General features: G+C 67.8%; 61 protein-coding genes and 1 pseudogene (2 of these 62 only partly in view). 29 read left to right on the top strand and 33 right to left on the bottom strand.

Annotated elements, in window-relative coordinates:
* Positions 1 to 213, bottom strand: partial view of a DUF3027 domain-containing protein gene (locus tag ACLJQ7_RS11850; RefSeq protein ID WP_410648231.1) — the beginning only. Its footprint begins 744 nt before the window's first position; the window shows 213 of its 957 coding nt (coding positions 1-213); its start codon is at positions 211 to 213; its stop codon lies beyond the left edge, outside the window.
* Positions 214 to 262: 49 nt separating this feature from the next.
* Here ACLJQ7_RS11850 and ACLJQ7_RS11845 point away from each other — a divergent pair, with 49 nt between their 5' ends.
* Genes ACLJQ7_RS11845 through ACLJQ7_RS11835 form a run of 3 tightly spaced genes read left to right on the top strand, consistent with a single transcriptional unit; the run spans position 263 to position 3,470 of the window.
* Positions 263 to 1,024: a glutaminyl-peptide cyclotransferase gene (locus tag ACLJQ7_RS11845; RefSeq protein ID WP_410648230.1), complete on the top strand. Its 762-nt coding sequence runs from the start codon at positions 263 to 265 to the stop codon at positions 1,022 to 1,024.
* Positions 1,025 to 1,078: 54 nt separating this feature from the next.
* Complete coding sequence (locus tag ACLJQ7_RS11840) at positions 1,079 to 2,977, top strand: MFS transporter (RefSeq protein ID WP_410648229.1); 1,899 nt, start codon at positions 1,079 to 1,081, stop codon at positions 2,975 to 2,977.
* 28 nt (positions 2,978 to 3,005) lie between these two features.
* Complete coding sequence (locus ACLJQ7_RS11835; RefSeq protein WP_410648570.1) at positions 3,006 to 3,470, top strand: DUF2771 family protein; 465 nt, start codon at positions 3,006 to 3,008, stop codon at positions 3,468 to 3,470.
* 287 nt (positions 3,471 to 3,757) lie between these two features.
* On the opposite strand, the gene ACLJQ7_RS11830 is transcribed toward ACLJQ7_RS11835, so the two are convergent.
* Positions 3,758 to 4,144 (bottom strand): cold-shock protein, encoded by a 387-nt coding sequence (locus tag ACLJQ7_RS11830; RefSeq protein ID WP_016337551.1) that lies wholly within the window; start codon positions 4,142 to 4,144, stop codon positions 3,758 to 3,760.
* Positions 4,145 to 4,276: 132 nt separating this feature from the next.
* Between ACLJQ7_RS11830 and ACLJQ7_RS11825 the strand changes: the two genes are divergently transcribed.
* Positions 4,277 to 4,522, top strand: coding sequence for a hypothetical protein (locus ACLJQ7_RS11825; protein ID WP_125683903.1), 246 nt, complete (start codon positions 4,277 to 4,279; stop codon positions 4,520 to 4,522).
* On the opposite strand, the gene ACLJQ7_RS11820 is transcribed toward ACLJQ7_RS11825, so the two are convergent.
* Positions 4,458 to 5,111, bottom strand: a complete 654-nt coding sequence (locus ACLJQ7_RS11820) for an HAD family hydrolase (protein ID WP_410648228.1) — start codon at positions 5,109 to 5,111, stop codon at positions 4,458 to 4,460. The two genes, ACLJQ7_RS11825 and ACLJQ7_RS11820, sit on opposite strands and share 65 nt — an antisense overlap.
* Positions 5,112 to 5,205: 94 nt before the next feature.
* Here ACLJQ7_RS11820 and ACLJQ7_RS11815 point away from each other — a divergent pair, with 94 nt between their 5' ends.
* Positions 5,206 to 5,817, top strand: coding sequence for a TetR/AcrR family transcriptional regulator (locus tag ACLJQ7_RS11815; RefSeq protein WP_410648226.1), 612 nt, complete (start codon positions 5,206 to 5,208; stop codon positions 5,815 to 5,817).
* Complete coding sequence (locus ACLJQ7_RS11810; RefSeq protein ID WP_410648225.1) at positions 5,814 to 6,785, top strand: R2-like ligand-binding oxidase; 972 nt, start codon at positions 5,814 to 5,816, stop codon at positions 6,783 to 6,785. The genes ACLJQ7_RS11815 and ACLJQ7_RS11810 overlap by 4 nt, the downstream gene beginning before the upstream one ends.
* Before the next feature lie 54 nt (positions 6,786 to 6,839).
* Here the strand turns inward: ACLJQ7_RS11810 and ACLJQ7_RS11805 are convergent, their stop codons facing one another.
* Entirely contained in the window at positions 6,840 to 7,985 is a 1,146-nt protein-coding gene (locus ACLJQ7_RS11805; RefSeq protein ID WP_410648223.1) for a hypothetical protein, read from the bottom strand.
* 77 nt (positions 7,986 to 8,062) lie between these two features.
* The gene (locus ACLJQ7_RS11800) at positions 8,063 to 9,721 is read right to left on the bottom strand and encodes an AMP-binding protein (protein WP_410648222.1); all 1,659 of its coding nucleotides are present in this window, start codon (positions 9,719 to 9,721) and stop codon (positions 8,063 to 8,065) included.
* A gap of 134 nt (positions 9,722 to 9,855) precedes the next feature.
* On the opposite strand from ACLJQ7_RS11800, the gene ACLJQ7_RS11795 reads away from it, so the two are divergent.
* Positions 9,856 to 10,644, top strand: coding sequence for a PhzF family phenazine biosynthesis protein (locus ACLJQ7_RS11795; protein WP_410648220.1), 789 nt, complete (start codon positions 9,856 to 9,858; stop codon positions 10,642 to 10,644).
* The gene (locus ACLJQ7_RS11790; protein WP_061984965.1) at positions 10,644 to 11,018 is read left to right on the top strand and encodes a YccF domain-containing protein; all 375 of its coding nucleotides are present in this window, start codon (positions 10,644 to 10,646) and stop codon (positions 11,016 to 11,018) included. Before ACLJQ7_RS11795 ends, ACLJQ7_RS11790 begins: the two co-directional genes overlap by 1 nt.
* A 270-nt stretch (positions 11,019 to 11,288) precedes the next feature.
* On the opposite strand, the gene ACLJQ7_RS11785 is transcribed toward ACLJQ7_RS11790, so the two are convergent.
* From ACLJQ7_RS11785 to ACLJQ7_RS11755, 7 genes are all read right to left on the bottom strand, one after another.
* Complete coding sequence (locus tag ACLJQ7_RS11785; RefSeq protein WP_410648219.1) at positions 11,289 to 12,104, bottom strand: metallophosphoesterase family protein; 816 nt, start codon at positions 12,102 to 12,104, stop codon at positions 11,289 to 11,291.
* Positions 12,105 to 12,141: 37 nt separating this feature from the next.
* Positions 12,142 to 12,936 carry an HAD-IIA family hydrolase gene (locus ACLJQ7_RS11780; RefSeq protein ID WP_034308369.1) on the bottom strand — a complete coding sequence of 265 codons (795 nt, stop codon included), beginning with the start codon at positions 12,934 to 12,936 and terminating at the stop codon, positions 12,142 to 12,144.
* Positions 12,937 to 12,946: 10 nt separating this feature from the next.
* Entirely contained in the window at positions 12,947 to 14,014 is a 1,068-nt protein-coding gene (locus ACLJQ7_RS11775) for a sulfate/molybdate ABC transporter ATP-binding protein (protein WP_410648218.1), read from the bottom strand.
* A complete protein-coding gene (locus tag ACLJQ7_RS11770) occupies positions 14,011 to 14,787 on the bottom strand; it encodes an ABC transporter permease (protein ID WP_410648217.1) in 777 nt (258 codons plus the stop codon). Before ACLJQ7_RS11770 ends, ACLJQ7_RS11775 begins: the two co-directional genes overlap by 4 nt.
* 76 nt (positions 14,788 to 14,863) lie before the next feature.
* Positions 14,864 to 15,619, bottom strand: a complete 756-nt coding sequence (gene modA / locus ACLJQ7_RS11765; protein ID WP_410648216.1) for a molybdate ABC transporter substrate-binding protein — start codon at positions 15,617 to 15,619, stop codon at positions 14,864 to 14,866.
* The gene (locus ACLJQ7_RS11760; RefSeq protein ID WP_192743799.1) at positions 15,616 to 16,020 is read right to left on the bottom strand and encodes a molybdopterin-binding protein; all 405 of its coding nucleotides are present in this window, start codon (positions 16,018 to 16,020) and stop codon (positions 15,616 to 15,618) included. The genes modA and ACLJQ7_RS11760 overlap by 4 nt, the downstream gene beginning before the upstream one ends.
* A 33-nt stretch (positions 16,021 to 16,053) precedes the next feature.
* Positions 16,054 to 16,527: a MarR family transcriptional regulator gene (locus tag ACLJQ7_RS11755; RefSeq protein WP_410648215.1), complete on the bottom strand. Its 474-nt coding sequence runs from the start codon at positions 16,525 to 16,527 to the stop codon at positions 16,054 to 16,056.
* Positions 16,528 to 16,606: 79 nt separating this feature from the next.
* Between ACLJQ7_RS11755 and moaA the strand changes: the two genes are divergently transcribed.
* The 4 genes from moaA to ACLJQ7_RS11735 all read left to right on the top strand — a co-directional run bounded on the left by moaA (position 16,607) and on the right by ACLJQ7_RS11735 (position 20,013).
* Positions 16,607 to 17,671: a GTP 3',8-cyclase MoaA gene (gene moaA, locus ACLJQ7_RS11750; protein WP_410648213.1), complete on the top strand. Its 1,065-nt coding sequence runs from the start codon at positions 16,607 to 16,609 to the stop codon at positions 17,669 to 17,671.
* Between the two features lies 1 nt (position 17,672).
* Positions 17,673 to 17,927 carry a MoaD/ThiS family protein gene (locus ACLJQ7_RS11745; protein ID WP_410648212.1) on the top strand — a complete coding sequence of 85 codons (255 nt, stop codon included), beginning with the start codon at positions 17,673 to 17,675 and terminating at the stop codon, positions 17,925 to 17,927.
* Positions 17,928 to 18,017: 90 nt separating this feature from the next.
* Positions 18,018 to 18,908, top strand: a complete 891-nt coding sequence (locus ACLJQ7_RS11740) for a phosphatidylinositol-specific phospholipase C/glycerophosphodiester phosphodiesterase family protein (RefSeq protein ID WP_410648211.1) — start codon at positions 18,018 to 18,020, stop codon at positions 18,906 to 18,908.
* A 457-nt stretch (positions 18,909 to 19,365) separates the two neighbouring features.
* Entirely contained in the window at positions 19,366 to 20,013 is a 648-nt protein-coding gene (locus ACLJQ7_RS11735) for a transglycosylase family protein (protein ID WP_410648210.1), read from the top strand.
* 150 nt (positions 20,014 to 20,163) lie between these two features.
* Here the strand turns inward: ACLJQ7_RS11735 and ACLJQ7_RS11730 are convergent.
* From ACLJQ7_RS11730 to ACLJQ7_RS11710, 5 genes and pseudogenes are all read right to left on the bottom strand, one after another.
* Positions 20,164 to 21,080, bottom strand: a pseudogene (locus tag ACLJQ7_RS11730) (molybdenum cofactor biosynthesis protein MoaE).
* Positions 21,077 to 21,547, bottom strand: a complete 471-nt coding sequence (moaC, locus tag ACLJQ7_RS11725) for a cyclic pyranopterin monophosphate synthase MoaC (RefSeq protein WP_410648209.1) — start codon at positions 21,545 to 21,547, stop codon at positions 21,077 to 21,079. Before moaC ends, ACLJQ7_RS11730 begins: the two are co-directional and overlap by 4 nt.
* Positions 21,548 to 21,563: 16 nt before the next feature.
* A complete protein-coding gene (locus ACLJQ7_RS11720; protein ID WP_410648208.1) occupies positions 21,564 to 23,111 on the bottom strand; it encodes an alpha/beta hydrolase in 1,548 nt (515 codons plus the stop codon).
* A gap of 147 nt (positions 23,112 to 23,258) precedes the next feature.
* Entirely contained in the window at positions 23,259 to 24,662 is a 1,404-nt protein-coding gene (locus tag ACLJQ7_RS11715) for an NAD-dependent malic enzyme (protein WP_410648207.1), read from the bottom strand.
* Positions 24,663 to 24,763: 101 nt separating this feature from the next.
* On the bottom strand, positions 24,764 to 24,946 hold the full coding sequence (locus ACLJQ7_RS11710; protein WP_007033389.1) for a hypothetical protein: 183 nt from the start codon (positions 24,944 to 24,946) through the stop codon (positions 24,764 to 24,766).
* A 92-nt stretch (positions 24,947 to 25,038) separates the two neighbouring features.
* On the opposite strand from ACLJQ7_RS11710, the gene ACLJQ7_RS11705 reads away from it, so the two are divergent.
* Positions 25,039 to 27,282: a helicase-associated domain-containing protein gene (locus ACLJQ7_RS11705; RefSeq protein ID WP_410648206.1), complete on the top strand. Its 2,244-nt coding sequence runs from the start codon at positions 25,039 to 25,041 to the stop codon at positions 27,280 to 27,282.
* A 14-nt stretch (positions 27,283 to 27,296) separates the two neighbouring features.
* Here the strand turns inward: ACLJQ7_RS11705 and ACLJQ7_RS11700 are convergent, their stop codons facing one another.
* The 8 genes from ACLJQ7_RS11700 to ACLJQ7_RS11665 all read right to left on the bottom strand — a co-directional run bounded on the left by ACLJQ7_RS11700 (position 27,297) and on the right by ACLJQ7_RS11665 (position 35,369).
* On the bottom strand, positions 27,297 to 27,629 hold the full coding sequence (locus tag ACLJQ7_RS11700) for a hypothetical protein (protein ID WP_410648205.1): 333 nt from the start codon (positions 27,627 to 27,629) through the stop codon (positions 27,297 to 27,299).
* A 476-nt stretch (positions 27,630 to 28,105) separates the two neighbouring features.
* Positions 28,106 to 28,681: a DUF742 domain-containing protein gene (locus ACLJQ7_RS11695; RefSeq protein ID WP_410648204.1), complete on the bottom strand. Its 576-nt coding sequence runs from the start codon at positions 28,679 to 28,681 to the stop codon at positions 28,106 to 28,108.
* A 3-nt stretch (positions 28,682 to 28,684) separates the two neighbouring features.
* Entirely contained in the window at positions 28,685 to 29,104 is a 420-nt protein-coding gene (locus tag ACLJQ7_RS11690) for a roadblock/LC7 domain-containing protein (RefSeq protein ID WP_038507851.1), read from the bottom strand.
* A gap of 430 nt (positions 29,105 to 29,534) precedes the next feature.
* Positions 29,535 to 30,143, bottom strand: coding sequence for a GTP-binding protein (locus tag ACLJQ7_RS11685; RefSeq protein WP_007033392.1), 609 nt, complete (start codon positions 30,141 to 30,143; stop codon positions 29,535 to 29,537).
* Positions 30,124 to 30,894 (bottom strand): DUF742 domain-containing protein, encoded by a 771-nt coding sequence (locus ACLJQ7_RS11680; protein ID WP_410648203.1) that lies wholly within the window; start codon positions 30,892 to 30,894, stop codon positions 30,124 to 30,126. Before ACLJQ7_RS11680 ends, ACLJQ7_RS11685 begins: the two co-directional genes overlap by 20 nt.
* Positions 30,895 to 30,919: 25 nt before the next feature.
* Positions 30,920 to 31,378 carry a roadblock/LC7 domain-containing protein gene (locus ACLJQ7_RS11675; protein WP_085939650.1) on the bottom strand — a complete coding sequence of 153 codons (459 nt, stop codon included), beginning with the start codon at positions 31,376 to 31,378 and terminating at the stop codon, positions 30,920 to 30,922.
* A 20-nt stretch (positions 31,379 to 31,398) separates the two neighbouring features.
* Entirely contained in the window at positions 31,399 to 34,518 is a 3,120-nt protein-coding gene (locus ACLJQ7_RS11670; RefSeq protein ID WP_410648569.1) for a nitrate- and nitrite sensing domain-containing protein, read from the bottom strand.
* Between the two features lie 620 nt (positions 34,519 to 35,138).
* Entirely contained in the window at positions 35,139 to 35,369 is a 231-nt protein-coding gene (locus ACLJQ7_RS11665) for a hypothetical protein (protein WP_410648202.1), read from the bottom strand.
* Between ACLJQ7_RS11665 and ACLJQ7_RS11660 the strand changes: the two genes are divergently transcribed.
* From ACLJQ7_RS11660 to ACLJQ7_RS11640, 5 genes are all read left to right on the top strand, one after another.
* Entirely contained in the window at positions 35,359 to 36,201 is an 843-nt protein-coding gene (locus tag ACLJQ7_RS11660) for an ABC transporter substrate-binding protein (RefSeq protein WP_410648201.1), read from the top strand. The genes ACLJQ7_RS11665 and ACLJQ7_RS11660 overlap by 11 nt on opposite strands.
* Positions 36,202 to 36,447: 246 nt before the next feature.
* The gene (locus tag ACLJQ7_RS11655; protein WP_410648200.1) at positions 36,448 to 37,452 is read left to right on the top strand and encodes an ABC transporter substrate-binding protein; all 1,005 of its coding nucleotides are present in this window, start codon (positions 36,448 to 36,450) and stop codon (positions 37,450 to 37,452) included.
* A gap of 8 nt (positions 37,453 to 37,460) precedes the next feature.
* Positions 37,461 to 38,231: an ABC transporter permease gene (locus tag ACLJQ7_RS11650; protein WP_410648199.1), complete on the top strand. Its 771-nt coding sequence runs from the start codon at positions 37,461 to 37,463 to the stop codon at positions 38,229 to 38,231.
* On the top strand, positions 38,228 to 39,061 hold the full coding sequence (locus ACLJQ7_RS11645) for an ABC transporter permease (RefSeq protein ID WP_410648198.1): 834 nt from the start codon (positions 38,228 to 38,230) through the stop codon (positions 39,059 to 39,061). Before ACLJQ7_RS11650 ends, ACLJQ7_RS11645 begins: the two co-directional genes overlap by 4 nt.
* A 107-nt stretch (positions 39,062 to 39,168) precedes the next feature.
* Entirely contained in the window at positions 39,169 to 40,047 is an 879-nt protein-coding gene (locus ACLJQ7_RS11640) for an ABC transporter ATP-binding protein (RefSeq protein ID WP_410648197.1), read from the top strand.
* A 246-nt stretch (positions 40,048 to 40,293) separates the two neighbouring features.
* On the opposite strand, the gene ACLJQ7_RS11635 is transcribed toward ACLJQ7_RS11640, so the two are convergent.
* The 4 genes from ACLJQ7_RS11635 to ACLJQ7_RS11620 are packed head-to-tail and all read right to left on the bottom strand — an operon-like array spanning position 40,294 to position 43,329.
* Positions 40,294 to 40,704: an Imm1 family immunity protein gene (locus ACLJQ7_RS11635; RefSeq protein ID WP_410648195.1), complete on the bottom strand. Its 411-nt coding sequence runs from the start codon at positions 40,702 to 40,704 to the stop codon at positions 40,294 to 40,296.
* A complete protein-coding gene (locus tag ACLJQ7_RS11630) occupies positions 40,692 to 41,396 on the bottom strand; it encodes a DddA-like double-stranded DNA deaminase toxin (RefSeq protein ID WP_410648194.1) in 705 nt (234 codons plus the stop codon). Before ACLJQ7_RS11630 ends, ACLJQ7_RS11635 begins: the two co-directional genes overlap by 13 nt.
* A gap of 47 nt (positions 41,397 to 41,443) precedes the next feature.
* A complete protein-coding gene (locus ACLJQ7_RS11625) occupies positions 41,444 to 41,983 on the bottom strand; it encodes a GNAT family N-acetyltransferase (protein WP_410648193.1) in 540 nt (179 codons plus the stop codon).
* 29 nt (positions 41,984 to 42,012) lie between these two features.
* Positions 42,013 to 43,329, bottom strand: a complete 1,317-nt coding sequence (locus ACLJQ7_RS11620; protein WP_410648192.1) for a hypothetical protein — start codon at positions 43,327 to 43,329, stop codon at positions 42,013 to 42,015.
* 707 nt (positions 43,330 to 44,036) lie between these two features.
* On the opposite strand from ACLJQ7_RS11620, the gene ACLJQ7_RS11615 reads away from it, so the two are divergent.
* The 3 genes from ACLJQ7_RS11615 to ACLJQ7_RS11605 all read left to right on the top strand — a co-directional run bounded on the left by ACLJQ7_RS11615 (position 44,037) and on the right by ACLJQ7_RS11605 (position 45,922).
* Complete coding sequence (locus ACLJQ7_RS11615; RefSeq protein WP_410648191.1) at positions 44,037 to 44,303, top strand: hypothetical protein; 267 nt, start codon at positions 44,037 to 44,039, stop codon at positions 44,301 to 44,303.
* Positions 44,290 to 45,177, top strand: a complete 888-nt coding sequence (locus tag ACLJQ7_RS11610) for an SAM-dependent methyltransferase (RefSeq protein WP_410648190.1) — start codon at positions 44,290 to 44,292, stop codon at positions 45,175 to 45,177. The genes ACLJQ7_RS11615 and ACLJQ7_RS11610 overlap by 14 nt, the downstream gene beginning before the upstream one ends.
* 502 nt (positions 45,178 to 45,679) lie before the next feature.
* Entirely contained in the window at positions 45,680 to 45,922 is a 243-nt protein-coding gene (locus tag ACLJQ7_RS11605) for a helix-turn-helix domain-containing protein (protein WP_410648568.1), read from the top strand.
* A gap of 493 nt (positions 45,923 to 46,415) precedes the next feature.
* On the opposite strand, the gene ACLJQ7_RS11600 is transcribed toward ACLJQ7_RS11605, so the two are convergent.
* The 4 genes from ACLJQ7_RS11600 to ACLJQ7_RS11585 are packed head-to-tail and all read right to left on the bottom strand — an operon-like array spanning position 46,416 to position 49,273.
* Positions 46,416 to 47,051 carry a hypothetical protein gene (locus tag ACLJQ7_RS11600; protein ID WP_410648189.1) on the bottom strand — a complete coding sequence of 212 codons (636 nt, stop codon included), beginning with the start codon at positions 47,049 to 47,051 and terminating at the stop codon, positions 46,416 to 46,418.
* The gene (locus tag ACLJQ7_RS11595) at positions 47,032 to 48,222 is read right to left on the bottom strand and encodes an MAB_1171c family putative transporter (protein ID WP_410648187.1); all 1,191 of its coding nucleotides are present in this window, start codon (positions 48,220 to 48,222) and stop codon (positions 47,032 to 47,034) included. Before ACLJQ7_RS11595 ends, ACLJQ7_RS11600 begins: the two co-directional genes overlap by 20 nt.
* On the bottom strand, positions 48,219 to 48,818 hold the full coding sequence (locus ACLJQ7_RS11590; RefSeq protein WP_410648186.1) for a hypothetical protein: 600 nt from the start codon (positions 48,816 to 48,818) through the stop codon (positions 48,219 to 48,221). Before ACLJQ7_RS11590 ends, ACLJQ7_RS11595 begins: the two co-directional genes overlap by 4 nt.
* Positions 48,815 to 49,273, bottom strand: a complete 459-nt coding sequence (locus ACLJQ7_RS11585; protein WP_410648185.1) for a hypothetical protein — start codon at positions 49,271 to 49,273, stop codon at positions 48,815 to 48,817. The genes ACLJQ7_RS11590 and ACLJQ7_RS11585 overlap by 4 nt, the downstream gene beginning before the upstream one ends.
* Positions 49,274 to 49,553: 280 nt before the next feature.
* Between ACLJQ7_RS11585 and ACLJQ7_RS11580 the strand changes: the two genes are divergently transcribed.
* The 8 genes from ACLJQ7_RS11580 to ACLJQ7_RS11545 all read left to right on the top strand — a co-directional run.
* The gene (locus tag ACLJQ7_RS11580; RefSeq protein WP_410648184.1) at positions 49,554 to 49,889 is read left to right on the top strand and encodes a hypothetical protein; all 336 of its coding nucleotides are present in this window, start codon (positions 49,554 to 49,556) and stop codon (positions 49,887 to 49,889) included.
* Positions 49,886 to 50,320, top strand: a complete 435-nt coding sequence (locus ACLJQ7_RS11575) for a hypothetical protein (protein ID WP_410648183.1) — start codon at positions 49,886 to 49,888, stop codon at positions 50,318 to 50,320. The genes ACLJQ7_RS11580 and ACLJQ7_RS11575 overlap by 4 nt, the downstream gene beginning before the upstream one ends.
* Before the next feature lie 80 nt (positions 50,321 to 50,400).
* Positions 50,401 to 51,573 (top strand): hypothetical protein, encoded by a 1,173-nt coding sequence (locus ACLJQ7_RS11570; protein WP_410648182.1) that lies wholly within the window; start codon positions 50,401 to 50,403, stop codon positions 51,571 to 51,573.
* Positions 51,570 to 52,130 carry a hypothetical protein gene (locus tag ACLJQ7_RS11565; protein WP_410648181.1) on the top strand — a complete coding sequence of 187 codons (561 nt, stop codon included), beginning with the start codon at positions 51,570 to 51,572 and terminating at the stop codon, positions 52,128 to 52,130. The genes ACLJQ7_RS11570 and ACLJQ7_RS11565 overlap by 4 nt, the downstream gene beginning before the upstream one ends.
* On the top strand, positions 52,127 to 53,113 hold the full coding sequence (locus tag ACLJQ7_RS11560; RefSeq protein ID WP_410648180.1) for a hypothetical protein: 987 nt from the start codon (positions 52,127 to 52,129) through the stop codon (positions 53,111 to 53,113). The genes ACLJQ7_RS11565 and ACLJQ7_RS11560 overlap by 4 nt, the downstream gene beginning before the upstream one ends.
* A 231-nt stretch (positions 53,114 to 53,344) precedes the next feature.
* Positions 53,345 to 53,710, top strand: a complete 366-nt coding sequence (locus tag ACLJQ7_RS11555) for a hypothetical protein (RefSeq protein WP_410648179.1) — start codon at positions 53,345 to 53,347, stop codon at positions 53,708 to 53,710.
* Between the two features lie 138 nt (positions 53,711 to 53,848).
* Positions 53,849 to 54,217, top strand: coding sequence for a hypothetical protein (locus ACLJQ7_RS11550; RefSeq protein WP_410648178.1), 369 nt, complete (start codon positions 53,849 to 53,851; stop codon positions 54,215 to 54,217).
* 179 nt (positions 54,218 to 54,396) lie between these two features.
* Positions 54,397 to 54,578 carry the 5' portion of a DUF2786 domain-containing protein gene (locus tag ACLJQ7_RS11545; protein ID WP_410648177.1) on the top strand. Its footprint extends 586 nt past the window's final position, so 182 of the gene's 768 nt are visible here — the first part of the coding sequence; its start codon is at positions 54,397 to 54,399; the stop codon falls past the right edge of the window.

Raw genomic sequence — 54,578 nt, 5'->3', positions numbered from 1 at the left:
CGCGACCGTGACCGACCAGCGCCAGCCCCGATAACCCGACACGGTCGCCTCGAACAGGTGGCTCGCGGAAACCGCGTCCTCGGAGTCCACGCCGACGTGCGCGCCGACCTGTTCGGCACCGGCGTCCTCCAGCACCGCCGCACGGGCGAGATCGACCGCCTCGGCGAGTTTGCGCTGGATGGAGCCGTCGTCCAGGGTCAACAGCAGGGTCATGCCCCCATTCTGCCGCACGCGATATCGCGGTCCGTGTCAGGCTGTCCGCGTGCGCACGCTGATGACCATGTCGCTCCTGCTGGCCGCCGTCCTCGGTGGCTGCGCCGCCGCGCCGGTGAGCGACGCCGCCCCGCCCGCGCCCGAGAAACTCAAGGTGCGGGTGCTCTCGACACTGCCCCACGACCCGGCCGCGTTCACCCAGGGCCTCGAGTTCTCCGGCGAGACGCTGTACGAGGGGACCGGTCTGGTCGGGAAGTCGTCGATGCGGGCCGGGCCCGCGGGTGCGGCGCCGTCGGTCCGGCAAGACCTGCCCGGCCTGTTCGGCGAGGGCATCACCGTGCTGGGGCCGACGGCCTGGCAGATCACCTGGAAGGACGGCGTCGCGATCGAACGCGACGCCAAGACGCTGGCCGAACTCAGGCGCGTGACGTACACCGGCGAGGGCTGGGGGCTCTGTCACCGCGACGGGCAGCTGGTGATGAGCGACGGCTCGTCGAAGCTGACCTTCCGCGACCCCGTGACCTTCGCGCCGACGGGCGGCGTCGAGGTGGGCCGTGACCAGCTGAACGAGCTGGAATGCGTCGGGGACTCCGTGTACGCGAACGTCTGGCAGAGCGACCGGATCCTGCGGATCGACGCCGCGACCGGGCGGGTGACCGGCGAGATCGACGCGTCCGGGCTCCTCACCCCCGGGGAACGGAGCGCCGCCGACGTCCTCAACGGCATCGCGGCGGTGCCGGGGACCGGCGAATTCGTGCTCACCGGCAAGCTCTGGCCCAAGATGTTCCGGGTGACGTTCGTCCAGGCCTAGACAAAAGCAGTGGTGAACGCGCGAAGCGAGACCCGCGTAAGGCAGGATTGAAGCGTGGGAATCTTCGGCTCGAACTCTGGCCCCGACGGCACGCCTTCCGGCAGGCCGGGCAAGGAGCGTGGCCGCAAGAGCAAGCGGAAGTGGACGCCGGAGCCGGGGGCCGCCCAGGCGCGCAGCTGGTCCGCGCCGCCGCCGACCCGCGTCGACCAGCAGCCGGTGCCGCCCGCGGGCCGTCCGCGGCACCAACCCCAATACCAGCCGCATCCGGCCGGGCCGACCGCCGACGAGGCGCGCACCAGCGCGATCCCGATGGGACAGCACCAGCCGCCGCCCCGCGGCGCGCGGCCGTATCCGGATCCTTCGCAGCGGCAGACCGAACCCGTCCGGCGTCGTCCGGGCGGGTTCTACGACGAGCACCCGCCGGGCAGCGGCGAGTACGAGCACTACGACACCGGTGGCTACGCGGGTGAGCCGCGGGTCGCCCAGGAGCAGCCGCACGAGCATCCGACGACCGCGGTCCCGCCACGCGCGGGGTCCCTGCCGAAGATGCCGAAGAAGATCACGGTCACCCGGGTCGCGGCGATGCGCAGCCGTCAGCTGACCGGGCAGGCCGTCGGAGCCTTCCAGCGCGCGACGAAGGCGGACGGCGCCGACAAATCGGGCCTGACTTCGCTGACGTACGCGGTGATGCTGAACTACGCCAGCGACGCCGCCATGGCGATCGCGCTGGCCAACACCTTGTTCTTCGCCGCCACCAGCGGGGAGAGCAAGGGCAAGGTCGCGCTCTACCTGCTCATCACGATCGCCCCGTTCGCGCTCGTCGCGCCGGTGATCGGCCCCGCGCTCGACAGGATCCAGCGTGGCCGCAGGCTCGCGATGTGCGTGTCCTCGGCGGGGCAGGCGCTGATGGCGATCGTGATGGCGCTGCACTTCGACGACTGGCTCCTGTACCCGGCGGCGCTGGGCATGATGGTGCTCTCGAAGTCGTTCACCGTGCTCAAGGCCGCCATGACACCACGGGTGCTGCCGCCGGAGATCACCCTTTCGAAGACGAACGCGCGGCTGACCGTGTTCGGGCTGGTCGCCGCCGGTGTGTTCGGTGCGCTGGCGAGCGGGGTCAACGCGATCTGGGGCTCTCAGGGCGCGCTGTGGTTCACCATGCTGATCTGTGTCGCGGCCGCGGTGCAGTCGATGCGCATCCCGTCCTGGGTCGAGAAGACCGAGGGCGAGGTGCCGGCGTCGCTGTCCGCGCACCCCGAGCGACGGGTCAAGAAACAGCGGCAGCCGATGGGGCGCCAGATCGTCCTCTCGCTGTGGGGCAACGGCACCGTCCGTGTGCTGACCGGGTTCCTGATGATGTTCTCCGCGTTCGCGGTGAAGGCGCAGGCCGAGGGCAGCGGGCAGAGCCCGTTCGACCAGTTGCTGCTGCTCGGCATCATCGGCGCCGCGGCGGGTGCCGGTGGTTTCCTCGGCAACGCGCTGGGCTCGCGGCTGCACTTCGGCAAACCGGATCAGGTGATCCTGGCGTGCGTCGGCGCCTGTCTCGGCATCGCGATCATCGCCACCGTCGCGGCGGGGCTGGCGACGGCGGCGATCGTGGCGCTCGTCGGCGCGACCGCGAGCGCGCTGGCGAAGATCAGCCTCGACGCCGTCATCCAGGAAGACCTGCCGGAAGAGTCGCGCGCGTCGGCGTTCGGGCGGTCGGAGACCGTGCTGCAGATGTCCTGGTGCTTCGGCGGTGCCGTCGGCCTGTTGCTGCCGCCGACGTACTGGATCGGCTTCCTGGTGCTTTCGATCCTGCTGGCCGTCGGGTTCACGCAGACGTTCATGGTGCGGCGCGGCAGTTCGCTGCTCCCGGGACTCGGCGGCGACCGGCCGCTGCGCCCGGAGCCGACCAGCGAATCGCCGATCCCCTCGCAGCCCGGTGACTCCCGGTGGCGGCCGGGCTCGTAATCTTCACCGTATGCGGCGACTTCGTAGTTTGGCCCTGCTCGCGGCGGGTGGTTTCGTGGTGGCCGGTTGCTCGGCCCCGGGCCCCGAAGAGGTGACTTTCTTCGCCGACGGGAAGACGGTGAACGTCACCCCGCTGGCGTCCTGCGACATCAAGAGCGCGCAGTGCACCACCAGGCCCGACGCCGCCGGCAAGCTGCGCATCCGGCCGGGGAAGCCGGTGCAGATCTCGGTGCCGACCGCGATCGCGGAGACGCCGTGGAAGGTCACGGTGCAGTACGTGAACGGCAAGGGCGAGCCACAGGAGCTCAAGCAGGACATCATCACGTCGCTGGACCGGTTCGCCTACACCGTGACGACGCCCCGGCCCGACGACCAGATCCTCGTCGTCGAGGTCGCGCAGGCTTCGGTGATCAGCCAGACCGGGCGTCCGGAGGACGCCGAGGCGGTCACCACGGCGATCTGGTCGCTGCAGGTCGAGCCGCCGGCCGTCTGAGGTAGCAAGGGACCTTTGCTACCGCTCGCGCGGGCAGCCCCTTAGCTCGAGCCCCAGTACATGAAGGTCCCCTTCCTGTACCTAGGCGCAAGGAAGGGGGCCTTCATGTACTGGGGAAGGTGTGAAGGTCGAGTTTCCTCGGCTGAGCCGCGTGAAGGGGGCCTTCACGCGCTGTCGTCGTAGTTGGTGGTGGTGCCCGCCGAGGCCCCCGTGCCATGAAAGGTCCTTTCCTTGCGAAATTTGCAAGGAAAGGACCTTTCATGGCACTTGACGGAGGGAGCGCCGGATCAGGGATCGAGGTCCCGGGCGACGGCGCGCATGATCTCGGCGATCTGCTTCGTGTTCTTCCGGTCCGGGTAGCGATTGCGCCGCAGGTCCGGCTGCACCTTGAGCTCGAGCAGCTTGATCATGTCCTCGATGAGCCCGTGCAGCTCCTCGGCGGGACGGCGGCGCGCCTCGGCGACCGACGGCGGCGGGTCCAGCAGCCGGACGGAGAGCGCTTGCGGGCCGCGGCGGCCGTCGGCGACACCGAACTCGAGGCGCTGGCCCGCCTTGAGCCCTTCGACGCCCTGCGGCAGCGCGGCTTTGCGGATGTAGACGTCGGCGCCCCCATCCTGGGTGACGAAACCGAAACCCTTCTCCGCGTCGTACCACTTGACCTTGCCGGTCGGCACTTCCCTCACCAGTCCTTTGCTGTCCTGCTCACAACGAACGCGCCCGGGGGCGTACCCAGGGCGCGCGTCCCATAAGCGTATCTCGCCACACGCCCTGTGGAGAAGCGGATACCGGCGGATACCCTCTGCTTCATGGAGACCGCAGTAAAGGAGGCCGCTGTGGCCGTCCCCGAAAAGCCCGGCAAACCGATCCTCATGCGCGTCGGCATCGGCCTGTTCGCGCTCGGCATGATCGCCGTCACAGCGGTGTTCGTGCTGTTCGCCGCCGGTCTGGAGAACCTGCCGGTGTGGCTGTCCGCCGCGGCGGGCGTGATCACCCCGCTGGGACTGGCCCTCGGCCTGATCGCCCTGATCCGCGAGGCTCGCCGAAAGAGCTGAACCAGCCGGGGAACTCGGTCAGCGAGTCGAACACCACGTCGGCCCCTTCCGCGAGCAGCTCGTCCTTGGTGCACGGACCGGTCGTGACCCCGACCGGGACCGCGCCGGCCGCCTGCGCGCCGCGAATGTCGCCGACGTGGTCCCCGACGTAGACACGGGCGCCGTGCTCGGTGAGCGCGGCGGCCTTCTCCGTCGACCACAGCTCGCCGACCAGGACGTCGACCTCGAAACCGAGCGCGTCCAGGTGGAGTTTCGCGTTGGGGGCGTACTTGCCGGTGACGACGACCGTGCGCCCGCCTGCCTCGCGGACCGCGTGCAGTGCTTCGGCCGCGCCGGGCATCGCGACCGTCACGGGCACGACCGTCTCCGGGTACATCGCGCGGAAGCGCGCCACCAGCTCCGGGATGCGCTCTTCCGGCGCCCCGAAGCCGCGCAGGCTGGCGTCGAGGGGCGGGCCGAGGTTGGCCGCGAAGAACTCGCCGTCCAGCGGCAGGCCGGACTCCACGCCGAGCGCGTTCATCACCGCGACCATGCCCGGCCGCGGATCGATCAGTGTCATGTCGAGGTCGAACCCCACGGTGATGCCCACCCGGTCACGGTAGCCGTCACCACCGACTGATTTACACCGGATGGGTGCCCGTCAACTTCTTTGACATGGATGTGATCTGTGTCAAGCTGGAACTGTGGGCGAGATCACGAGCTTCTCCGATCGGACCAAGGCCTCTCTGCGGGAGGCGCTGCTCGACGCGGCCACCGAGCTGCTCACCGAACACGGCTACGCGGCCCTGCGGATGGCGGACGTCGCCGCCCGCGCCGGGGTGAGCAGGCAGACCGTCTACAACGAGTTCGGTACCAAGGCCACGCTCGCCGAGGCCGTGGTCCTCCGGACGACGTCGGAGTTCCTGGAAGGCATCCGGTTGCGCGTGCAGGACGCGCGGGATCTGCGCGCCGGGATCCGCGAGGCGGTCGTCTACACGATCGAGCACGCCAGGGAGAACCGGCTCGTCGCCACCACGCTGGGCACCGAAGCCGGCGAGGACCTCCTCCCCCTGCTCACCACCAAGGGCGAGCCCATCCTGACCGCGGCCACCGAGGTCGCGGCCGGGCAGTACCGGGAGTTCGAGCCGTCGCTCTCCCCGGAATCCGCCAGGCTGCTGGCGGAGACCGTCGTGCGGCTTTCCCTGTCCCATCTCGTCATGCCGACGCATCCGGCCGACGAGGCGGCGGCGGCGGTCGTCGCCGTGCTGGCACCCGCGATCCGGGCACTGACCACCGATTCGAAGGGGACATCATGACCGAAACGCTCTCCGAACTGCGGACCGGTTTTTCCTCACTGCGCAAGGGCGGGCTGAACTGGGACTCGTTCCCGCTGCGGCTGTTCGTCAAGGGCAACAAGAAGTTCTGGAACCCCGCCGACATCGACTTCTCCCGTGAACGCGAGGGCTGGGAGAGCCTGAACTCCGAACAGCAACGGTCGACGACCTATCTGGTGGCGCAGTTCATCGCGGGCGAAGAGGCGGTCACCGAGGACATCCAGCCGTTCATGCGGGCGATGTCCGCGACGGGCCGTTTCGGCGACGAGATGTACCTGACGCAGTTCTGTTTCGAAGAGGCCAAGCACACCGAGGTGTTCCGCCGCTGGATGGACGCCGTCGGGCTCACCGAGGACCTGCATCCGTACGTCGCGGAGAATCCCCACTACCGCAAGCTTTTCTACGAAGAGCTGCCGCGGTCCTTGCGCGCGCTGGAGGACGATCCCAGTCCGCTCAACCAGATCCGCGCGAGCGTCACCTACAACCACGTCATCGAAGGCAGCCTCGCGCTGACCGGGTACTACTCGTGGCAGCTGATCTGCACGCAGCACGACATCCTGCCGGGAATGCAGGAACTGGTACGCCGTATCGGCGACGACGAACGCCGCCACATGGCCTGGGGCACCTTCACCTGCCGCCGTCACGTCGCCGCGGACGATTCGCTGTGGGACGCGGTGCAACAGCGGATGGGCGAACTGCTTCCCCACGCGCTGGGCATGATCCAGTGGGTGCAGGACCAGTTCGAGGAGATCCCGTTCGACAACGATCCCGAGGAGATCATCCAGTACGCGGCCGACCGGGCGCAGCGGCGCCTCGGCGCGATCGAGTCCGCGCGGGGGATGCCGGTGGAGCAGATCGACCTCGACTACTCGCCGGAGAACCTCGAAGAGACCTTCGGCGAGGAAGACGCGAAGGCGATCGCCGCGGCCGCCGCCAACACCGCGGCCTAGCGCGTGAAGGCCCCCTTCCCTCGGCTGAGCCGAGGGAAGGGGCCTTCACGCGCGTTATGCGGCGGGCCAGTAGACGGCGCGCGTGCGGCCGTTCTCGTTGTCGGACAAGCCGATGATCGTCCCGTTCGGCGCGATGTGGGTGGCGACGCTGTAGGGACCGCCCGGCAACGCGCCCAGCACCGTCCGGGTGCCGTCGGCGGCCCACTTCGTCGCGATGTTGTTCTCCAGGCCCACGACCGTCCCCAGCCGGTCGATGTCGTAGCCCAGGCCGCGTTCGGCCGAAAGCGTCGTACGGGTTCCCGCCCGGCTCCACTTGGCCGGGCTCGCCGTGCCGAACACCAGGTAACCGCCACCGGCGGCGGCTCCAGCGTTGTTCACCGCACGCGCCCAGCCCGGATCCCGTTCCGGCCAGTCGAGCCAGGTCATCCGCCCGTCACGTTCCCACCGCACGGGTTTCGCGTTGCCGTTCACGTCGGCGCTGCCGACGATCACGCCGAAGTCGTTCATGTCCTCAGGGGTGCTGTACGGATTCCCGGGGGAAAGATCGGTGATCGCACCGGCGAGGTTCCAGCGCACGACGTGGTTGTTCCCGGCCGCGTCGGACGCCGTTCCGCCGACGGTCCTGCCGTCCGGGGTGATCCATTGCGCGTTGGCGAAGGATCCGCCCGGCAGCCCGCCGAGGTCCACCGCCTTGCCGTCCGGGTTCCACCGGATCGCGTGGATCTTCCCGTCGGCGGCCCGCCCGGTGCCGACGATCACCCCGCCGTCGGTGATCGCGTTCGCGGCCGCGTAATCCCCGCCGGGCAGGTACGGCAGCGCCGTGACCGTGCCGTCCGGTGACCATTTGACCGCCGCCCGGTTCGAGAAGTCCTTGTCCGCCCAGCCGACCGCGACGCCGGCGCGGTTGACATCCGTCGCGTTGCTCTGCTCGCCGCCGAGGGCCGGCAACGCGGAAATGCGGCGTTGCGCGTCCCACTTCGCCGCGTGGTACTTGATCTGGCCGTCCAGCGGCGTCGAGGAGCCGACCATGACACCGTCGTCGTTGACCGCGTTGACCTTGCTGTACTGGTCCCCCGGCAGGGTTCCGAGGTCGATCGGGGCGATCGCGGGAGCAGCCGCGGCCACCCCGGGCGCGATCAGCGGCAGGATGGCGAGCGAGACGCCCAGGGCAAGAACTCTTCCACTTCGCTTGAGTTTCATTTTTCTCCCCTTCGCGGTGGTTCGGTTCCACCGCGAAGGGAACACGCGTCAAAACTGTGACAGGTTGCCCCGAAGTGTCAGGCGTGTTCGCTCGCCGCCGCTTTTTCGAGTCCGAGGATGCTGATCGACTCCGCCCGCATCTCGACCTTGCGCACCTTGCCCGTGACCGTCATCGGGAACTCGTCGACGACGTGGACGTAGCGCGGGATCTTGTAGCGCGCCAGCTTTCCCTCGCAGAACTCCCGCACCGCTTCGGCCGTCAGCGGCTCGGCGCCCTCGCGCATGCGGACCCACGCCATCAGTTCCTCGCCGTACTTGTCGTCCGGGACGCCGATGACCTGCGCGTCGAGGATGTCCGGATGGGTGTAGAGGAACTCCTCGATCTCGCGCGGGTACAGGTTCTCACCGCCGCGGATGACCATGTCCTTGATCCGGCCGGTGATGTTGACGTACCCGTCGGCGTCCATGATCGCGAGGTCGCCGGTGTGCATCCACCGCGCCGCGTCGATCGCCTCGGCCGTCTTGTCGGCCTGCTCCCAGTAGCCGAGCATCACCGAGTACCCGCGGGTGCAGAATTCGCCCGGTTCGCCGCGCGGCACGGTCAGCCCGGTCTCCGGATCGACGACCTTGACCTCCAGATGCGGCCCGACCCGGCCGACCGTCGACACCCGACGCTCCACCGAATCGTCCGCGCGGGTCTGCGTGGACACCGGTGACGTCTCGGTCATGCCGTAGCAGATCGACACCTCCGCCATACCCATCCGGTCGATGACCTGCTTCATCACCTCGACCGGGCACGGCGAGCCCGCCATGATGCCGGTGCGCAGCGAAGACAGGTCGTGGGAAGCGAAGTCCGGGTCGGCGAGTTCGGCGATGAACATCGTCGGAACGCCGTACAGGGACGTGCATTTCTCGGCGGCGACGGCTTCGAGCGTGGCCCTCGGCTCGAACGCGGGCGCCGGGATGACCATGCAGGCGCCGTGGGACGTCGCCGCGAGATTGCCCATCACCATGCCGAAGCAGTGGTAGAACGGCACGGGGATGCAGATCTTGTCGGCTTCGGTGTAGTTGCAGAGTTCGCCGACGAAGTAGCCGTTGTTGAGGATGTTGTGGTGGCTCAGCGTGGCACCCTTGGGGAAACCCGTGGTGCCGGACGTGTACTGAATGTTGATCGGGTCGTCCGCGGACAGCTCGCCCTGGCGCTCGGCGAGCCGCGCCCGATCCGCGCCGCGTCCGTTCTCCAGCAGCGACGTCCACTCCGCGCTTTCGAGCAGCACGACATGGTCCAGCGCGGGGCATTTCGGCCCCGCTTCGGCGATCATGCCCGCGTAGTCCGACGTCTTGAACGACGCCGCGGCCACGATGAGCTTGATCCCGGCCTGGTTCAGCACGTACTCGAGTTCGTGCGAGCGGTACGCCGGGTTGATGTTGACCAGGATCGCGCCGATCTTCGCGGTGGCGTACTGGACGCAGGTCCACTCCCACCGGTTCGGCGACCAGATGCCGACGCGGTCGCCCTTGGCGATCCCGAGATCGAGCAGGCCCAGCGCGAGCGCGTCCACCTCGGCGGCGAGTTCGGTGTAGGTCCAGCGTTTTCCGGCGGCGCGGTCGACGAGCGCGTCCCGGTCGCCGAAGGCGGCGACGGTGCGATCGAAGTTGTCACCGATGGTGTCCCCCAGCAGCGGGGTGTCCGAGATTCCCGATGCGTAGCTCGGTACTGCGGGGGCGTCGGACATGGAGAACTCCTGCGTTCGGCGGCATCGACGCGTCGAGTCTAGGAACGCGGCGTGACGGCGGCCACCTGCAAGTGGAGACCACCTCAGGGGAAACCCGGAGGCCGGGTCCGGCCGCGGCCGATATCGTCGGAGACATGCGCCTCTACATCGTCGACGCCTTCACGTCCGAGGCCTTCGCCGGCAACTCCGCCGGTGTCGTGCTGCTGGACTCACCGGGCGACGCGGGCTGGATGCAGTCCGTCGCCGCCGAGTTGAAGCACGCCGAGACGGCCTTCGTCGAGGTCGACAGTGTCGACACTGTCCGCAGTGTCGAGAGTGAAGGCCCGAAGTCGCTTCGCTGGTTCACGCCGGAGACCGAAGTCGACCTGTGCGGGCACGCCACGCTGGCGACCACGCACGTCCTCGGCGGCGAACAGACCTTCACGACGAAGAGCGGCGAGTTGCGCTGCCGCGCCGAAGACGGCTGGGTGTCGATGGACTTCCCGTCCGATCCACCCCGCGAATCGGACGACGATCTGTCGTCGATCCTGCCGGGTGTCTCCATCGAGTACGTCGGGCGCAGCAAGCACAACCTGTTCGCGGTCGTGGACGACGCGTCCGTGGTGCGCTCGCTCGCCCCGCACCTCGCCGCGCTGCGCGCGCACTGGAACGGACGGTTGATGGTCACCGCACCGGGTGACGTGGACGGGATCGACTTCGTCACCCGGTTCTTCGCGCCGGGTGTCGGCATCGACGAGGATCCGGTCACCGGCTCCGCGCACTGTGTCCTCGCGCCCTACTGGGCCGCTCGCCTCGGCCGGGACAAGCTCGTCGGCGAACAGGCATCGGCCCGCGGCGGCATCGTGCGGATGCATCTCGAAGGCGACCGTGTCCTGCTTTCGGGGCAGGCGGTCACCGTGGCCAGCGGGGAGTTGCACGTCTGATGCGCCTGATCCTGAACGTCATCTGGCTCGTGCTGTGCGGCCTGTGGATGGCGCTCGGCTACGTCGTCGCCGGCGTCATCTGCTGCATCCTGATCGTCACCATCCCGTTCGGGCTGGCTTCGTTCCGGATCGCGGCCTACGCGCTCTGGCCGTTCGGCCGCACCGTGGTGGACCGGCGCGACGCCGGGGCAGCGTCGACGATCGGCAACGTCATCTGGTTCGTCTTCGCCGGGCTGTGGCTCGCGATCGGGCACGTGCTGACCGGGGTCGCGCTGTGCGTCACGATCATCGGGATCCCGCTGGGCGTGGCGAACTTCAAGATGATCCCGGTCTCGCTGATGCCGCTGGGCAAGGAGATCGTCGAGTTGCCGTAAGACTTCGGGGGTCGTGAGTGGTGATTCGGGTCGGTGAAAGGTGTCCCTGCCGCGCAGGCTGGATACCAAGGGTCTTCGTGGCGCGAGCCGGGCGTCCTTAAAGCACCTCCACGTGTCCGGTTTGAGCGCTTTGTGCGGGGGTCGCGAGTGGCAATGGTCGTTCTAACGCTCTTTATTACTCACGACCCCGCGCAAGCTCTCAAATCGGGCGCCGAAGACCGACCTTTAGTCCCTTGTGGACAGTCGTAGCCGCGTTGGTCCCCGCCGGACTCAGTCTTCGGGCTCCCAGGGCAGCGAAACGATGAGGCAGGGGCCGCCGACGAACAACCCGCCGTCGATCCCCAGCGCCTTGCCGCCCGCGTAGAGGTACGGCCCCTCGATCTGCGCGGGATGGATCCCGAGCTGATCGGCGATGACGCTGTGCCCGTGCACGATCCGCACGCCGCCGAGCCGGTCCATGACCTGCTGCGCGACGTCGGCGCCGTCCGGGCCGCGGAAGGCGTAGCGCGTGGTCATCCGCCGCCAGACGTCCCACCAGGCCTGGATGTCGCTGCCTTCGAGGATTTCGCGGCCGCGCGCGTTGATGGTGTCGATGTCCTCGCCCCAGTCGAGGTACTCGAGCGTGTCCGAATGCATCAGCAGGTGGTCCGCGGCCAGCGTCAGCATCGGACGGGAAGTCAGCCATTCGATATGTTGCGGGGTGAGCCTGTCCTGGTCTTCGAGCAGGCCGCCGTTGATCTCCCAGCTGCGGGCGAAGCTGCGCGGACCGAAATCGGACGGCACCTCGGTGTCGCCGAAGTGGTACATCCCGAGCAGCAGGATCTCGTGGTTGCCCAGCAGCGTCCCGCAGTGCCCGCCCGCGGTGGCGGCCTGCCGCTCCAGCCGCATCACCAGGTCGATGACGCCGACGCCGTCGGGCCCCCGGTCGACGAAGTCACCGAGGAACCAGAGGGTCGCTTCCCCACCGGACCAGTCGTCGTCGGAGTCGATCAGCCCCTTCTCCCGGAGCGCTTCGGCCAGCTCGTCCCGGTGTCCGTGCACGTCACCGACCACGTAGGTCGGGGACGCGGGCTGATCGTCGTGCATCTTCTGACGATAAGCCCTCCGCATGCGGCTGTGCCGATCAGCCTTCGCCGAACGGGTCACCGGTCCGCCCGACCAGATCGGCGATGGAGTCGATGATCTTGGTCGGCCGGTACGGGTAGTGCTCGGCACTCTCCCGCGTCGAGATGCCGGTGAGCACCAGGATCGTCTGCAATCCGGCCTCGATTCCCGAGTGGACGTCGGTGTCCATCCGGTCGCCGATCATCAGCGTTGACTCGGAATGCGCGCCGAGCCGCCGCAGCGCGGAGCGCATCATCAGCGGGTTCGGCTTGCCCACGTAGTACGGCGAGCGGCCGGTCGCCTTCTCGATCAGTGCCGCGACCGAACCGGTGGCGGGCATCGAGCCCTCCATGCTCGGACCGGTGGCGTCGGGGTTGGTGGCGATGAACTTGGCGCCGCCTTCGATGAGCCTGATCGCGCGGGTTATCGCGCTGAAGCTGTACGTGCGGGTCTCGCCGAGGACCACGTAGTCCGGGTCGCGTTCGGTCAGCACGTAGCCGACCTCGTGCAGGGCCGTGGTGAGCCCGGCTTCGCCGATCACGAACGCCGAGCCGTTCGGCCGCTGCGACGCGAGGAATTTCGCGGTCGCCAGCGCGGAGGTCCAGATGGCCTCCTCGGGGATGTCGAGACCGGTCCGCTCGAGCCTCGCCCGCAGGTCGCGCGGGGTGTAGATCGAGTTGTTGGTCAGCACCAGGAAGCCGATGTCGTTGGCACGCAGCTCCTTGAGGAACTCGTCCGCGCCGGGTACGAGGTGTTCCTCCTGGACCAGCACGCCATCCATGTCGCTGAGGTATGTCCAACGGCGCTCGTTCATGACGCCCACCCTAATGATCGGAGACGGCGTGAACAGCCACGGACGCCGCCTTGACCGAAAGATTGACCGGTGTCCCGGGTTCGAGCGCCAGGTCGGCGACCGCGGCCGGGGTGAGGTCGGCGGCGACGCCCGCCGCCCAGTCGTCGCCGCGGGCGCGGACGCGGATCACCGGTCCGTGGGGTTCGAGCGCGTCGACGATTCCCTCGACGGTGTTACGCGGGCTGCCCCGATGCTCGCCGTCCCGCGGGTACACCGCGACGGCACTGGGCGCGAAGACGGCGACGGCCGCCTCGCCCATGACGACGTCCTCCGCCGGGATACCGGCCAGCGACAGCCCTCCCGACGTGCGCAAACCGCCCTCGGCGGCGATGCCGGGTACCAGGTTCAGCCCGGCGATCCGCGCGGTGAACGCCGTGCGCGGCGCCGAGAGGACCTTGCGGGCCTCGCCGCGTTCGACGATCCGGCCGCCGTCGAGGACGGCGACGTGGTCGGCCAGCGCCAGCGCGTCGAGCGGGTCATGGGTGACGAGGACGGTCGGCGGCCCGGAACGCAGGACCCGCCGAAGCAGCCCCCGGATGGCAGGCGCCGCGTCGACGTCCAGAGCGGCGAAGGGCTCGTCGAGCAGCAGAAGTCCCGGCTCGGCCGCCAGCGCCCGCGCGATCGCGACGCGCTGCGCCTGCCCTCCGGAGAGTTGCGCGGGCCGTCGTCCGGCCAGTTCGAGCGCGTCCACTTCGGTCAGCCACTCCCGCGCACGTTTCTTCGCCTCGGCGCGGCCGGCGCCGGTCGAACGCGGAGCGAAGGCGACGTTGTCCAAAGCGGACAGATGCGGGAAGAGCAGCGCGTCCTGGGAGAGCAGGCCGATGCCGCGCGCGTGCGGCGGCAGGTCTGCCAGGTCGCGGCCGTCGAGGGTGATCCGCGCCCGGCCGGGCCGGAGCAGACCGGCGAGGCAGCCGAGCACACTGGACTTGCCCGACCCGTTCGGGCCGAGCAGCGCGAGCACACCGCCGTCGGCGACTTCGAAGCCGACGTCCAAGGTGAACTCGCCACGCCGGAGGGCGAGTTCGGCCAAAAAGGTCACGACCGGACTCCTTCGAGCGCGCGCGGCCGGGCGAGCGCGATCACCGCGACGGCGACCAGGATGAGCAGCAACGCGAGCGCCACCGCGCTGTCGACGTCGACCTCGGCCTGGGTGTAGACCTCCAGCGGCAGGGTCCGGGTCACCCCTTCCAGGCTGCCGGCGAAGGTGATCGTCGCGCCGAACTCGCCCAGCGCCCGCGCGAAGCTCAGCACGATGCCCGAACCGAGCGCGGGCAGCAGCAGCGGCAGCGTGACCCGGCGGAACACGGTCCACGGTTTGGCGCCCAAGGTCGAAGCGACCCTTTCGTACCGGTCACCGGCGCCGCGAAGGGCTCCTTCGAGGCTGACCACCAGGAACGGCATCGCGACGAACGTCTGCGCGATGACCACGGCCGCCGTGGTGAACGGCACCTGCTCACCGGTCAGGGTGGTCACCAGGATGCCGAGGAAACCCTTGCGGCCCAACAGGTACAGCAACGCCAGGCCGCCGACCACCGGCGGCAGGACCAGCGGCAGCAGCACCACGGCGCGCAGCAGGCGGACGCCGCGCGCCCCCGAGCGCGCGAGCACCACCGCGAGCGGGACGCCGAGCAGTACACAGGCCACAGTGGACAGCCCGGCGGTGATCAGCGACAGCTTGAGCGCGTTCAGCGACGACGTCGAGGTGATGAGGCCCGGGAAGCGGGTCAGGTCCGAACGCACCAGAAGGCCGACGACCGGCAGGACCACCAGCGCCAGCGCGCAGATCGCCGGCGGCCACAGCACCCACGGCACCCCGGCTCCCGCATTTCGTCCTCTGGATGCGGTCCTTGCGCGTGCATCTACCGCGTTCAGAGGACGAAATGCGGGGTCAGGGCGTGCCAAAACCGGCCTTCGCGAGTTCGGTCCTGCCCTCCGCGCCGAGGACGAAGTCCCTGAACGACCCGGCGAGCTGAGCCTGCGGAGCGTCCTTCACCACCGCGATCGGGTAGTCGTTGATCGCGCCCGCCGCCTCCGGGAAGTCCACCCTGTCCACCTTCGCGGCCGCTGATGTCGCGTCGGTGACGTAGACGAGCCCGGCGTCGGCGTCGCCCGACCGCACCTTCGCGAGCACCGACTTGACGTCCTGCTCCTCGCTCGCCGGCTTGAGCGTGACGCCGGACGACTGCTGGACCTTCTTCGCCGCCGACCCGCACGGCACCTGCGGCGCGCAGACGACGACGGTCAACCCGTCCTTCGCGAGATCGGCCAGCCCTTTGACGCCCTTGGGGTTGCCCTTGCCGACCGCGATGGCGAGCCGGTTGGTGGCGAACACCGACGGCTGCCCGTCGATCAGCTCGGCCTTGGCGGCCTTGTCCATATTGGCCTTGTCTGCGGAGGCGAAGACGTCCGCCTTCGCGCCTTGGGTCAGCTTCTGGACCAGTGCCGAGGAGCCCTCGAAGCTGAACTTCACGGTCACCCCGGGGTTCTGCGCTTCGAACCGCTTGCCCAGCGCCCCGAACGACTCCGTCAGCGACGCCGCCGCGAAGACGGTCAGCGTCCTTCCCCCTTCTTGAGGCGCCGCCTCCGAACCACAGGCCGTCGCGGCCAGCGCCAGCGCGAGCAGGACGGGGGCGAGCTTCCTCATCGGCTTCCTTCCGGGGTTTCGATCACGACGGTGGTCGCCTTGACGACGGCGACCGCGAGCACTCCCGGCCGCAGCCCGAGTTCGCGGACGGCCTCGGCGCTCATCAGGGAGACCACGCGATGCGGCCCGCACTGCAACTCGACCTGCGCCATCACCTTGTCCGTGATCACCTCGGTGACGAGCCCGACGAACCGGTTCCGCGCGGAGCGGCCGACACTCGAGGGGTCCTCGGGCTGTTCGGCCTGTGCCTTGGCGAACGCGGCGAGTTCGGCGCCGTCGACGACCTTGCGGCCCGCCGAGTCGTCGAACGCGGTCAACTGGCCGGCGCGTACCCAGCGGCGGACGGTGTCGTCGCTGACACCGAGCAGACGAGCGGCCTCGGACAACCGGAATTGCGGCATGTACGGAAGGTTACTTCCGCAGATGCGGAAAAGCTACGAACGCAAAGAATTGCCGGGGAGTTCGTCGCGGAGGCCGTCGAGCACCGCGCTCTGGAATCGCTCCAGCACTTTCCGTTCCTCGGGAGAGAACTGTTCGAGCACCGTCTTCATGTTCGTGTACGCGGATTCGAAGAGCGGCGCGTGCCGCTCCATGGCGTCGGGGACGGCCGCTATCAGGACCTTCCGGCGGTCGGCGGGGTCACGGACGCGGCGGGCGAGACGCGCCTTCTCGAGCCTGTCCATGACGCCGGTCACAGCGCCCGTCGACAGCCCGGTGAGTTCGGCGATCCTGCCCGCTGTCAACGGTCCTGGCGCCTGGCTCGCCAGTTCGAGCACCTTGTGATCGGTGGCCGACAGGCCCATCCGCTCGGCGATGCGCGCGTGCCGGAGAACGGTCAGCGTGCCGGTCTCCCTGCCGAGATGGGCGAACCGGGCCAATTCCTCCGCCGAGAGCGGATATTTCGCCATCCGGAAACCCTTCCGATTCTGTGCGAAAAGGGATTGTAGACAGTCGGTTTTCGCTCACTTCGGGGTTAGTCTGGTGTCAATGACATCAGTCGATCTCGGGTTTCCCCGTGTCCCCGGCACACGAGGGCGTACCAACGTGCCCAGGCCGGACAACCCCGCCCTGATCGACACCTTCGGCCGCGTGGCGACCGACCTGCGGGTGTCGCTCACCGACAAGTGCAACCTTCGCTGCACCTATTGCATGCCCGCCGAAGGGCTCGAATGGATGCCGAGCGCGGACGTGCTGACCGACGACGAGCTCGTGCTCCTCCTGCGGATCGCCGTCGAGCGGCTCGGGATCACCGACATCCGGCTCACCGGTGGCGAACCGCTGCTGCGCCAGGGCCTGGAGAAGATCGTCGAGCGGGTCGCGGCACTTGAACCGCGGCCCCGGCTTTCCATGACCACCAACGGGATCGGGCTCGCGAAACGCGCGAAGTCGCTCGCCGACGCGGGGCTCGACCGGATCAACGTCTCACTGGACACCGTCGACCGCGCGCTGTTCGAGAAGATCACGCGTCGCGACCGGCTTTCGCACGTGCTCGCCGGTATGGCCGCCGCACGCGAGGCGGGGCTGGACCCGGTGAAGGTCAACGCGGTGCTGATGCGCGGGCTGAACGAGGACCAGGCCGTGCCGCTGCTGAAGTTCTGCCTCGCCGAGGGCTACCACCTGCGCTTCATCGAGCAGATGCCGCTGGACGCGCAGCACGGCTGGACCCGCGCCGACATGATCACCGCGGAGAAGATCCTCGGCATGCTCGGCGAGGAGTTCACGCTGTCGCCCTTCCCCGCCGCGCGCGGCGGCGCGCCCGCCGAACGCTGGCTGGTCGACGGCGGACCGGGCGACGTCGGCGTGATCGCGTCGGTGACCCGCCCCTTCTGCGGCGCCTGCGAGCGCACCCGGCTGACCGCGGACGGCGCGGTGCGCTCGTGCCTGTTCAGCAACGACGAAACCGACCTACGCGCCCTCGTGCGCGCGGGCGCGCGCGAAGAAGAGGTGGCGGACGCCTGGCGGGCGACCATGTGGGGCAAGCTCGCCGGGCACGAGATCAACGAGGCCGGGTTCGCGCAGCCGATCCGGCCGATGAGCGCGATCGGCGGCTGACATGGTGACCATCGTGGTGCGGTACTTCGCGTCGGCCCGCGCGGCCGCCGGCCTCGACGAGGAGAAAGTGACCCTGCCGGACGGCGCCCGCGTCTCCGACGCCGTCGCCCGTCTGCGCGAACTCCACCCGGAGAAGCTGGCGAAGCTGCTCGACGCCGTCTCCTATCTGCTGGACGGCGTCGCGGTGCGGGATCTCACGCGGCCGCTGACCGACGCGGCCGAAATGGACGTCCTGCCCCCGTTCGCCGGCGGCTGACCTGCGCGAACGGCGAAAGTGGCAGCAAAGGTCCCTTGCTCGCCGTCTCGAGTTCACCGTCCGGTCGCCGAAGCAGCCGAGGATGCGCCAGTGATCACTCCCCGCCGTCTTCTCGCCGCACTGCTCGCCGCGGTCGCCGCCACGAGCCTCGCGACCGCTCCGGCGTCCGCACGCGAACGCGGCGTCCGGCCGCTGCCGCAGGCGCACAGTCACAACGACTACGAGCACACGCGTCCGCTGCACGACGCGCTCGATCAGGGCTTCACCAGTGTCGAGGCCGACATCTTCCTGGTGGACGGGCAGCTCCTGGTCGCGCACGACCTCGCGGACACCCGCCCGGACCGCACCCTGGAGTCGCTCTACCTGGAGCCGCTGCGCAAACGCGTCCTGGCCAACCACGGTGTCGGCGTGTACCGGCAGCGGGCCCCCTTCGAGGCACGCTTTCCCGCCGAGAAGGCATCGACGGAGTTCCAGCTGCTGATCGACGTCAAGGGGGACGCGAACAGCACCTACGCGGCACTCGAGAAACGCCTGTACGACCCGCGCTACTCCTTCCTCTTCTCTGTGTACGCGTTCGGACACGTCAAGAAGCGGGCCGTCACCGCGGTCATCTCCGGCGGGCGCCCCAAGGACGTGATGCTCGGACAGCGATTCCGGCTGGCCTTCTACGACGGCCGCATCAGGGACCAGAACGACCTCGGCATCGGTTCCGACCGCCGGGTCACGCCACTCGTCTCGGACTCCTGGAGCGGTCTTTTCACCTGGACCGGTGACGGCCCCTTCCCCGCGGGCGAGCGGGCGAAACTGCACGATCTGGTCGAACGGGCCCACGCGGCGGGTCAGCGCGTGCGCTTCTGGGCCACGCCGGACACCCCCGGGCCCGGTCGTGACGCATTGTGGAAAGAGCTGGTCACCGCCGGGGTCGACCACCTGAATACGGATGACCTGCCAGGACTGGCGGACTTCTTGAGGTCTCGCTAAAGTGCCCGGCCCATTCGCGCCCGAAGGCGCACGAATGGTCCAGTCATCCCTTAATCCACGTGATGCAAGCCTCACGATCCGTGAATTATCTCGGCCAGGAAACGGTCCGATAACGGCCCGCTGACCTGCATGAACAGCCGAATCGTCCGGGGTTGCGTGCTGTTACTGTGATGTAGGTCACAGCTCGAATAATTTCCGATCAGGCCGTTCGTTACGTACCGTCGCTTTTCGGTTGGCCCCGACCGACCACGCAACACCGGGAACCCGTAGCGCCGAGCCCTGTCCAACGGATTCCCGGACCCAACCCCGAGCGAAAGCATTTCCGGACAGGGACGAGGGGACCGAGCCGACGCGTCGTGCGTCAGGTGAAGTCAGCCGGCCTGAGACGGCCGGCCAGGACCCACGGGTCTTTACCCTCAGCACAGGCTCGTAGGCGCAGGGAGCGAGATTCACTCACATGTCTTACCGAGGCAAGCACCGCAAGATGTCCGCCGCCACCCGTCACATCGCCCGCGTCGCCATTGCGGGTGTCGCGGTCGGCGCCCCCCTCGCAATCGCCGCGACCCCCGCGTCGGCGACCAACTGGGACGCCATCGCGCAGTGCGAGAGCAGCGGCAACTGGAACACCAACACCGGTAACGGCTACTACGGTGGCCTGCAGTTCTCGCCGAGCACCTGGCGTGCCTACGGCGGCACCGGCAGCGCGCACAACGCGTCGCGTGAGCAGCAGATCGCCGTCGCCGAGCGGGTCCTCCAGGGCCAGGGCATCGGCGCGTGGCCGAACTGTGGCAAGAAGGGCGGCTCCGCCAGCCCCGCCAAGGCCAAGTCGAGCGCCCCGAAGGCCACCAAGAAGGTGACCCCGAAGAAGTCGACCGCTCCGGTCACCAAGCAGCAGGCGCCGGCGCCGGCGCCGGCTCCGGCCGCCGCCAACGTCGCGAACTCGAACCCGGCGGGCGACTACACCGTCGTGGCCGGCGACACGCTGTCCAAGATCGCTTCCAAGTTCGACGTCCAGGGCGGCTTCCAGAAGCTGCAGGAGCTGAACAAGGATTACGTGCCCAACGCCGACTTCATCGTCGTCGGCCAGAAGCTCGCCACCAAGTGAGCTCTTGAGCACCGGTAAGTCGTGATGCCCGCGGGATTCCCCGCGCGGCCACGTCACGGCTGAGACAAGGCCCCACCGCGCCATTCCCCCGGCGGTGGGGCTTTGTCGTGTCCGGGCCCCGGTGCGTGCCGAAAGCGCCCCTTCCGTCCGCTACGGCGAGTTGACCCATTCGTCACTGCCGTCGCTGAAGTGCTGGTGCTTCCACACCGGCAGCCGCGCCTTGACCTCGTCGACCAGCTCCGAGCAGGCGGCGAAGGCCTGGCCCCGGTGCTCGGCCGCCACGGCGCACGCCAGCGCGACGTCACCGATGGCCAGCGCGCCCAGCCGGTGACTGACGGCGACCGCCCGCACGCCCTCCCACTTCCCCGAGAGGTCCGCGACGACCTCCGTGAGGACGTCGGCGGCGCTGGGGTGTCCTTCGTAGGCGAGCCGGTCCACCGACCGGCCACCGTCGTGGTCCCGCACGACCCCGCCGAAGGTGACGACGGCGCCCGCGGCCGCGTCGTCCACCAGGCGGGCGTGCTCCTCGACCGAAAGCGGCTCGTCGACCACCGCGATCCGTGCGACCCGAACGCTCACTGCTGTGCCTCCCGTGGGTGGTCGCCGCCCGCCAGCTGGTCGACGGCGTGATCGAGGATCCCGTCCAGTACGCCCAGGCCGTCCTTCACCCCGCCGCGCGAGCCGGGCAGGTTCACGATCAGGGTCCGGCCTGCGACGCCGGCGACCCCGCGCGAGAGCACGGCCGTGGGCACCTTGGGCAGTCCGGCGGCGCGGATCGCGTCCGCGACGCCGGGGAGTTCGTAGTCGAGGACGGCGCGCGTGACGTCCGGGGTGCGGTCCGTCGGCGAGATCCCGGTGCCGCCGGTCGTCACGATCACCTGGACCCCGGCCGCGACGGCGTCCCGCAGGGCTTCGCCGACGGGTTCCCCGTCCTCGACGACCACGGGCCCCGGCACGTCCCAGCCCCGTGCGGCCAGCCAGTCCGTGATGACCGGGCCGGTGGTGTCCTCGTAGACGCCCTTCGCGGCACGGTTCGACGCCACGATCACCCTCGCGACCCGGTTCACGGCCGCTCCCAGGTCCCGGTCTTGCCGCCGTCCTTGTGGATCAGGCGGACGTCGTCGAGGGTCGCCGCCGGATCGACGGCCTTGATCATGTCGTGCAGGGTCAGCCCGGCGACGGCGACGGCGGTCAGCGCCTCCATCTCGACGCCGGTCCGGTCGTTCGTCTTCGCGGTCGCGGTGATGTGCACGGCGGTCTCGTCGAGGACGAACTCGACCTTCACGCCGGACAACGCGATCTGGTGGCAGAGCGGGATCAGCTCGGGCACCTTCTTCGCGCCCATGATGCCCGCGATCCGGGCGGTGGCCAGGGCGTCGCCCTTGGGGAGCCCGTCCGTCGCCAGCAGGCCAAGCACCTCGGCCGTGGTGTGCACGGTGCCGCCCGCCAGCGCGATGCGGGCGGTGGGCGTCTTGCCGGAAACGTCGACCATACGGGCGGCACCCGTATGGTCGACGTGGCTGAGTTCACTCACGCCCAGAGGTTAGTCCTCAGAACATCCGCTGCTTCGCGCGAACCTCGTCGAGCGCCTTCTCGCGTTCCTGCCGCTGCTCCGGCGTCATCGATGCGAAGAGCCCGCCCCTGTCCGCGGCGCAGGCCGTGTCGCGTGCGGGGCGCTTGCCTTCCACGAGGAACCGGTTGACGGCGTTGTTGCCGCACGCGTTCTCGTCGCTCAGCCAGACCCCGTGCCCGCCCGCGTCCACGGTCACGATCCGCGCCCGGTCACCGAGCGCGCGGCGCATCTCCTTGGCTCCGCTCAGCGGCGTCGCCGGGTCACGCAGGTTCTGCACCATCAGGATGTTCGACGGTCCCCGATCACCGATCCGTACCGGCGGCTCGATCGGCTCGGACGGCCAGTACGCGCAGGCCCAGATGTTGGCCCCGGCAGCGCCGAACATCGGGTACTTCACCCGGTCCTTCGCGACGTTGCGCTGATAGGTCGCGACGTCCTCGGGCCAGTCCGCGTCGTTGCAGACCACGTGCAACTGCCCGGCCAGCAGCTGCGCCGGGTCGATCTGCTGGGCCTGAGCGGTCAGCTCCACGGTGCCTCCGGTGTCGAGCGCCTGCCACTGCTGCGCCAGCACCGGGAAGGAGCTGGTCGCGTAGAGCGCGCCGAAAGTGCCCATGCGGAACGCCGCGCCGTCGACACCGGGGACCGCGCCGCCGTCGAGTTTGGCGACGAGGTCGTAGAACTTCGCCGTCACCTGCTGCGGAGTGCGGCCCAGCCCGTAGCTCGCGTGCCGCGCCGCCGCCCATTTCGCGAAGTCCGGGAAACGGTCCTCGAACCCCTCCGCCAGGCGACGCGAAGTGGCCGGATCGAGCCCGCCGGGCCCGGTCACGCTGTCGATCACGACGCGATCGGTCTGCCGCGGGAACAGCGTCGAATACACGGCGCCCAGGTAGCTGCCGTATGAAACGCCGTAGTACGAGAGTTTCTCCTCGCCGAGGGCTTCCCGGATGCGGTCCATGTCGCGCGCGGTGTTGGCCGTGGTCATGTACGGCAGGTTCGCGGCGGTGTTCGAGGCCCCGCACTGCTTCGCGATGCCCTCCACGTACTTCGCGCGCTCCGCCACCGCAGCCGCGTCACGCGCGTACGGCGGGACGTTGCTCACCTGCTGTTCGGGCTTGAGGTCGCAGGTGACCGGCGTGCTGTGCCCGATCCCGCGCGGATCGAAGCCGATGATGTCGTACGTGTCGAGCACGCTCGACGGCATGCCCGCCGCGCGCAACCCGGCGGGCATGGCCAGCCCCGGCCCGCCGGGGCCGCCCGGGTTGGTCAGCATGATCCCGCGCCGCTTCGCCGGCTTGGTGCTCGCGAGCTTCGAAACGGCGATGTCGATGGTCTTCCCGCCCGGATTCCGGTAGTCGAGCGGGACCTTCAAGGTGGCGCACTGCACGCCGGGCGCGGCCACGTCCTCCGGGCACGGCCCCCAGCGCACGGACGAAACCGCGGCGGACGCCGTGGCCGGTACGAGTACCGCCACGGTCACCGCCGCGGCCGTGAGTGTCCCGATCCTGCTCAGGACAGAGCGATTCATCCCCAACCCCCGTCATGATCGACTTCTTGGTCGAGTCGAGCCTATGAGCGGGGCATCGGCGAAGTCGTCACCCTGAAGTCGGCCCCGGGATCGGCCTCAGTGATGACGATCCCACCGAATGGAGCAAGGGACCTTTGCTACCGCGTCCTACGCCTGAGCTGCGGTCTTGCCCGCCTTCGCCGCCTTCTTGACGGCCTCGGCGACCGCCGGGGCGACGGCGCTGTCGAACACGCTCGGCACGATGAACGAAGCGTTCAGCTTGCCGTTGTCCACGACGTCGGCGATGGCGTCGGCGGCCGCGAGGAGCATCGAGTCGTCGATGTGGTGCGCCTGCGCGTCGAGCAGCCCGCGAAAGACGCCGGGGAACGCCAGCACGTTGTTGATCTGGTTCGGGAAGTCGCTGCGGCCGGTGGCGACCACGGCGGCGTGCTTCTGCGCTTCCAGCGGGTCGATCTCCGGGTCCGGGTTGGCCAGCGCGAACACGACGGCGTCGGACTTCATGGTCGCGACCTGCTCGGCCCCGAACAGGTTCGGCGCGGAGACCCCGATGAACACATCGGCGCCGACGAGCGCCTCGTGCAGCGTGCCCGCCTGCTGCTCCTTGTTCGTGTGCTCGGCGATCCAGGTCAGGTTGTCGTCGAGGTTGCCGCGCTCGGAGTGCACGATGCCGTCGATGTCGGCGGCCACGATGTCGCCCGGGTTCTTGCCCAGCAGCAGGCGGATGATCGCCGAACCCGCCGCGCCGACGCCGCTGACGACGATCTTGCAGTCTTCGATGTTCTTCCCGACCACGCGCAGGGCGTTGCGCAGCGCGGCGACCACGACGATCGCGGTGCCGTGCTGGTCGTCGTGGAACACCGGGATGTCGAGCTGCTCACGCAGGCGCTTCTCGATCTCGAAGCAGCGCGGCGCGGCGATGTCCTCGAGGTTGATGCCCGCGTAGACCGGCGCGAGCGCCTTCGCGATCATGATGATCTCTTCGGTGTCCTGGGTGTCCAGGCAGACCGGCCACGCGTCGACGTCGGCGAACTTCTTGAACAGCGCCGCCTTGCCCTCCATCACCGGCAGCGCGGCGGCCGGGCCGATGTTGCCCAGCCCGAGCACCGCGGAGCCGTCGGTGAGCACCGCGACGGTGTTGCGCTTGATGGTCAGGCGGCGCGCGTCCTCGGGGTTCGCCGCGATCGCCTGGCAGACGCGGGCGACACCCGGCGTGTACGCGCGGGAGAGGTCGTCACGGTTGCGGAGCGCGACCTTGGGGGTGACCTCGATCTTGCCGCCGAGGTGGATCAGGAACGTCCGGTCGGAGACCTTGCGCACGCGGACGCCCGGCATCGAGTCCAGGGTCTGCGTGATGTCCTGCGCGTGGTTCTCCGACAGGGCGTTGGCGCTGATGTCGACGACGATCGAGTCGGGGTGCGACTCGACGACGTCGAACGCGGTCAGCACGCCACCGACCCGGCCGACGGCGGTCGTCAGATCACCCGCCGCGGTGGACGACGCGGGGGCCTCCACCCGGACGGTGATCGAATATCCGGGACCGGGAACCGGCATGGCACTACCCCCGCTGAGGAACGCTCGAATAGGTCGATCGAAAACCTACTCCCGTGACGACCGCCACGAACCCTCGCAGGGGGTAACCGGCCAGTAGCTTCCTACCGGTTGATCTCGGTCTCGGGGTGCACGTAAGGCACGCTCTCGAGCGGGAAGGTCACGTCGCCGAACGGGGACAGCGCGCCCTGCCGATCGGACGCGAGCTCGGTGACGGGGTGCTCCCCGTCTTCACCGGGCCACGTGGGGTCGATGCCCGCGCGCTTCTTGTTATCGCCCTTCGCCACAACGTCCTCCAGAGCATGGTCAAGCTGTTTCACGGGACAGTCTGCCCGAACGCGGCTGCCGGGCCACCACCCGCCCGGTATCCTGGTCCTCTATGCCCGCGCCCTCCCTGGCGGACTGGCTGCGCCAGGAGTCCGACGACGCTCTCGCGGCACTGCTGCGCACTCGTCGCGACCTGTCCACGCCGCCCCCGTCCGACACCATCGTGCTCGCCACCCGGGCCGGTACGCCGGGCTCCGTCGCGCGCGCCTGCGAAGACCTCGACACCTTCACACTCGCCGTCCTCGACGCCCTGCTGCTGGCGGGTGCGGACACCGAGCCGGTCGCCGCGGCCGAGGTCGCGCGGCTCGTGGGCGAGAAGATCGGCGAGCCGCTGGCGCTGTTGCGCAAGCGGGCCCTGGTCTGGGGTGAGGACGACGCGCTGCGCGTCCCGCCGTCGGCCCGCGACGCGCTCGGCCCCTTCCCCGCCGGGCTCGGGTCGTCGTCACCCGCGCTCGCCGGAACGGATGTCGACGCCGCGCTCGCGGAGGTCGGCGAGGACGAACGCGCCGTCCTGGCGACGCTGGCGGCCGGGCCGCCGATCGGCCGGACCCGGGACGCGGCGGCCGACGTCCCGCTGGAGCGGGCGCAGAACCCGGTCCAGCGCCTGCTCGCGCGCGGCCTGCTGCTGCGCCGGGACGACCAGACCGTCGAGCTGCCGCGAGAGATCGGGATCGCGTTGCGCGGTGGGTCGGTGTTCGACCCGGCGTCGTTGCGCGAACCGAAACTCCCCACCCATCCGCATCAGTCGTCCACAGTGGACACGACGGCGGCGGGTGAAGCGATGGAATTCTTGCGCCAGACCGAAAATATGCTTCGCGCGTGGTCGGAGACGCCGCCGCCGGTGCTGAAGTCCGGCGGGCTCGGGGTCCGCGAACTGAAGAAGCTCGCCAAGGATCTCGACGTCGACGAAACACGGGTGACCCTGCTCGCGGAGATCGCGGTCGGCGCCGGGCTGGTGGTCGACAGCGAAGCGACCACACCGGAATGGGTGCCGACGACGCTCACGGATTCGTGGCTCGCGTCGCCGACCGCGCAACGCTGGATGACGATCGCCCAAGCCTGGCTCGAACTGCCCCGGCTGCCCGGTCTCGCCGGCGGGCGGGACGCGAAGGACAAGCCGATCGCGCCGCTTTCGGAGGATTTGCGCCGTCCACTGGCACCCACGTCGCGGCGGCGGATCCTCCTGGCCTTGGCCGCGCTTCCCGACGGCGCGGGAGTGAAGAGCACCGACGAACTGGTCGCCGCGCTCGCCTGGCGCGCGCCGCGGCGGGGCGGACGGCTGCGAGACGAGACCGTGCGCTGGACGATGGCCGAGGGGGCGGCGCTCGGCGCGATCGGGCTCGGCGGCCTCACCACGGCGACGCGGGCGCTGCTGGCCGAAGACCGCCCAGGGGCGGTCGAGGCGATGATCGACGCGCTGCCGCGTCCGGTGGACCACGTCCTCGTCCAGGCCGATCTGACCGTGGTCGCGCCCGGGCCGCTGGAAGCCGAACTCGCGGCGGAGATGACCGCCGTCGCCGACATCGAATCGGCAGGACACGCGACCGTCTACCGGATCACCGAGACGTCCGTGCGGCGCGCGCTCGACACCGGGCGGACCGCGGGCGAGCTGCACCAGCTGTTCTCGACGCGGTCGGCGACGCCGGTGCCGCAAGGACTCACCTATCTGATCGACGACGTCGCCCGGCGGCACGGGCGGCTGCGCGGCGGGGCCGCCGAGTCCTTCCTGCGCTGCGACGACGCGTCGCTGCTCGCCGAGGTCATGGGCAGCCCCGTCGCGACCGAGTACGGCTTGCGGATGATCGCGCCGACGGTGCTCATCAGCGCGTACCCCCTCGCCGAAGTCCTCGACGCGCTCCGCGCCGCCGGGTTCGCCCCGGCCGCCGAAGGGCCCGACGGGCGCGTCATGGACATCAGGCCGTCTGGACGTCGTCTTCCCGCGAAGGCACGTGCCGCGCGTCGTGCGCCTGGCGAGCCCGCCGGGCTGACCGACGACCAGGTCGGCAAGATCGTCGCGCACGTCCGGGCCGGCGACGCCGCTTCGGCGCGCCGCCGGGGCGAGACGGTGCGCGCGCCACAGGGAGGCGGCTCCGGGGACACGTCCGCGACGCTGGCGCTGCTGTCCCAGGCGACCATCGAGCGCCGCGAGGTGTGGATCGGGTTCGTCGACTCACGCGGGACGGCGAGCCAGCGGGTGGTGCGGCCGCTGCGGGTCGGCGGCGGGGTCCTCGAAGGGACCGACAACGAGCGCTACCCGCTGCACCGGATCACGTCGGCCGCTTTGGTGGAGGACTGACGCCGCGCGTTCGGCTAGACCAGCTGTTCGGTGCGAAGATCCTTGAGCACCATCGACATGGCCTCGCCGTGGGTCGGCCAGTCCGGTGTGCCGATCCCGGCCGAATGCAGCGCGGCGCGGACAGCGGCGTGTCCCTCGGCGATGGCTAGGGAAAGGTCGTCACCGGAAATATCGGCCTCGATCTCCATCACCGCACGCGCCGCGTCCGCCGAGACCGCGCTGTCGACGAACCCGTCGAGGCAGCGTTCTTGCCGGAGCAGCGCTCGCATCACCTTGTCGCAGTAGTCGAAGAGATCACCGTCGCCGTCGGCGATGAAGACCCAGTGCGCGTGGACCCTCACACCCATCAGGAGCTCCCTTCGATCTCGTAACAAGGTTGGCGAAGCAGCCAGGACACCGCGTTCTTGCCGTAGTTGCCGCCGCTCGGCGTCAAATGGATCCAACGTTGGTGCTGCCCGCACGGACACCGGACGGTGTAGTAGGTCGGTGGATCCAAGATCCTCCATCCTGCCCGATGGAAGTGCTCGAGAACAGCTTCCAGATCCTTCCTAGGATGCTTTCTCCAGTACCCCACCGGCTACTCCTTGCCCAGGTTAACGCAGATCAGGAAGACCGGCGTCACGCTGAGATCCCGTTCACGGACGACCGAGAGGAAACCACGGCGAAGGGCGATTCATCACCGAAAGCGACCCATGTTCACCGTAAGCAGTCAACGAGACATGCCCTTTGCCGCGCCGCAAGGAGGCCGAGGCGGATCTGGTCTTTCCTGAGGGGCGCGCCGAGAGCCACCGGAACGCATTCAGAGGACGAAATGCGGGACGGATCAGAGGGCGCGCAGGCCCTGAAGCACCCGTTCCATGAAAGCGCGCGAAGAGGAGTCGCCGAGGATCAGCTCGGTCTGGTGGATCAGCACCAGACTGGCGTCCGCCATGTCGCCCACGAGCACCTTCACCACGCCAAGCGGCAGCTGCAGATGCGCGGCGATCTCCGCGATCGACCGGGTGTCGAGGCAGAGATCGCAGATCTGGCGGTGCTCGGGAGTCCGCACGCCGCGGTACCGGCGGCCGTCCTCGCTGGTCGACACCAGCGCCTCCAGCGCCAGGTCGTGCGCGGTGCGGGTGCGTCCACCGGTGCGGGTGTAGGGCCGGACCCGGGAGCCCGAAGCCGGCGGCAGGTAGACCGAGGCGGGGGCGACGTCAGCGTGCGCGGGACGCGGAGGCGACTGGCGGATCGGCGAGGGCGCCGGCGCGGGAGGCGGCTCGGCCGGGCGCCGCGGCATGACCGTGCTGATCGAGCTCAGCTCGAAGCGGCTCGGCGAATCGAAGGCTTCGCGTTCGGTGCCCTGGTAGAGGGAGTCCCAGCCGGAGGGTTCCGGTTCGGTGAATCCGGTGATCTTCATCCGTCACCCACGTACGCCGCCCTGGAGCTGCGCGCGCAGCTCGGGGGTGATCTGCTGGCCGACCCGCTCGACGAGCAGGGTCATCTCGTAGGCCACGGTGCCGATGTCACAGGTCGGCGCGGCCAGCACGGCGAGTGACGAGCCGTCGGCGACCGACATGAGGAAGAGGTAGCCGCGTTCCATCTCGACGACGGTCTGGTTGACCCCGCCCGCGTCGAAGCAGCGCGCCGCGCCGGCGGTGAGGCTGATCAGCCCGGAGGCGACCGCGGACAGCTGTTCGGCCCGCTCCTGCGGCAGCCCTTCCGACGGCGCGAGGAGAAGACCGTCCGCCGAGACCAGCACGGCGTGCGCGGCACCGGGAACCCGGCGCGCGAAATCCGTGATGAGCCAGCCGAACGAGCTTTGCTGCCCGGATGCCGTCACAAGTCCCTCCTCGCTGCTCAAGACCACCTGGGCGGCGTGGTCCGGACGTCTCCCGTCCACCTGCACCGATCCCGGTACCGGCGAGCCGAAAGACGCCTCCACCCAGCGTATTCGTCCCGTCGATCGTGTCGAGCCCGCCACCCGGCCATCGCCGTTAACCCACCGTAAACGTCCAGCCGCTCACCGCGTCGACCCATCGCGAACCACGCATTCGTGGGTCACCCCGTGGTGGCCGGGTGCGACCGGGCGTGAACCGGTGTCCGCGCAGGTCATCGGCGTCACCGCCACCCGATTGGGTGACGTCGACGCCGGATCGCGTGAAAGGGGTCGCCCCGCGTCCGGTCCGGCCGGTGACGCCACTCCCCGAAGCGGGTGAAGCCTGCCGAGTTCACTCCAACGGCCGCATCCGCTCCGGGCTTTCGCGTGTTTTCTACCCCGCGCGCAACGCCGAATCGTGTGCGATGGCGTGCTGCACGACCGAGATCAACACCTGCTTGGCGGACTCACGTTCCCGAGCGTCACAGGCCATGATCGGCACGGACGGGGAGATCGTCAGCGCGTGCCGGACGTCCTCGATCTGGTGGTGCAGCAGCCGGTCGAAGCAGTTGATCGCCACGACGTACGGCAGCTTCCGGTTCTCGAAGAAGTCGATCGACGGGAACGCGTCGGCGAGCCGCCGCGTGTCGACCAGTACGACGGCACCGATGGCGCCGACCGCGAGGTCGTCCCACATGAACCAGAACCGGTGCTGGCCCGGCGTACCGAACACGTACAGCACCAGATCCGAGTCCAGCGAAATCCGGCCGAAGTCCATGGCAACGGTCGTCGTCGACTTGTTCGGGGTGGCCGAATTGTCGTCGACGCCGGTACTGGCCTCGGTCATCATGGCCTCGGTGGTCAGCGGATCGATCTCCGAAACCGCTCCGACCAGCGTGGTCTTCCCCGAGCCGAATCCGCCAGCGACCACGATCTTGGCCGACGAAGTCGGTCCGGTCACCTGCGGCGCATTCGCGTCGGAGTCAAATTCTCCGAAGCCCACTGAGCACCCTCTCCATGAACTCGATACTCGGCCGGTCACCCACGTTCTGGCTGGCGGTGTGCACCAGGACCAGACCGAGGCCGGCCACGTCTCCGATCAGCACCCGGACCACGCCGAGCGGCAGGCGCAGCAGCGCCGCGACTTCGGCGACGGACCGGGTGTCCAGGCAAAGGTCGCAGATCGACCGGTGTTCGGGGACGCGTACCCGGTCGAGCACACGTCCCTGTTCGCTGGTCGAGATCAGCGCCTCGATGGCAAGGTCGTACGTCGGCTTGGTCCGTCCCCGCGTGCGGAAGTACGGCCGGACCAGGCCGGAGGATTCGACGTCGGTCGTGTACTGCTCGTCGACGTACTCGTTCTGCGCCTGCTGCGGCAGTGCCGCGGCGGCCGCCGCCGCCCGGCGTTCCTCCTCCTTGTCGAAGGAGAACTTGGCGAACTCGCCGGAGTCGTACAGCGGACCGCTGCCACCACCGAACAGTTCCGCCCCGGGGCCGCCGAGGAGGCGTTCCCGGTAGTCCGAAACGCTGAAATCGGCGGGTCCCTGACCCGCGTTCGAATCGGTCAGCCAGCGGGAGGCCTCGCCCGGGGACACGGGGTCGTCGTCCGACCCCTGTGCCCGTCGCGATCGCCATTCGCGGTCGACCCGGTCCCGGAAGGACGTCCAGTCCTCCCGGCCGTCGTCACGTTCCGACCACCCGCCGGAGAAGTCGTCACCGAGCCGGCCATCGCCCCTCAAGCGCCCGTCGTCCACGGCATTCTCCTCGGTTCCCGGTCGCTCAGCGGCGGACCGACGCGCCCTGCAGCTGCGCGCGCATCTCCGGTGTCAGCTGTTGCCCCACCCGTTCCACCAGCAGGGTCATCTCGTAGACGACCAGGCCGATGTCGCTCTCCGGCGAGCCGAGGACCGCCAGGCAGGACCCGTCGGACACCGACATCAGGAAGAGGAAGCCGTTGGCCATCTCGACCACCGTCTGGGCGACCGTGCCACCTTCGAACACCTTCGCCGCACCGCGGGCGAGGCTCGTGAGCCCCGACGCGACGGCGGCCAGCTGATCGGCCCTGTCCTTGGGAAGTCCCTTCGACGAGGCCAGCAGCAAACCGTCCGCCGATACCACCACGGCATGCGCCGCGCCCGGGACCCGGTGCACGAAATCCGTGATCAGCCAGGCAAAGCTGCTCGTGTGTCCTTTACCCTGCGCCTGGCCGCCAGGCTGCGCCGGACCACCCGGCTGCATCGCACCCGCCCGTGTCACTGTCACTCCTTACTGCTGTCATCGGCAGAGGTATCCCTGCCGGTCACCGGAACGCCGTTGTCATCCAGCGCATCGAGCGGACGTTCCTTCAACGCGTGCCGTCCCGACTTGTAGCCCTGTTGGAAGCTTGCCATCCGACTCCGTGCCGCCGTCGCCGAGCGGGCGATCGCACCCGTTCCCGGCATTCCGGAGGTCTTGTCGGCGAACGAGTCTTCCTTCTTCGGCTCGTTCCCGCCGATCGAGCCGGGGACGAGGTACTGGTTCGGCACCCGTTTGGGCAGGCCCGCCGGGGTGATCTCGTCGTTCCGGTCTTCGTACAGGACCTGCGCCGCCTGCCAGCCGTCGTCCGACGCGCTGCGCCAGCCATTGTCCTGGAGCGTGGTCTCCGGCGGAACACTCCGCGGGGTCCGAGTGGGCAAGGCCTCTTCGGGAGTGTCTCCGGCGTCCCCGGCAGCGGGCTCCTCCGCTTCGGCTCCACCGTTGGGGATCCGCACGGGCAGTTCGGACTCGACCGGCTCGGTGTACGTGGTCGGGGTGTCGCCCCCGGCCTCGTCACCTTCGCTGAACCAGCGCGAGAGCACCGACTGGTAGATCGGCAGCCGCCGGGTGGGCACGTCGTCGTCGAGCGCCGACTTGCCTGCGTCCGATGAGCCCTCGGCGTCCTCGGGCGTGTGCCTCGGCTCGACCGGGGTGTACTTCGGCTCCCGCTTCGGCAGGACCAGCGACGCGAACTGCGTCTCGGTGCCGCTGGAGGCACCGTCGCCGTTCGGCGGCGAGATGTCTTCGGCCGTCGGCCATGCCGGGGACTCCTCGGCGGGCTTCGCGGGGCTGAGGAACGGCCCGGCCGCGTTCTTGCCCGCGACCAGATCGTCGAGGCTGATCGGCTGGTCGAGCGGGACGAGCCCGCCCTGCTGCGCGACCGGCTGCGAAGCCGGGGGCTTCGACGGCGGCGGTGGCGTCATCTCCAGGCCGCGGTCGGAAGCGGGGATGTTCGGCAGCGAGGTCGACATCTCGGACACCGACGGCATCGAGGGCATCGACGTTTCCGAGCGGTTCGCCGGCGGCGGGGTGTTCCGCACGCCGGGCCGTATCTGTGTGAGCAGCTCGGCGGGCACGACGACCCGCGCGATCACGCCGCCCTCGATGTCCTCGTTCTCCCGCAGCCGGACCTCGATGCCGTGGCGGCGCGCCAGGCGCGCGACCACGTACAGGCCCATCCGCCGGGTCACCGAGACGTCCAGGTCCGGCGGGTCGGCGAGCCGCTGGTTGACCTCGGCGAGCCGCTCCTCGGTCATGCCGACACCGTGGTCGGTGACCTGGATGGCGAGCGCCTTCTTGCGGGTGATCACCGCGCGGACGGTCACCTTCGTCTCCGGCTCGGAGAAGTAGGTGGCGTTGTCCAGCAGTTCCGCGAGCACGTGCACGAGGTCGTGGATCGTCAGGCCCTGGACGGCGACCTCGGGGACGATCCCGATCTCGATCCGGGCGTACTGCTCGATCTCCGAGACCGCGGCGCCGATGACGTCGGCGGCGGGCACCGGCTTGGGCACCGACTTCGCGAGACCGGCGCCCGAGAGCACCAGGAGGCTTTCACCGTTGCGGCGCAGCCGCGTGGCGAGGTGGTCGAGCTCGAACAGGCTGGCCAAATGGTCCGGGTCCTGCTCGTCGGCTTCGAGCCGGTCGATGACGCCCAGCTGGCGTTCCACCAGCCGCTGCGACCGGCGGGACAGGTTCACGAAGATGCCGTTGACGTTCTCGCGCAGGAGGGCCTGCTCGGCGGCCATCTTGACGGCCTGTTCGTGGACGACGTCGAACGACCGCGCCACTTCACCGATCTCGTCACGCGAAGTGACGGGCACCGGCTCGACCGACCGCTTCGAGGCGTTGACCGGGTCCGGGTCGTCCAGGATCGCTTGCACGGTTTCCGGCAGTCGTGTGTACGCGACGTCGAGCGCCGTCTTCCGCAGCACCCGCAGCGGGCGCAGCATCAGGCGGGCGATGACGAGCATCAGGAACAGCGCCGCGAGCAGGGCCAGCAGCACGATCGCGCCGCCGATCCAGGCCGAGTTGATCGCGTCGGTGGCCAGGCCGTCGGCCTGCGCCCGCAGCTGGCCGAGGAGATTGGTCTCGACCGCGCGCAGCTTGTCCAGCGCGACCCGGCTGTCGTTGCCGAGCGCGACGTTGTCGATCGACGGCGGTTCGTTCTGCTGGTGCAGCGAGAACGCCATCGTGGTGATCCGGCGGCGGTCGTCGACCTCGGGGCCGGAGAAGGTGTCCGAGTAGAGCTGCCGCTGTTCGGGGCTGGCGTTGGCGACGAAGGCCGCCGTCGAGGCGTCGCCACTCGCGACCGCCGAGCGGGCCTGGTCGAACAGGTCGCCGGGGAACCCGGAGCGGAAGGAGGCGATCAGCAGCGCCGCGTCACCGCGGGCGATGTACTCCTTGCTCTCACTGATGGCCTGCACGGTGACGCCGAGTCGGAGCACGTCGCGGTCGGTCACCGCGGTGGTCACCTCGCGGCCGAGCTGGACCAGCGAGTCGAGGATGTTGGAGTACGCGATGAGAACCGGGGTGTCGCCGAGCAGCGAGGTGTTCATCGCGCCGCGCAGCGGGCGCAGGGCGTCGAGCCGCTGCAGACCACGCGAGTAGCGGTCCCTCGTGTCCTGATCGTCCGGGTTGATCTGGTTCGCCGAAGCACGCAGGTCGTCGACGGCGCGATCGACCTTGGCGATCTGCGCGTCGAGACCGGCTTGGCGCGACGGGTCGTCGGAGGCGATCTTGGCGACGGCGAGCGCGCGTTCGCTCTGCAGCTCGTGCACCACGAGCGTGATCTTGTCGGCGAAGGCGACCTGATCGGCGGTGTCCTGGAACCTCGCCGCCTCGCTGCTGTCGTCGATCACGCGCAGCGTGCCGAGCGCGAGCGCGGTCAGCGTCGGGATGATCAGAACGGCCGCGAGCTTCGATCGCAGACGCCAGTTACGCAGGCCCAGGAACGACCCGGCCTTCCCGCCAGGACCGTCTCCGGTATCCCGCGCAGGGGCCCCTCCCACCCCCGCGGTGTCTTCGTTCGGCACCGCCGCACCACCATCATCTTCATTCGGGCCGGGAAAGCCCATTTTGGACATGCCGTTCTCGAGCTGGCCGTACTGCTGTCTGGGTCGGTTGTCGGAGACCACTACCCGCACGCTCCCGTCATCCGGGTGGGATGCGCACGGCGTGAGTATCCACTCATCCGAATGAGGAAGTCTTCTTCGACGTGATCTCTCAAGTGCACTTGACCGAAACCCTGCTCGGTGCCATTGGTCTGTTCGGCCTAACCCGCCAGTGCGCGGGCGCGCACCAGTGAAGCACGGACGTGTTCACCGTGTTTGACACAGAGTGCCTTGCACCTCGGGAAAGGTCCAGAGCGTTCGGCCATCCAAGGCACTCTCTTTCACTACATCAGTGGTCCACACCTCACTACCGGTGCATGAGGGTAGCGAACGGGCGGCCCAGATGTAACCCTTCGGTCAAGACCTCCGAGAAAGGCCCGGACGGCTCTTGACCCGTCGGCGCTCAGTAGTCAACAAGTCTCCGGCGCGAACACGCCCAGTTGTGTTCACTTCTGACAAACAACCTGTTCGGGTGAGCGTTACCACTTGGGATCATAGGATGACCACCCATTGTGAGCACAGTGTGTGTTCTCTACAGTGGGCCCTGACTTGAGACAAAGAGTCACTTCCGAATTCCACATCAGGCCACGTCATCACGTGTCCCTCCCCTTGATCAGGAGCACCACTTTGCTTGGCTCTGCAAGCTCGAAGAAGGCCTTGAGCGTCAGCCTGGGTCGGCGTGGAGCCCTCGCCTTCGCGATGGCGGCCGCGGTTTCGGTATCGGTCAGCGGCTGCGGGCTCCTCGGCGGCGACAATTCGTCCTCTTCCAATGGCTCGGGGAACCTGGAGAAGTCGAAGATCAAGGTCGCGACGATGTCGACCATCGACACCGCGTCACTTCGCTTGGCCCAGGACGGCGGATACTTCAAGACGGAGGGCCTGGACGTCGAACTGGTCGAAGCCGCGACCGGCCAGGTCTCCCTGACCAAGCTCATCGGCGGCGAGGTCGACATCGCCTACGCCAGCTACACGCCGTTCTTCATCGCGATGAGCAAGGGCACCGCCGACATCAAGCTGGTTTCCGACGCCTCGTCCGCCGGGCCGAAGAGCACCATGGTGGTCAGCGTTCCGACCAGTTCGGTGAAGACGGTCAACGACCTGGCCGGGAAGAAGATCGGCATCTTCGCGCCGAACACCGTGTCCGACACCCTCACCAAGTCGGTGATGAAGGACCACGGCGTCGACTTCAGCAAGGTCCAGTGGGTGCCGGTCCAGCCGCCGAACATGGCGGTCGCGCTGAAGAACGGCGACATCGACGCCGGCTTCCTCACCGAACCGTTCATCACGCAGGCCGCGAAGCAGGCGGGCACCGTCCCGATCGTCGACACGGCCACCGGGGCGACGCAGGACTTCCCCACCGCCGGTTACGGCGCCCTCGGCAAGTTCGTCTCGGAGAACCCGAAGACCGTGGCCGCCTTCCAGCGCGCCATGCAGAAGGCCACCCGCGACGCGGCGGACCGCTCCAAGATCGAGCCGCTGCTGGTCAAGTACGCCAAGATCGACCAGGACACCGCCGCGCTGACCACGCTGCTGACGTTCCAGTCCGCCTTGGACCCCCGCCGCATCCAGCGCGTCCCGGACCTGCTCCTGCAGATGGGCGCGATCCAGACCAAGATCGACGTCGGCCCGATGATCGCGGCGCAGACCACCAGCTGATGACTCGCGGTACTCCGAATTACCCCTCCACGCGGATTTTGATCACTTAAAGTAATGATGTCCAAGCGGGTGATCAGGCGATCGGGCGAATGGCCTAAAATGATCACCCGCTCACGACACCCATTGTGAGCAGGTGGGCAAATCTCTAAGGTGACCGCGTGCCTGGCGAAATGAAGCCACGACACGGATGAAAAAACCCAACGGTGATTCATTGTTTCCGAGGAGCTGGCTTTGTTTCGAAACGCCATGAGCAGGAACGGTGCACGTAGAGGACGGGGTGCCGTCAGCGTCGCCCTGAGCGCGCTCATGCTGGCCACGTTGGGCGCCTGTGGCGCACTCGGCGGCGAGGACACGTCGAAGGCGTCGGGTGGCGAAGGCGGGCTGGAGAAGCCGAAGATCAAGGTGGCCCTGCTGCCCGTCGTCGACCTCGCGCCGCTGCGCCTGGCGCAGGAAGGCGGCTACTTCAAGGCCGAAGGTCTCGAGGTCGAGGCCGTCGACGCCCCCAGTGGCCAGCAGGCGATGACCAAGATGATCGGTGGCGAGGTCGACATCGCCTTCTCCACCTACATGCCGTTCTTCGTCGCGAAGAGCAAGGGCGCGGCCGACATCCGGCTCGTCGCCGACTCCGTTTCGGCCAGCCCCAAGAGCAACGCGGTCGTCACCGTGCCGACCTCGCCGGTCAAGACGATCAACGACCTCGCGGGCAAGAAGATCGCGATCACCGACAAGAACACCGCCTCCCACCTGCTCACCGTCTCGGTGATGAAGGACCACGGCGTGGACACCAGCAAGGTCCAGTGGGTGCCCATGCAGTTGCCGAACATCGCCGCGGCGCTGTCCTCGGGCCAGGTCGACGCGGGCTACCTGCCCGAGCCGTTCCTGACCCAGGCCTCGAAGGTCGTCGGCGCGACCCCGGTCGTCGACATCTCGACCGGCGCCACGCAGGACTTCCCCCTCGCGGGCTTCGGCGCGCTCGGCTCCTTCGTGGACAAGAACCCCAAGACGCTGGCGGCGTTCCAGCGCGCACTGGGCAAGGCCGTGCGCGACTCGGCGGACCGCTCCAAGCTCGAACCCCTGATCGTCAAGTACGCCAAGGTCGACGCCGAAACCGCTTCACTGCTCACGCTGCCGACGTTCGGGTCCACTTTGGACGCCCGGCGCCTGCAGCGAGTGCCGGACCTGCTGCTGCAGACCGGCGTGATCACGGCCAAGCTCGACGCCGCTCCGATGCTCGCCCCTCAAGCTGGATAAAGGTCAAGGTGCCACGACTTCTCCGTGCCCTGGCCGGTCTGGCCGGTTTCTTCCTCATCTGGGAAGTGATCGTCCAGGCCGGCCTGGTCCGTAAAGAGTTCATCCCCCCGCCGTCCGTCGTCCTCGTGACGATCTTCGAACAGTTCGGCGAGACCCAGTTCGTCCGGGATCTGATCGCCACGTTCCTCGCGTGGGCGATCGCCCTGCTGATCGCGGTCGCCATCGCCGTGCCCGCCGGTCTGCTGCTGGGCAGCATCCCCGGCCTGCGCACCGCGACCGCGGTGGTCATCGAGTTCCTGCGGCCGATCCCCGCGGTCGCGCTGATCCCGCTGGTGCTCCTGCTGATCGGCGGCGGGCCCGAAGCGAAGATCACGCTGGCCGTGTACGCGTCGTTGTGGCCCATCATGTTCAACACGATCTACGCGCTCGGCGAGATCGACCCCGTCCTGCTGGAGACCGCGAAGGCCTGTGGCACCGGCAAATTCCGGACGCTGACGTCGGTGGCGCTGCCGCATACCGCGCCGTTCGTGTTCACCGGGGTGCGGCTGTCCGCCAACATCGCGCTGATCGCGGTGGTCAGTACCGAGTTCCTCGCCGGGGCCAAACTCGGCATCGGCAACTTCATCATGCAGGCCAGCACCGGTTCGACCAGGTTCGACCTCGTGCTCGCCGGCACCGTGGTGGTCGGCGCGCTCGGCTTCCTCATCAACGGCGGGCTCGAGATGATCGGCAGGCGGGCGTTCCGCTGGAGCACGGTCGACCGGGAGGCGGTCTCGTGACGACCCTCACGCTGACCAGCCGCGTCGGCAGGCGCGTGGGCCGGGGTATCGGCATCCTGGTCCGCAACTGGTTGTTCTTCTTCGCGCTGCTCGGAATCTGGGAGCTCGCGACCAGGCTCGCGGAAAGCCCGTTCTTCCCGCCACCGACCGAGATCCTGTCCGCCTCGTTGAAACTGTGGTTCACCGGTCCGGCCTCGCAGCTGTTCCTGACCGACACCGTGTTCGACAACGTCCTGCCGAGCCTCGGCCGGACACTCGGCGGCTGGCTGCTGGCCGGCGCCCTCGGTGTCGCGCTGGGTGTCCTCTTGGGACGGTCCAGGACCGGGATGGACTACGTCGGGCCGCTGTTCGCGTTCTTCCGCTCGGTCCCGCCGCCCGCGCTGATCCCGGTGTTCATCGTCCTTTTCGGACTCGGGCCGGGGATGCAGACCGGATCGATCATCTTCGGCGCGATCTGGCCGGTGCTGCTCAACACCGTGGACGGCGTCCGGTCGGTGGACCAGGTGAAGATCGACACCGCGAAGTCGTTCCGCACTCCCCGGTCGTACTGGGTGCGCTCGATCGTGCTGCCCGCCGCCGGGCCGAAGATCTTCGCGGGCCTGCGGCTGAGCCTGTCCATCTCCTTGCTGCTGATGGTGATCTCGGAACTGGTCGGCTCCTACAACGGCATCGGCCGGTCCCTGATGGACGCCCAGCAGGCGTTCGACTTCCCGCTCATGTGGTCGTGGCTGGTCCTGCTCGGACTCCTCGGCTTCGGGTTCAACGCGGCCTTCCTCGCGGTGGAGCAGAGAGTGCTTCGCTGGCAGCCCACCCGCAACGGCCGTCTCTAGTTCGGCTGGACGGTGGAGCAGAGCGATGCAGCGGAAATCAGCCACAGATTCGAAGCCACTGCCGCGCCGATAGCGGCTTCGCCTCAAGGACACGAAGGGTCAGCAAGATGTCAACCATGCTCGAAGTCTCCGGGCTGAACCACCGGTACGGCGCGGGAGAAAAGGCGCACGTCGCGGTCGAGGACCTGTCGTTCACCGTCGAAGCGGGACAGCTCGCGAGCATCGTCGGCCCGTCGGGCTGTGGCAAGTCGACGCTCCTGCGCTGCATCGCCGGGCTGATCAAGCCGACGTCCGGCCGCGTCAGCCTGCACGGTGACGACGTCTTCGGGGTGCCGGAGGATCTGGCCGTCGTGTTCCAGGACTACAGCCGTTCGCTGTTCCCCTGGCTCTCGGTCGCGAAGAACGTCGAGTTCCCCTTGCGGTGGCGCAACTTGAGCCGCTCGGAGCGCCGCACGCGGGCGCAGGAGGCGCTGGAGTCGGTCGGCCTGTCCGGGGTCGGCTCGAAGTTCCCGTGGCAGCTCTCGGGCGGTATGCAGCAGCGCGTGTCGATCGCACGGGCGCTGGCCAGCAGGCCCGCCCTGCTGCTGATGGACGAGCCCTTCGCGTCGGTCGACGCGCAGACGCGGTTCGAACTCGAAGACCTGACGCGGCGCGTGCAGCGCGAGAACGGGAGCACGGTCCTCGTCGTCACGCACGACATCGACGAGAGCGTCTACCTGTCGGACCGCGTGCTGGTGCTGTCGAAGTCACCCGCGAAGATCGTCGCGGACCTGCCGGTGGGGCTGCCCGCGGAACGGAACCAGATCACCACGCGCGAGTCGGCGGAGTTCGTGACGCTGCGCGGCGAGGTGGCGCGGCTGCTGCACGGCGGTGCCCCTGAAGCCGTCACGGCGGCTTCCGACGCGGCCGAGTACGAACTGGCGCAGCAGGAGGCTTCGGCCGCCGATGCCGCCGCCTCCTCGAACGCGCGCGCGAAGAGCTCCTGACGTTCGAGTACATGAAGGCCCCCTTCCTTGCGTCTGGCGCAAGGAAGGGGGCCTTCATGTACTTCTTCGGGTGAGGCGCCAGGGTCCGCGGAGCAGGTGTTGCGAAAGCCACTTTCGCAACGTTGAAGGTTGCGAAAGTCAAGTCACAACTGACGCAGTGAAACCCTAGACACTATTTCCGCACGTCAGAGGCCCTGGAGAGGTGGTCCAGCGTGGCGGGTGCGTGCCCCAGCAGGCTCGCACCCGTCAGAAGCTGTCCGTTTGCCAGTCGATGCCGTCTGGCCGCTCACCACCGGTAGCCAAGAACTGGTGAGCGGCCTTCCTGACGTCCGGGATCGGTAGTTCGGCATCGTCCGGGAACTCGGTGTCCGACCCCATGTAGTAGTAGATCGTTTCGGCGTCGTCCGTCTTGACACCGCGCGAGAAGTAGGCCTCGGCCGAGGGGTCAGTTGCTCCGGAGCAGTACAGGACACCCCGGCCGCGCGCACCATCCAGCCCGACGTTGAGCACAGCGCGACCTGGGTCGCTTGCCACGGTCAGCTCAACAAGGTTCGGCCGTCCGGTAGCCACTACGGCGTCGAGAACCGCATCCAGATCGGCGGCAGTCTCGACCTGCGTGGGTGCTTCGCGGTCGAACCAGGCCACTAACGCCACCACGGGTGGGCTCCTCCCTCGTAACGTTTCACGAAAGGCGTGCCGTCCGGCTCGACGCCATGCACGGTGAGCGTGGACCCGTCGGGCAGCAAGATGGGAACCAGGGTGTCACAGCTCAAGATTCCCTCGCATGGGGTGTTGTTGATGACCACGGTTGCCTTGGTGATGCCCTCGTGGGCCATCTTCGCGGCGAGCTTCATCTCGACGTCCGAGGTGCGTAACGGCTTCCGCGGAATCCCCTTCTCCTGGAGCTGCTGCATCGCGAGCGAAGCATCCGCGTCGCGCCCGCTGACCGTCTCGTGCACTGTGCCCTCCGGGTCGACCCACCTTCCGTGGGTCTTCCGGCCACGATCATCGGGCTTGATCGGTTCGGGCAGCTCTTGCCGCAAACGTTTAACGATCTCGTCCGTCAGGTCGTCCGGCGAGTTCTTCTCCTGCTTTCCTGTTTCGGGCGGCCTAGCAGTGAGGCGGGGTGGCGGGATGGGCGCAGTACCGCTGACGTCTTCGATGTAGCGCTCGACACTGGAGACCCGCTCACCGAGTTGCTGCACCAGACCACGAAGTCGCGCCTCGACCTCTCCATAGACGGCTGGCAAGTCGGAGATAGCTGTGCCCGCAGTGACCTCATTCAGCTCGCCAGACAGCTCGGCCAACGCCTCAGCCGCCGCGGTCAGCGTCGCCAGCGCCTCCCTCATAGTCTCCACTGCTTGTTCAAGGAGGGCGACGTATCGATCGTGGGCGCTTAGTTCGCTAGCCATTCGTTGCGCAGCAGTGAGTAAAGCACCGAGTCTCTCCATGAGCCGTTCGTGAATACGTGGTCTCGAAGGACACCCTCGCGGGTGAAGCCGAGACGCTTCACGACGGCCTGTGAAGCGTGGTTGTCAGGCCCGATCGCGGCCGTGATCCGGTGGAGCTCAAGTCGTTCAAACGCGAACGTGAGGATGGTGCGCACGGCGTCGGTGGTGTATCCGCGCTTCCAGTGGTCGGCGGCCGTGGCGTAGCCGAGCTTTGCAGCCTTCACACCAGAGAAGGCGATGCGACAGGTACCGATCAGCTCATCCTCGTCAAGGCGAGTGATCGCGAGGTAATACTCAGTTCGCGGTACCGCGTCCGCTCGGTCGATGGCGTCATCGATCATCTTTTGCGCCATTTCGGGCGTGCGACTGTCGAAAGACAGGTAGGTGGTGACCCGGTCATCACCTACTACCTTGAAGGCGGTGCCGCCATCTGAACTCCTGAACTCGCGAAGTTTCGTAAGTTCGCCGTACAACGGGTCGATCAAACTGGGTCCTTCCATATCGGTAGATCCGCTCACTGTGTGATCGCCAGCGGTTCGGACGCAAAGGCGCGGATCGAATCGCCAAGCTCATAGACCGGCTTGGCATCGATGACCAAGGAAGTGAGAGCTTCTTGCACATGGCCGACCGCTGTAACGATTCCATGTGTCCGCTGTGAGGTAGGCAGGTCTAGGACCCCTGCCATCGCCTCGGTCGCTCCGTCGAACTCCTTACGGTTGATCCTGGCGATTGCCAGGGCGCAACGAACGCCGGCTTCGTCGCCGAACGCCCGGTCCGCAGTCGGCGCATCTTCGTAGGCGTCCATCGCTTCCGTCGCGACGCGCTCGGCTTGCTCCGACCAATTCGGTCCGGCCCAGGCCAAGGACTCGGCGGCATAGTAGAGCTGGCGAGGCCGCGTGAAAGTGCAGAACCCACCGAGCTCGTCGAGGTCGTCTGGCCGTGCGCGGTCACGCTCGCTCGTCGCTCGGTTCACTGCCGCTTGTGCTTCCTCAAACCGGCTAAGGGCCGCGAGCGAGCGCGCCTCGCCAGATGCAAGCCATACTGCCGACGTATTGGGATTCGTGTTCGCGTACCTCTGCCCCTCTTGAGCATATTTGATCGAATCATTGTATCGGCACGCCCAGTACGAAATTAGGGACTGCAAACCCTTAGCCCACGCTTTCAAGCTGTCATGACCCGCGTTGTCCGCTGACGTAAAGGACGCCCGCGCATTGACCATAGCGGCTTCCGAGTCACCTATATCGTGCGATGCGCGGGCCATTAATCCAGAAGCTACACCAGCTAGCAGATAGAGATCCCTTGTCTGCGCTGGCTTCTGCTTCCCCTCTAAAAGGCCAAAGACGCGTTCTTGAGCGCTACTCATTTCGGCGAGCAGATCTGCTAACGGCTCCTGCTGATAGCGAACAGTCAAGGCGCGAATGTCGTCTGCGCATTGATCGATTGTTTCAGGACCCACGTTTGGGACCTCCGTCCTGCTGATGAAATCTCTGGCCCGCGCTGCGCTCAAAGCGACCATCTTGCGCTGCCAACCGTCCCGCTCGTATTGAGGAGCAATTCCAGGGGCACGGACAATCGACGTCTGCGCGATCTGTCCACTGCCGTAGGCGGGACCAAAAAGCCGCTTCGCCGATTCACCGAAGATCTCCTCAAGCGCCGCTTGATACTGCGCGTAGGGCAGTGTGCGTACCTCGCCCACGATCCATCGGTAAACCTGACGATCCGAGACGTGTTCACCGGTGATGGCGGCAACCTGCTCGGCCAGCTCCTTGGGCTTCATGCGACGAGGCTGCATTAACTGCTCAAGGCGTGTTCGCGCCAGCTTGTCGTCCATTGCACCTCCATCTCGCACCTCTTCAGGTTAGGGCGAGAACACCTTGCGTGGCGACCACAAGCACAAGAAGTCAAGAGAAGTCAGAAGATGTCAACGGCCATGACATACCCACGTCACCCAGTTGGACGCCACGCTAGGCGGCATCTTCGACACGGAGAGTGAGACCCGCTCGGGTCCAAAGAACAGCAGCTTAGGCGGGTGAGAGGCGAAGATGGATAGCGCAAAGGTGAACGTAGGCGGGCTCATCTGCGGCTTGTTGCTGGCGCTGTTCGCCCTGGCCTACGCCGGTTGGTTGATCTGGGACAAGTTCTTCTGGTCGGTCGGCAGGCATTCCAACCCCGACGAGTTCACCTCCTGGAGAACGCTGAAACGAACAATTGCGGAGCGGGAGAGGGCAAAGAAGGCTGGCCCTCCTCGACTCGCTCAGCCTGCAGCCCGATTCGAGGCGGATACAGCGCCGCTCCCGCGACTTGAGGCTCCACTGGAGATCTCACGCGAGGTGCATAGGGCGTCGGTCGATCCTTCGTTTCTAGATGACCTGACGCGGCCTGACCTGCCGGTTGTCGATGCCGTGGAGCCGCCGACCCGGCCAAGCTACGAGATGCCCGATTGTTGGTCGTCGAGCACTGGAGAGTTGCCGGAGGAGCCCCCTCCGCAGCTCGGTCAGATCCCGAGACCCCGGCGGACCGCGAGTCAGGAGCAGCGTTATGCACCAACTGGAGCCTGATCTTCTCGCCAGCGCCGTCGATCTCTTGGCGGACGCGGCGAAGCACATCGCGCCCATGATGCGGACGCACAAGTCACCGAAGCGCCACGTTGCCGGCCTCCGCAAGTGCGGCGAGGAACTGGTCATCGTCGGAGCGCTGCTGTCGAGGCGTGCCGGAGAAATAGATGGCGAGTTCATCGACCTGGGACCGACCGCGAGCGGGTGCTCCCTGCCGCCGCGCAACGGGAGCACGTATGACGACCGATGAAGCAACCCGGCAGTGGACTTATAACCCGCCGGGCGTTGACCCCACCAGGGTTAACCTTCCCTATCTCTATGATGCCTTCTTTGACGGCAAAGAAGCTCATGAGATCGAACACCACATGCGGGACCAGCTTAGGACCGTGTCGCCTGACATTGGGTTTGTCTTCACCTCGGAACGAGAGTTTGTACGCCGCGCGGTCCGCTACCTGGCGCGTTCCTACCGCATCACGCGGTGGCTCATCGCTGGTTACGGCCTGCCCGACTTCTCCGGCCAGAACCTTCACCAGATAATCCGGCGCTGCGAAAGCTCCACGTCTGTCACGGTGATCGAAGCTGACTGCCTGGCCGCAGCGGCGCAACGGGCACTAATCGAAGACGGTGAAAATCAGACGCACGTGGTCCAGGTCGATCCCTACAACCCGAAACGGATGTGGGAAAGTATCGATGAGGCCCCCGTTTCTTCCCGGCGAGAGCCCACCGGCCTGATACTAAGCGGAATTCTCTCGTTTCACGGCGGGACGCGCGCCGAGGTTGCCGAGGTGGTTCAGGAGCACATCGAGCATCTTCCGAATGGATCGTTCATCATCGCAACACATCTGTTTGACCCGGAGCACCCGGAACTCACACCGCTCGCCAAGACTTTCGAGGACCACCTGTGGCACAGCCCGCTTGGCGTTGGCACGGTCGCGACCCGGAAGGAAATCGAAACCATGTTTACCGGCACGGCGATCTTGCCGCCAGGCGTCAGCCCGGCGTACATGTGGTACCCGGAAGGTCCGCCACTGATCAGTCCGGTAACGGGAATGCTCGTCGCCGGTGTCGTCGCACACGTCGGTATAGCTTGTGATTTCTTCGCGATCCCGGAACAGGTCTCATGAGTCCGGTAGACGTCACAGTGAAAATGAAAGTTAGGATTGAAGATCCGTCGAAATGGCTCAGAAGTAACACTTACGGCGACCGCACGGACATTCACGATGAAGTCATCGTCTACGTCGGGAACCTAGTTTCAGACGATATCGCCTTCGAGGATGACGCAGACGTCACGTGGACAGAGGCTATTCTTCTGCGACCTACCACGCGCTTTAGATGGACTTTTAACAGGTTTCGCCGCCGCGTGATTCAGTGTTTAAGGAAGACCTCTCTCTTCAGAGGTCGTTAATCAGCTCTCGGCCGCCGCGTCCGTGAAGCCCCCCGCCGGACGCGGCGGCCGGGTTCCAACCTGCCATCCCACAGCGGCTTTGGGACGGCGGTAACTCGGGGGCGGCCTGGACCCCCGCCGCCCCCGAGTCTTCACCTGTCATCCCCGAGAGCGAAAGACGCACCGTGGAACTAGATGAGATTGAAGCCTTCTACGAAGCTGGCGCAACAATCGAAGAGATTATGCCAGAATCGGGCTTCAGCTTCCGGAAAGTCCGAACCACGTTGCATGAAGCTGGCGTGGTCATGAGGCCGCCAATTCGAAGGATAGAACCCTGCCCAGACGGCATGGTTAATGCCTACCGTCGAGGCGACTCGATACGCACACTCGCCACCCGATTTGATTTGTCCTACAACGTAACGCGTCGTCGTCTGCTGGAAGCCGGTGTGCAACTTCGTCCACGAGGCCGCGAAGCTTCCGGATAGAGATGGGTGGGACAATGATAATTCGGTTCGGTCTTACCCAATCCCGAGACCGCGAGTCGATCGTCGACTGGTGAAGCAATTAATGGTGAGGAGAACTATGCAAACGGCAGTCTTTGTCTTGCGCTACAACGAGCTATGGACAGCTGAGAACGTGGCGAAGCAGGAGGAAGCCGACCGGAAGCGACGGGAAGAGGCAGAGCAGAATGAAGGCTAAACCGGACGGGACTTCGCAAGACGGTAACAATACTGACGAACAGAAAGCGCAGCATCTCGCCGACTACGGAACTGAGCTGCCTGATATCCCGTGTGAATGTGGGACCAAGAATTGCGATGGGAGCTGCGCGTGATGGTCGAGTGGTGGACAGCCAGCTAAGGGAGACCTGATTCGTCGTCGCCGGGTGTGGGGAAGAGGCCGCCTGGTGCTGCCCGTCAGAGGGGGTGGCGCGGGGCGGTCAAGAGGTGGGGCGCTGGTAACAGCAGCGCCCCACCTTTGCTAGGCCAGTGCGGCGGCGAGCGCGAGGTAGGCTCCGCCGCCGACCAGGAGGCCGACGAGTGTTCCGACCGTGACTTCGGCGGTGGTGTGGTCCTTGAGTTCGACGCGGGACCAGCAGACCCAGGCGACGCCGAGGAGTAGGAGCGCGGCCCAGGGGTTGTAGACCTGGACGAGGACGGCGACCGCTCCGGCGGCGACGGCGGCGTGCATGGAAACTTTGAACTTGGCTCCGAACGTGATCGCGACGGACACGACCAGGGAGAAGAGTTCGGCGGCTGCGAGGGCGATCAGTTCGCGGGGTGCATTGCCGATGATCAGGATGCCGAAGCCGATCGCAAGGAAGCCGATGCAGGCTGCGAAGGGGATGACGCGTCCGGCGCGGTTGGTGACGTGATGGCTGTCCCACTGGCCTTTCTTGGCTCCGCGGACGATGACCGCCATGGGCAAGATGGAGCCGAAGACGCCGGTGATCAGGCCCCAAAGCAGTGTTTCGCCGAGGTGGTGGTTGGTGACCTGCCAGGCGACGGCGAGCGGGAGCAGCAGCACCCAGACCCAGGGGGCGAGTACTTCGGTGGCGATGCGGGCTGATCGCTGCCGGACGCTCGCGGGGGTGGTGTCAGCGGGCACGGGCGACATGGGGCGGTTGCTCCTTAATGAGTAGGTGGGCGTAAGCGGTGGCGACGGTGGCGAGCCAGGCCGCCTCGTCGCGAATGTCGGTCACGTCCGGCGGGGTGAACGCTACCGGGCTGACGGCGTTGACGGGCATCTCGTCCCGGGCGGCGGTGAGAGCGGTTGCGATGGTGACTGCCTGCGCGGTCGCGGCCGCCGTGGCACCGCGCACCGGATTGGCCTCGGCCCGGCCCAAGGCTGCGGCGTGCGCGGCCGGGTCGATGAACGGCTGTAGCGGGCCGACCAGGACGTCGTTGATCTCGGTGAGCCGGTGGCGGACGCGGTCGGCGATATCGCCACGGCCAGACCACAGGCGGCGGGCGGAGGGCTCGGTGAACTGGACCCTGGGCGCGAAGTCCACCAGGTCTCGCCATAGCGGCAGGAGCGCGCGATGGTGGCGCCGGAGCTGGAGACGCGGGCCTACGGCAGGGACCATGATGCCCGTCGTCATGAGCAGCAGACCGGCGGTGGTGAGGATGCCGGGCACGACGCTGTGGAACAGCGGGGCCAGCGGCGGCCACAGGTCGACGTGCCGGACGAGCGAACCGGCTGCCTTGTGCACGGCGAAAGCCAAGCCGCACATCGCTCCCCATCGCAGCAACCTTAGGCCGAGCCGCAGGTGTCCGGCTGGTAGGTCGCGGGCGTGGCGGGATACCACGATGACGTCGACCATCGCGAGCCCGATGTAGAGCACGAACACCGCGAGGTAGGCCACGATCACCGCGTGGTTGCCCGACGTCGAAGCGATGTCCGGATGGTCGCCAGCGACCGGCCCGGCGAGATAGAGCGCACCGAGCGCGAGCTGAGCGACTACGAGGAGCCGTGTTCGAGGCCGGATCTTGGGCGGAATCGTGTCGGCCGGGTGCGCCAGATACAACACGAACACTTGGAGGTAGTACGTCGAGAACAGCGCTGCGACGTGCGTGAAGTAGTTCGGCAAGGTCTCGATGCCGAACAGCCAGCCGTACACGCCCAAATCGACGCCGAGCAGGATCGCAACGTCGAGAGCGGCCAAGGCCCGCACCATCGCCAGGACGCCGGGCGTGCGGGATCGTCGCCAGGATCGGTACCAGTAGATCAGGGCGCTGGTGGTGGCCAGCCAGGTCAGCAGCCCTTGGAGTTGCGCGAGGGCGATCATGAGTCCTCCAGGAGGCGGTAGCGGGCGCTGGGGGTGTCGCCGGTAGCGGACAGGGTCGGCCGGGTCTGGCGCTCAATGAGGTACGCGAAGGTCTCCGCGGCTTGCTCCTGCGCCTCGGCGAACTCGCCGTCACGCTTCACGGCGCGCCGGATCATCTGGAGATCCGGTACGCCGTCGACACCGCCGGTGTCGGCAGTGCCGGCCTCGGCCTCGGCTTGGACGTGGCGGCAGGCGATGTGCCCGAGCTCGTGCAGCAGAATGTGCCGCTGGTGAGTGTTCGTGGTGTCCTGCCGGAAAAACACGAAGTCGCTGGCGGCGCCGGAGACCCAGACGCCGTAGGGCAATGGATCGCCCGTCCGACGGGACTCGGCCACGATGTTCTCGGGGTAGGGCTGGATCAGGATGGAACGTCCGCGCACTGTGGACAGACGTGCGGCCAGGTCCTCAGGCGTGACCGTGGCGGGCAGGTCGAAAGCGCACACCAAGGCCCGGACGTCACCGAGCTGCGTGACCGGCGCGTTGCCAGTCACGACGCTGTGACGTCGCCGTCGTCGTATCCAGTGCAGCAAACCCCACCCGATGGTGGGTGAGGTCATGCCGTGCGGCCGTCCTTTGCCTCAAGCTCGCTCACGTGCGCCGCGAGCGCGTCCAGCAAGCTCATGCTGCGATCGGACATACCCGTAGTCCGCAGCAATATCGGGAGGTGCTGCGGCGAACCTCCGCGCTGCAACGGCATCCCGCCCGGTAACGGCATCTCGGGCTCATCCGGCGTCGTCAGCTTCTTGGACCAGCTGTCGAAGACCTCGCGATCGAGAAAGAACCCGGCGGGCACACGAAAAAAGCACGCCAGCGCCTGAATCAAGTTCGTGCGCGGGTGCGGTTGCCCGCCCGTTCTCATCTGCCACACCGCCGAGTACGACACCTCGGTGCCCATCGCCTTCAGGGCGTCGGCGATATCGCGGTCAGTGTGAGCCTTGCCATCTTCCCTACGCCGGTTCTCGACCAGAAAAGCAAGCGCTTCTTGGACGGACACGGCCCCCTCAAGCGTCATCTCACCCTCATTTTTGTTTACGGATATAAACATTTCCGACTTGTCCGCGTTTTAACGTTGACAAACTTGCACGTCCCCCGGATATGGTCGGGTTACCGCGCTGCTCGCCAGCACACGCAAAACTCAGAATGTTTACGCCCATAAACATTTTTAGTTTTCCGGCGCTCGTCCCCCTACGGACGCCCGCCGGTTCCTCGCACGCCTCTTGTTGATCAAGTCGTGTCTTGGTTGATCGCGCGCATCTAGCCCCGTGTTAACCGTTTTAGGGGGATCGCTTTCCGTGAAGCACGCCACACCCATTCGTACCAACGAAGACGCCGAACGACTCACAAGGTCAGTCGATGCCTTTGCTCACCTCGTCGCGTCCCTGCGCCGGATCAAGCGCAAGCAGGCGAAGCTGGCCGAGGAACGTAAGCAGCATGAGGCCGTGATCAAGGCCGCCCTGGTGGCGGCTGATGCCGAGGTCGGCACGGTTAACGGCGTGCCCGTCGTGAGCTTCGTCCGATCGCTGAAAGTCGCGCTGGACCAGGGCACTCTCAAGGATCGTTACCCGGAGATCGCGGAAGAGTGTGCCGGAATTACGGAGGTCGCGACCTTTCGGCTGCTGAACGCATGACTGTTCCGTTCGGGGATCTGGTCGCGCTGGCCGGGGCGATGGTGGCCCACGCCCGCGCGACCGGCCCGACGGGTGTGCCCGACGACGGCGAGACCGCCGCGACGGTGGCCGCGCTGCTCACCGCCGAGCCCCGCAACGAGGCGCAGGTGCTGGTGATCACGACCGTGATCGTCCGCGACGCCCTTGCCGATCCGTTCCGGGAGACCACCGCGAACCGCTGGCGGGCGCTGCTGCCCGCGTGGGTGCAGCCGCAACTGATCGGCTCGACGGTCAACCGCCTCGTGGCCTCCGGCCTGCTGGTGCCCACGGGTCGCTACGTGCGGTCGACCGACTCGCCGGGCCGCAACCTCGGCAAGCTGCAACCGGTCTATGCCTTCGACGCCGAGGCCCTCCGCGAGCACCACCAGGAGCAGACCGCCGCCGCGTCCTGAGCCCTCCCGTTCTTCACCGCCGCGTGTCCACGCGGCGGTCTTCACCGTGCCCTTTCTGTTGTCCTGTAGGGGGATTTACCTTGGCGCGCGATCACGCACGTCTCGATGTACGGATCTGGTCCGATCCTGACTTCGTCGCACTGTCGGCCCTGGCGAAGCTGCTGTACATCCAGCTCGTCTCTCATCCGACGCTCACTTACGCCGGAATGCTCGACCTCACGGCGAAACGGTGGAGCCGTCCACACCCGGACGTCGACCTGGCCGAGATCCGGGCCGCGCTGTCCGAGCTCGACGCAGCCGCGTTCGTCGTCGTCGACCACGACACCGAAGAAGTGCTCATCCGCACATTTATCCGCAATGACCAGCTGTACAAGCAGCCAAACGTCCTGCGTGCGGCCCTGCGGACGGCCTTCGAGATCGAATCGCCAATCCTGCGCGCGGCGCTCGGGGTCGAGCTGCGGCGGCTGCCGGTCGAGGTCACCGGCTCTGCGCCGTCGATCACCGCAACCGCCTTGGAGTCGGGAGCGCACGAGCTACCGCCCGAGGTGAAGACTGCGGCGAAGCCGAGGCCCGCCCAGCTGCCGGCCTCGGCACCGCCGGGCGAACCCGCGCAGCCGCCCTCCGAAGGACCACCGAACGCTTCCTCGAACCCCTCACGGAACCCTTCCGCGAGACCCCTGGGAGAAGGGAGCGGGGAGACGGGAGAAGCTTCTCTTCCGTTGGCAGGTAAGAAACGGGGGTTTCCCGCGCGCGGCGCGCACTACGCGCGATCATCCGCAGAACCGGCGGCGGCGCAACATGACGCCGATCACTCGGACACCGACACCGGCTCCGTGCGGCAACGACGGCGGGCCGAAGCCGCCCGACTGGTCGAGTTCTACGGCTCGTCGGTGCCGTCCAAGGTCCGCGCCCAGCTGATCACCCACGTGATCGAGCTGCTGCGCGACGGCATCGGCAGCGGCGTTATTGGCGCGGGACTGGCCGCCTGGTCCAGCAAGACCCTGCCGCCCGGCTTCCTGCCCACGTTGGTCGGCGAACGAATGCGCGCGGACCGGATCACGGGTACCGATCGTGCAAAACGCGCTCAGGACGAGGAGATGGTGGAGCGGTTCGAGTCCTTGCGTGCCGCCGCGATCGCCGAGGACGACCAGGAGGGGCTCGGCCTGGCCGTGCGGCAGGCTCAGCCCCGGCACGCTGACGCCGAGGCCCTGACCGCGATTCTCGATGACGCTTTCGGCCGGGCTGTCGCATGAGCACGCTGCACGCGGTGATGAGCCGCTCGGACGTGCGCGGCCTGCTGATCCGGCACACCGGCGCCCACGTCACCGACGACGTGATTTCGGCCTGGGAAGTCGGACTCGCCGGGTTCAGCCTCGCGGAGTGCCACGCAGCCCTGGTGTCGATGGGACCCGCCGCCCGGCGCGCCACCCCTTCGGAGGTCGTCGGCCGCTGCGAAGCGGCCCGCGACCGCAGGACCGATTCGGCAGATACCGGGCACCGGCCGATCCCGTCGGCCCGCCACAACCGGACCGACTACCACCAGCAGGCCGGGCTCCGCGGAATCCATGCCGTCTACGCGCAGATGGGCTGGAAGCGCAACGCCGAGCACGATCTCGCCCGGGCTGTGCCCTGCCCGTTCTGCCGTGCCAAGGCCGGAGCGGTCTGCGGCCCGCTCACCCGTAACCGCGCCGGACGGCGTGAAGCACGCGATCCCGTGCACCGGATGCACCCCTCTCGCCTGGAGCGTGCTCAGGCCGATAGCGCCGGACGTGGCGCACCGCACCACCCCGTCAAGGAGACCTCCCGATGACCGCCCCCACCGACACCGACCTCCCGGCGGTGCAGCTGTGCATCCTGGGCTGCCGCAACCTCGCGGGCAAGCCGTTCCGAGCACAGCACGGTTACCTCACCTGCGATCCGTGCGCGGACACACTGCGGGCCGACCTGCGAGAACTGGCGCGCAGCTATCCGTCCCTTTCGGCCGCGCCCAGCGGCGGCGGCGCGTCGACCGGACGAGGCACGCCCGGCTTCGGGTCGCGTTCCCCGGCGCGCGACAGCGTGATCGCGCTCACCGACCGCCGGACCCACTCCGCGGAAGACGGTGACCCGCACTCGGTCCTCGAGGTCCTGTCCAGCTGGGCGGACAACGTCCGCGAAGAAGTCGGCCTCGCGCGGCCCGACGAGATCGACCAGCGGCAGGGGCAACTGCTGGTCGGCTGGCTGGACTTCACCGCCCGCCAGCCGTGGGCGGGCCGCCTGGACACGCCGCTCGACCAGCTCCGCGCCGAGATCACCTCCCAGCTCGGCCTGAAGGCGCGCACCGTCGGCGACGAGGCCGCGTTCCTCGCTACCTGGTTCGCGCACATGACCCGGCAATACTGGGTCGCCGACTTCGCCGCCGAGGTCCGGGAACTGCTGTCGTCCGTGCGTACCGCGATCGGGGCGGGCGAGCGCCGTATCCCGGTCGGCACCTGCCCGACCCCGGTCGGGGTGGACGCACGGCCGTGCGGTGCGCGGCTGCGGGTCCGCGCGGACGAGGACTGGATCTCGTGCCCGAAGTGCCGCACTCGCTGGCCGCGAACGAACTGGGACGAGCTTTCCGGGGCGCAGGGAGTGCCCGTGTCCGATGTCGCGATGCTCTCGGAATGGCTGCGTGTTCCCGCCGGGACACTGCGCCGCTGGCGTAGTGAGGACGGCTGGCCGAACCACGGAACGAAACGGCGGCCTCTCTACGAGCGCAACGCCGTGCTCGCTTCTTGGCAGCGTCGCCGCGGCGGCCTCCAGGCCGGCTGAGCGGCGAGGGGCGGGACCGGCGATCCACCCCGAAGGGTGGCTAGAACCCGCCGGTCCCGCCAGGTGCCACCGTGATCAAACGGAAGGCATCGCCAGTATATGGGGCGGGTCACAAACCCGAGAAACCCTTCCCTGTGTCGCTAATTTCGGATAGTATTCTTGTTGTTGGGAAAGGGACCTAGAACCCCCGGACCCGGCAACCACCGTGATCAACGATCGGAAGGAAAACCCTTGAGTGACACCATGAATCAGTGGTGGGTCATGTACGCCTACGAGGACATGCTCGACCTCTATCCTGGCCCGCATTCGGATGCGGTGATCGAAGCGCTCGGCGAGACGCGGCGGCCGACCATCCTCCGCGTGCTGGCCGACCTGTCGAGCAGGGGTGTGCCCTGCGCGTTCTGCCAGCCTCAGACGGACAAGACCTGTCCCGGCATGGAAATCCATGTCTCCATCGGCCACGACCGGATGTTGACGGAATCGGGGCATATGGTGCGAACCGGCAAGGTGATGGTCCCTGCGGGAGCCTCCTGGGACGCCGCAATGAAGCTGATCCCGGACATGATCGCCACCGGGAATTTCGTGGACCTGGGATAAGCGAGAGCTAGTCCGAACGTTGCGACGGGAGGTCGAAAAGCCTTCCGTCGCAACATCTTCTCACTCTTAGCCCGGCACGATCGGGCTCGCCCTCGCTCGCCGGGCACCTTACCTGGCTGCCCCGAAGGGAATCTCGCCATGACACACCACAATGCACACAAGCCGACGAACTCGGTTTGGGTGATCTACTACCTGCCCGACAAGCCGAAGTTCCCGGTTCCGTCCGTCATCTGGACGCTGCCCGACGCCGCGCCGTCTGGTGAACCTTGCCGCTGGTGCGCGCGTCTCGACCGCAAGGGGCCATGCCCCGGCGCTCAGGAGCACACCCGTGAGCACTACGCGCGGCTGACCGTTCGGCCCAGCCTCAATGGCCTCCAATTTGGACTTTTCGAGCTGCCGCCGCACATCTCCGTATGGATGTGCGGAACACACCTCTACGCCCAACTTGTGAGGCACATCAACCAAAACCGGCCGACCGGCAACGACGAACAGGACGCTTCGGCCTAACGGAAACTGCATGGGCGCCCGGTGGCCCGTCCTCCGTCCTCGCGTGTGGGGCGGATCACCGGGCGCACCCTTCCCTGATGTCGCTAAGTTCGGATAGTATTCTTCATGTCGGGAACGGGACCTAGAACCCCCGGAACCGGCACCACCAATCACCGTGATCAACCGGGAAGGAACCCGAAATGGCTGCCAGCAACAACATCGCCGAGCGCGTCCGCAAGCTTCTCGACAAGGCCGAGGATGCCGCCGTCACCGCCGAAGAGGCACAGACCTACGCCGCGAAGGCCGCCGAGCTGATCGGCAAGTACAACCTCGACGCGGCCACCCTGCGACACAAGGAAGGCAAGCGGCCCGAGCCGATCCG

Source organism: Amycolatopsis sp. cmx-4-54 (assembly GCF_046548895.1).
Taxonomy (GTDB): Bacteria; Actinomycetota; Actinomycetes; order Mycobacteriales; family Pseudonocardiaceae; genus Amycolatopsis.
Note: the sequence above shows the minus strand (reverse complement) of the source record. Positions and strands in the feature narration are given on the sequence as shown.

Bases quoted from the DNA above. Each gene is read 5' to 3' on its own strand.
- ACLJQ7_RS11825 (WP_125683903.1), top strand. From the start codon at position 4,277: ATGGAGACCGCAGTAAAGGAGGCCGCTGTGGCCGTCCCCGAAAAGCCC.
- ACLJQ7_RS11810 (WP_410648225.1), top strand. From the start codon at position 5,814: ATGACCGAAACGCTCTCCGAACTGCGGACCGGTTTTTCCTCACTGCGC.
- ACLJQ7_RS11805 (WP_410648223.1), bottom strand. From the start codon at position 7,985: ATGAAACTCAAGCGAAGTGGAAGAGTTCTTGCCCTGGGCGTCTCGCTC.
- ACLJQ7_RS11800 (WP_410648222.1), bottom strand. From the start codon at position 9,721: ATGTCCGACGCCCCCGCAGTACCGAGCTACGCATCGGGAATCTCGGAC.
- ACLJQ7_RS11795 (WP_410648220.1), top strand. From the start codon at position 9,856: ATGCGCCTCTACATCGTCGACGCCTTCACGTCCGAGGCCTTCGCCGGC.
- ACLJQ7_RS11790 (WP_061984965.1), top strand. From the start codon at position 10,644: ATGCGCCTGATCCTGAACGTCATCTGGCTCGTGCTGTGCGGCCTGTGG.
- ACLJQ7_RS11785 (WP_410648219.1), bottom strand. From the start codon at position 12,104: ATGCACGACGATCAGCCCGCGTCCCCGACCTACGTGGTCGGTGACGTG.
- ACLJQ7_RS11780 (WP_034308369.1), bottom strand. From the start codon at position 12,936: ATGAACGAGCGCCGTTGGACATACCTCAGCGACATGGATGGCGTGCTG.
- modA (WP_410648216.1), bottom strand. From the start codon at position 15,619: ATGAGGAAGCTCGCCCCCGTCCTGCTCGCGCTGGCGCTGGCCGCGACG.
- ACLJQ7_RS11760 (WP_192743799.1), bottom strand. From the start codon at position 16,020: ATGCCGCAATTCCGGTTGTCCGAGGCCGCTCGTCTGCTCGGTGTCAGC.
- ACLJQ7_RS11755 (WP_410648215.1), bottom strand. From the start codon at position 16,527: ATGGCGAAATATCCGCTCTCGGCGGAGGAATTGGCCCGGTTCGCCCAT.
- moaA (WP_410648213.1), top strand. From the start codon at position 16,607: ATGACATCAGTCGATCTCGGGTTTCCCCGTGTCCCCGGCACACGAGGG.
- ACLJQ7_RS11745 (WP_410648212.1), top strand. From the start codon at position 17,673: ATGGTGACCATCGTGGTGCGGTACTTCGCGTCGGCCCGCGCGGCCGCC.
- ACLJQ7_RS11735 (WP_410648210.1), top strand. From the start codon at position 19,366: ATGTCTTACCGAGGCAAGCACCGCAAGATGTCCGCCGCCACCCGTCAC.
- ACLJQ7_RS11720 (WP_410648208.1), bottom strand. From the start codon at position 23,111: ATGAATCGCTCTGTCCTGAGCAGGATCGGGACACTCACGGCCGCGGCG.
- ACLJQ7_RS11715 (WP_410648207.1), bottom strand. From the start codon at position 24,662: ATGCCGGTTCCCGGTCCCGGATATTCGATCACCGTCCGGGTGGAGGCC.
- ACLJQ7_RS11705 (WP_410648206.1), top strand. From the start codon at position 25,039: ATGCCCGCGCCCTCCCTGGCGGACTGGCTGCGCCAGGAGTCCGACGAC.
- ACLJQ7_RS11700 (WP_410648205.1), bottom strand. From the start codon at position 27,629: ATGGGTGTGAGGGTCCACGCGCACTGGGTCTTCATCGCCGACGGCGAC.
- ACLJQ7_RS11695 (WP_410648204.1), bottom strand. From the start codon at position 28,681: ATGAAGATCACCGGATTCACCGAACCGGAACCCTCCGGCTGGGACTCC.
- ACLJQ7_RS11675 (WP_085939650.1), bottom strand. From the start codon at position 31,378: ATGCAGCCGGGTGGTCCGGCGCAGCCTGGCGGCCAGGCGCAGGGTAAA.
- ACLJQ7_RS11670 (WP_410648569.1), bottom strand. From the start codon at position 34,518: ATGTCCAAAATGGGCTTTCCCGGCCCGAATGAAGATGATGGTGGTGCG.
- ACLJQ7_RS11660 (WP_410648201.1), top strand. From the start codon at position 35,359: ATGTCGACCATCGACACCGCGTCACTTCGCTTGGCCCAGGACGGCGGA.
- ACLJQ7_RS11665 (WP_410648202.1), bottom strand. From the start codon at position 35,369: ATGGTCGACATCGTCGCGACCTTGATCTTCGACTTCTCCAGGTTCCCC.
- ACLJQ7_RS11655 (WP_410648200.1), top strand. From the start codon at position 36,448: ATGAGCAGGAACGGTGCACGTAGAGGACGGGGTGCCGTCAGCGTCGCC.
- ACLJQ7_RS11640 (WP_410648197.1), top strand. From the start codon at position 39,169: ATGTCAACCATGCTCGAAGTCTCCGGGCTGAACCACCGGTACGGCGCG.
- ACLJQ7_RS11630 (WP_410648194.1), bottom strand. From the start codon at position 41,396: ATGAGGGAGGCGCTGGCGACGCTGACCGCGGCGGCTGAGGCGTTGGCC.
- ACLJQ7_RS11620 (WP_410648192.1), bottom strand. From the start codon at position 43,329: ATGGACGACAAGCTGGCGCGAACACGCCTTGAGCAGTTAATGCAGCCT.
- ACLJQ7_RS11615 (WP_410648191.1), top strand. From the start codon at position 44,037: ATGCACCAACTGGAGCCTGATCTTCTCGCCAGCGCCGTCGATCTCTTG.
- ACLJQ7_RS11610 (WP_410648190.1), top strand. From the start codon at position 44,290: ATGACGACCGATGAAGCAACCCGGCAGTGGACTTATAACCCGCCGGGC.
- ACLJQ7_RS11605 (WP_410648568.1), top strand. From the start codon at position 45,680: ATGCCAGAATCGGGCTTCAGCTTCCGGAAAGTCCGAACCACGTTGCAT.
- ACLJQ7_RS11600 (WP_410648189.1), bottom strand. From the start codon at position 47,051: ATGTCGCCCGTGCCCGCTGACACCACCCCCGCGAGCGTCCGGCAGCGA.
- ACLJQ7_RS11595 (WP_410648187.1), bottom strand. From the start codon at position 48,222: ATGATCGCCCTCGCGCAACTCCAAGGGCTGCTGACCTGGCTGGCCACC.
- ACLJQ7_RS11590 (WP_410648186.1), bottom strand. From the start codon at position 48,818: ATGACCTCACCCACCATCGGGTGGGGTTTGCTGCACTGGATACGACGA.
- ACLJQ7_RS11585 (WP_410648185.1), bottom strand. From the start codon at position 49,273: ATGACGCTTGAGGGGGCCGTGTCCGTCCAAGAAGCGCTTGCTTTTCTG.
- ACLJQ7_RS11575 (WP_410648183.1), top strand. From the start codon at position 49,886: ATGACTGTTCCGTTCGGGGATCTGGTCGCGCTGGCCGGGGCGATGGTG.
- ACLJQ7_RS11565 (WP_410648181.1), top strand. From the start codon at position 51,570: ATGAGCACGCTGCACGCGGTGATGAGCCGCTCGGACGTGCGCGGCCTG.
- ACLJQ7_RS11560 (WP_410648180.1), top strand. From the start codon at position 52,127: ATGACCGCCCCCACCGACACCGACCTCCCGGCGGTGCAGCTGTGCATC.
- ACLJQ7_RS11550 (WP_410648178.1), top strand. From the start codon at position 53,849: ATGACACACCACAATGCACACAAGCCGACGAACTCGGTTTGGGTGATC.